Below are 57671 nucleotides of genomic sequence, written 5' to 3'. Positions count from 1 at the left end.
TCCGGGCGGCGGCCGCGTCGTCCCACGGGATCCCGCTCGTGGCGAACCAGTCCTCGCGGGTGTTGTAGAAGCTGACGCCGACCCGGACCCGGCCGTCGCCGTTGCGCTGCGCGGCCAGGGACAGGCCGTCGCCCATCACCCAGTAGGTGCCGCGCCCGACCATGGCCGCGAGCTCGGGGTGCCTGCGGTCGATGTCGGAGATGCAGAGTTCGACGACGTCGTGGCCGGTGTGCGTGGGGCGGGCGTCGGTGAGCAGCGGGCGGACGCGGGAGTTCGCGCCGTCGGCGCCGACCAGCAGGCCGTACGGCGCACTGCCGCCGTCGGCGAAGTGCAGCGAGCCGTCGCCCGCCGACGTGACCGCGTGCCCCCAGCGCACCGTGCCGTCCGGCAGGGAGTCCAGCAGCAGGTCGCGCAGATCCGCGCGGTCGACCTCGGGTCGCAGGAGCGGCGCGTCGTCGGGGGTGTCCTCCTGGAGCAGCAGCGTGCCGTCCGGCTCGAGAAGCCGCATGTCCTGACCCGCACCCCGGGCGATCGCGTGGAACCCGTCCATCAAACCGGCCTCGCGCAGCGCCCGTTGGCCGGAGTGGATGTCGAGCATGCCGCCCTGGCCACGCGCGTCCCGTGACGCCTCACGTTCGTACACGACGGACTCCAGGCCGTGGACGTGGAGCACGCGGGCGAGCGCCAGGCCGCCCAGTCCGGCTCCGACGATGGCGATGGTCATGACTGCGTCTCCTTCGACGAACCGGTCTGCCGGCAGACCGATGGACCGATACGGGCGTACGGCGCTGCGCCGACCGGCGATACACCGTACTGGTCGATACACTGTATCGCTCGGTGCGATGTATCGTGAGCGGCATGTTGGTGTGGGAGAGGCCGGAGCCGCCGAATCGACCCGTACCGGCCCCCTTGAGCCGGGACCGGATCGTGCGTGCGGCGGTCGGACTGGCCGACGCGGACGGCCTGGACGCGGTGTCGCTGCGCAAGGTCGCCACCGTGCTGGACGTCCGCCCGATGCGGCTGTACGGCTACATCGCCGGCAAGGAGGAGCTGCTCGACCTGATGGTCGACGCGGCCTACGCCGAGATCCGGTCGACCGGAGACGGCTGGCGGGAGGCGCTGCGGTCGCACGCCGAAGCCACCCGGCACGCCGTCCACCAGCATGAATGGCTCGCCGACCTGCTGGGCGGCCGGCCGCAGCTCGGGCCGCACGCCCTGGCCAGCGGGGAGGCCGTGCTGGCGGCCCTGGGCGACATCCACGTGGACGCCCGCATGCCGGTGGTCGCCTCGGTCAAGGCGTACGTGGTCGGCGCCGTACGCCGGGAGATCGCCGAGCGGCGTGCCGAACGGGCCACCGGCCTGGACGAGAGCCGTTGGCAGGCCGAGCACGGGCCGTATCTGGAACGGAACTTCGCCGCCGGCCGATTCTCCGCGCTGGCCGAAGTGGTGCGCGACGCCGTCCACCTGGACGCCGACGAGACCTTCCGGATCGGCCTCGACTTCCTGCTCGACGGCATCGAGGCCGGCATCCGGACGTGACGCCCGCCGTGCACCGGTCCTGCACCGGTGCTGCACGTCCGGTCCTGCACCGGTGCTGCACGGGCCCTGCGCCGGCCCCGCACCGGTCGTGTTGCGGCCGCGCGCGGCCGTAGTCGGTGATGGTCCGGTCGGAGCCGGAGTGTGCCCTGCTCGGCCGCGGTGGATGCGGCGGACGGGGTGGGTCATGTGGTGTGTCGGTCGTGTGACGGCGCGTTAGGGTTGCGGCGCAACGAGGCGTCCATCAGCGGATGTTTCGGTTGTCGGGCCGTCATGTCCGGCCGTCGGTGGGGGTGTCCGGACCGGTCGGCCAGTGCCTGGTTGCGCAGTGGATCGTCTGGGGGGTTTGTGATGACCGAAGTCCCGATGGAGACCGTGGAGGCCGACGCCGTCGGCGATGCCGGGAGCGGTGAGGACGCGGACCGCGAGGCCGTCGAGCAGGAGCGGGAGGAGATACGGGAGTTCGTCACAGGGCTGAGCGCGAACGACATCAAGTCGGGCAGCTGGTTCACCAAACTCAGCGCCCAGGCCCTGGGTTCCTACACCGACAAGGTCGACTGGCAGTACTTCCAGGAGCGGTACGAGGGCGTGCCCGCGGATGCCGTCGTCGATCAGCGGATCAAGATGGCGGCCCGCTACGCCGCGCTGGAGGGCGGACTGTCGGCCGGGGCCTACACGGCCGCCGTCGCCGCCACCCTCGGCAGCCTCGGTGGTGCCTCGCCGGCGACGGTCCCGGCCGCCGTCGCGACCATGATGGTCGACGTCGCGTTCACCACCCGGCTCCAGCTCCGCCTGGCCTACGACGTCGCGATCCTCTACCGGATACCGCTGGACCTGACCGACCCCGAGGACATGTGGAAGCTGATCCGCGTGGCCTTCACCATCAGGGGCGGGGAGGTGGTCAGGGAGGGCGTGGTCAAGGCGGTCCCCGCCCTGGTGCGGCCGGTGGTCAAGCGCTTCTACTCCAAGGCGGTGCTGTCCGCCGCGAAGGGACTCCCCTTCGTGGGCAAGTACCTTCTCCAGCGCAACGTCATCAAGATCGGGATCCCGGTGGTCGGCGTACCCCTCGCGGTGGTGCTGAACCGCTGGACGACCCTGGTCGCGGGGCGGCACGCGCAGGCCGTCTTCCGGAACGAGGCGCGGGTGATCGAGGTCGCCGACGGCCTGAACAAGCGCAGCAGGCACCCTCAGTTGATGCTGTGGGTCGCGTGGCTCGTCGTGAACGCGGACCAGAAGATCGCCGACGACGAGGCCCTGCTGATGCGGCACCTGACCAGGCTGGCCCGGGAACGGCATCAGGTGGTCGACGAGGAACTCGCGCACCTCGTCGACGTCGAACCCGCCGAGGTGTGGCGGCGGGTGGCCGCCGAGCCGGGCGATCTGAGCGACGTCCTCGACGCGGCCGAGCGGGTGGCCGCGGTGGACGGTGACGTCAACGCGCGCGAGAAGGCGGTCATCTCCGAGCTGCGGGATCGCTGCCGCCGGGACTGACGGCCGTCAGCGGGTGCCTGCCGCGCCCGGCCGTCCGGCGAGCAGGCCGGCCGGGCAGCCGATCAGCCGACCGGGCAGCCGATCAGCTGGCCGGTGCGGCCGCGGCGAGCTCGTCTCCGTCTCCCAGGCTCCTTCAGCGCAGTCGCCGTGCGCGCAGCACCACGTCGTCGGTGTGGTGCGCGCCCGCGCCGCCCTCGGGCGCCACTCGGGGCCGCTGCTCGTCCACCTCGATCTCCCAGTCGTCGTCGAGGAGTTCGGCGATCATCGAGGGCCAGACGTAGTCGGCCGGGTCGAAGCCGCCGTCGGCCGCGTGCCGGGTGTCCATCCCCGCGTGGTGGACGACCAGCAGCACGCCACCGGGCGCGACGGCGGCGAGCAGCGCCCGCTCGGCCGCCGCGTCGGGGGTGCGCAACAGGGCCGGGTACTGAGCGGAGACCAGGTCGAAGGAGGCCGGCGGAAGCACGGCCGCGACGAGCTCGGCGTGTACCCAGCGAAGGGCGAGAGCGGTGCCCCGGACCTGCCCGGCATCCCGCCCCTGCCCGGCGTCTCGCGCGTGCTCGGCCGCCCGTTCCAGCGCCACGCCCGATACCTCGAGCGCGGTCACGTCCCAGCCGCGGCGGGCGAGCCAGATGGCGTCCGCGCCCTCGCCGCAGCCGACGTCGAGCACGCGCCCGGGGGTGAGTCCGGCGACCTCCGCCACGAGCGCCCCGTTCGGCTGCCCGCTCCACAGCTGGTGCCGCTCGTTGTACCGGTCGTCCCACTCGGCCCGTACGGCAGGGTCGCCTGCGTACGCGTCCGCGGGCGGGGGGACACGGGAGGCGAGAGGCTGCGTCGCGGTGCCGTGGGAGGCGGGGGGCTGCGTTGCGATGTCGTCGGTCACGGGCCCACCGTCACCCAGGACCACACCGCGCTGCCACTCCCTTTGCCGGTTCGGCAAAACGCGCCCGGGGACGTCGCGTTCTCGGCGGGGGAGAGACCCCCTCGTGGGCGATAAAGCACCGAAAGCGGGACGGCCTGCCCGGCCTGCGAAAACGCACGGGTCAAGATCGCCTGGCCGGTCCTAGAATCCGGTACGTGATGTTGGTCCGCTCGGGGACCCGTCCGTAGTCCGTGGGGGGTCATGATGGGCAACCGGTCCGGCAGAGCGGTGGGTTGGCGATCCGCTGTCGTCGTAATCGGCGTCGTGATGAGTGCGTCGGTACTGTCGGTCGCGCCCGCCGGTGCCGTGCACGGCGCGGTGCCCGGGGACTTCAACGGCGACGGCTACCGCGATGTGGTGCTGCCCGCGCCGGGGGCGAACGTCTCCGGGAAGGAGGGGGCCGGAGCCGTCGTCGTGCTGTACGGGTCGAAGGGCGGGGTGTCGTCCGCCTCGAAGCGGCAGACCCTCACGCAGAACTCGTCCGGGGTGCCCGGCACCGCCGAGACGGGCGACGGCTTCGGCTGGGCCACCGCGACGGCCGACCTCAACCACGACGGCTATGCTGACCTGCTCGTCGGCTCGCCCTACGAGGACACGAGCGGGGGAACCGACGCGGGCTCGGTCACCGTTCTGTGGGGAAGCAAGAGCGGCCTCACGACCGCCACTCTGCTGTCGAAGCCCGCCGGCCTCGACGGGTCCGTCGAGAAGGACCGCTACGGCAGCGACATCGCGGCCCTGTCGAACGGCGCCGGGGTGAAGACCCGGGTCGCCATCGCGAGCGTTCAGGGGACGGTCCTGGTCAGCGGGCCGTTCAGCCACACCGGGACCCACGGCGTCGTCGCATACGAGAACAGGACCGCGTCCGTCATCAGCGTCGACCTGGGCGACTTCAACCGGGACGGCGTCCCCGATCCGGTCATCGACACCGACCGGCTGAGCGATCTGAGCGGCGGCGAGATCTACCTGAACACCGGCACCACCTACCTCCTCACCCACGCCAACGGCCTCGACTCCGCCACCGGTGACGTCAACGGCGACGGGTACACCGACCTGGTCGTGGGCGACCCCGACGATCCGTACACGCCGGGGGTGGACGGCGCGGTCGGCGGCCGGATCCTTGTCTGGTACGGCTCCAAGAGCGGGATCGCGTCGGGCGCCGAGCCGGTGGAGCTGACGCAGAACACCGCCGGGGTGCCCGGGAGTTCCGCCAGCAACGACGGCTTCGGCGGCTCGCTGACCGTGGGCGACCTCAACGGGGACGGAGCCGCCGACATCGTGGTCGGGACCCCGCTGGAGACCTCGAACTCCCGCGCGGGTGTGGTGACCGTGATCCCCGGCCGCCGCACGGGTGCGCTCGGGACCGGGTCCTACTCCTTCACCCAGAACACCGCCGGTGTCCCGGGCACCTCCGAGATCGACGACATGTTCGGCACCACGGTCGCCATCGGTGACGTCAACGGCGACGGCAGACCCGAACTGCTGGTCAGCGCCGCCTCCGAGAACGACTTCACCGGCGCCGTCTGGGTGTTCCCGGGCACCACCTCCGGACCGACCGCGAGCGGCAGCCGCATGTTCACGGCCTCCTCGGTGGGACTCACCCAGCTCTCCGGGACGGTCCTGGGCGGCTACGGACTGCTCATGCTGATCTGAGGGTGACGGGCGAGCGCCACCCGTGAGCGCACTCCGAGCCGGGTGAAGATGTTGCGCAGGTGGTACTCGACGGTCCGGGTGCTGATCGACAGCTGCCGGGCCACCTCGCGGTTGGTGGCCCCGCGCGCCACCGAGCGGGCGATGCGCAACTGCTGCGGGGTCAACGTCGTCAGCGGCGCCGGGCCGGGGCCCGGGTCGGGTGCGACGGTGGGCGTCTCACCGGCCGCCCTCAGTTCGGCGTCGGCGTACCCGGACCACACGTCGGCACCGCAGTGGTCGAATCCCACGACGGCGGCGCGCAGTTGAGGGCGCGCCTCGACGGGACGGCGTCGGCGCCGCAGCCACATCCCGTACGCGAGGTGGGTGCGGGCGTGCTCGTAGGGGCTGTCGACCGCCTCGTGGTGCGTCAGGGCCGCGGTGAAGAGGTCTTCGCTGTGCTCGTCGTCCGCCACCAGGGCCCGGCAGCGCAGTACGACGGCCGGCGCCGCCGGATCCGCGCCCTGTGAAGCCCACCGGGCGTACTGGTCGATGAGCTGTTCCACCTCCGCGTCCCCGTCGTGTCCGGCGAGGACCGCGGCCTCGACGTAGCAGGGGACCGCCATCATCCGCAGTCCGAAGTGGCCCTGCCGCGGTCCCGCGCGGACCAGTGGGGCCAGGCGCGCGGCGGCCTGCTCGGCGTTGCCGTCGCTCAACTCGCCGCGGGCGCGCGCCCATTCGGCGAGGGTTCGCGCCTGGCTCAGTCCGTGGGCATGGGCGGTGCGCAGGGCCGACCGCGCGTGTGTGGCGACCGTGGCCGGGTCGCCCGCGATGGAGGCGGCGAGGGCGAGCACCGCGGACAGGCCGGCCGCGGCATTGCGGTGCGGCTGCCGGCAGGCGGCCTCCAGGCCGGCCTCCGCGTGTGCGCGGGCCTGGTGGTATCTGCCCGCCCTCAGTTCGGCGTAGGCGAGGTGTTCCAGGACCCGGGGGAGGAGCGCCGAGGCGCCTTCGGAGCGGGCCGCGGCCAGTGCGGCGCCGAGGGTCTGCCGTGCGGTCGCGAGATCGCCCAGCATGAGGGCGATCGTGCCCGCGGACAGGAGCCGCGAGGCCTCCTGCCGCGTCTTGAGCGCGTTCAGCAGGGGGACCAGCAGGGCGTTGGCGCGGGCGAAGTCGCCGTGCAGGACGCTTGTCATGCCGTCGCGGTAGGCACGCCAGAAGGCATCTGTCGGAGAGCTGTTCTCCTCGGCCGACGGGTTCCCGTCGGGGTGGCCGGCTCCGGGGCACAGTGCGTCCAGCGCAGTGAGGTAGCCGTCGCGGTCGCCCGCCGACCAGGCGGCGAGGGTGGCGTGGACCGCCGCCTCGCGCGAGCGGGCCACGTCGGTCCTCCACAGCGCGCCGGACGCGAGCAGCAGGAGGTGGTGGGCGTCGGAGACGGGACCGTCGCGCAACAGGCGGAGGCCGAGCGCCATCTCGTCGGCCGCGGGCGGACGTTGCTCGTCTCGCATGGAGGGAGCGTCGCTCGGGCCGGAGTCCGTGCCGGTCGCCTCATGCCCCACGCGCACCACCGATCCCTGTGGTTCAGCTGTGCCGATCGTAGCGAGCGGGCGGTAACCGCGAGTCCGGTTCCGCGGCATTACCGGTCCGCGCCCGAGCGGGCCACCGGTGGCCGACTGGTGATTTCACCGATACGTGAGCGGCGCGGGTCTCCTTACGGTGCTGGTGCGCTCCGGGTACGGGTGCCGTCCCCGGCGCCGGTAAGTCCCGTACGGCAAGGAGGAATTCCATGTCCCATCGTGCGTCACGGCGTCGTCGTGTCCTTGTGTCCCTCGCGGGCGTCGGCGTGCTGAGCGCGGCCGGCCTCTCGCTGCTGCCGTCCATGGCGTCCGCGGCCCCGTGCTCCGACGTCGAGGTCGTCTTCGCGCGCGGGACCGGCGAGGCCCCGGGGCTCGGCATCACCGGGACCCCGCTCGTGAAGGACATCAAGAGCGCCCTGCCGGGCCGGACCGTCGCTTCGTACGCCGTGGACTACGCGGCGAACTTCGCCCAGACGAGCGCCGGGCCCGGAGCCACGGACATGACGGAGGAGGTCGAGTCCACCGCGGCGAACTGCCCCCGCACGTCGTTCGTGCTCGGCGGCTACTCGCAGGGCGGCAGCGTCACCGACATCGCCCTGGGGATCCGCACGCAGCTGGGCACCGGCCGGACCATCCCCCAGGGACTTGCCGCACGGGTCAAGGCGGTCGTCGTCTTCGGCAACCCGCTGCGGCTGTCGGGCCGTACGATCGCCTCGGCCAGCGACCTGTTCGGTCCCAAGGCCAAGGAGTTCTGCAACACCGGCGACCCGGTCTGCGGCAACGGCCGCAACGGCGCCGCCCACTTGACGTACCACCTCAACGGCAGTGTCGACGACGGAGCCCGGTTCGCGGCGGAGCGGATCGCCCGGGGCTGAGGAACGAGGAGATCCTGGCCGGGCGCCGGGCGCCGGGCGCCGGGCGCCGGGCGCCGGGTGCCGGGTGCCGGATTTCCGCGGGACCCGGACGGGGCGATCCGCCGCCGCGTGCGGGTCAGCTGCGCAGTCCGAGGGCCGTCCGGCCGGCGTAGCGGGCCTGCGTACCCAACTCCTGCTCGATGCGTACGAGTTGGTTGTACTTCGCCGTGCGGTCGGCGCGGGAGAGCGAGCCGGTCTTGATCTGGCCGCAGCCGGTGGCGACGGCGAGGTCCGCGATGGTCGTGTCCTCGGTCTCGCCGGAGCGGTGGGACATGACGACGGTGTATCCGGCGCGGTGGGCGGTGGACACGGTGGCCAGCGTCTCGGTCAGGGTGCCGATCTGGTTGACCTTCACCAGCACGGAGTTGGCGATGCCGTCCCGGATGCCGGCCCGCAGCAGCGTCTCGTTGGTGCAGAAGACGTCGTCGCCGGTGAGCTGGCAGCGGTCGCCGAGGCGGGCGGTCAGGTCGCGCCAGCCGTCGTGGTCGTCCTCGGCCATCGCGTCCTCGATGGAGGCGACGGGGTAGCGGTCGACCAGCGTGGCCAGGTAGTCGGCGTGTTCGGCGGGGCTGCGGCGGACGCCCTCGCCTGCGTAGTCGTAGACGCCGTCATGGAAGAACTCCGAGGTGGCCGGGTCCATCACGAGGGTGATGTCGGTGCCGGGCTTGTAGCCGCTCTCCTCGATGGCGCGGACGACGAAGTCGAGGGCCTCGTCGGCGGTGCGCAGATCGGGGGCGAAGCCGCCCTCGTCGCCGACGTTGACGCTGTGGCCCGCGGCGAGAAGGCTCTCGCGCAGGGTGTGGAAGACCTCGGAGCCCATGCGGACGGCCTCGGCGAAGGTGGCCGCGCCGACCGGGGCGATCATGAACTCCTGGAAGTCCAGCGGATTGTCGGCGTGCGCGCCGCCGTTGACGATGTTCATCATCGGCACCGGGAGGAGGCGGGCGTCGACCCCGCCGACGTAGCGGTACAGCGGCAGCCGGTGGGCGGCCGCCGCGGCCTTGGCGGTGGCCAGGGAGACGCCGAGCAGGGCGTTGGCGCCGAGCCGGGACTTGGTGGCGGTGCCGTCCAGCTCGATCATGGTGTGGTCGACGGTCGCCTGGTCCTCCGCGTCGAGGCCCACGACGGCGTCCGCGACGGCCTCGTTCACGGCGTCCACCGCTCGACGGACCCCCTTGCCGTGGTAGCGGGCCGGGTCGCCGTCGCGCAGTTCGACCGCCTCCCGGGCGCCGGTGGAGGCCCCGGAGGGAACGGCCGCGCGGCCGAGTGAACCGTCTCTGAGTTCGACGTCCACCTCGACCGTCGGATTGCCCCTGCTGTCGATGATCTCCCGTGCGACGACGCGGCTGATGGCGGTCACGGTCAACTCCCCACGCTGGGCCCGCGTCCCGGACGTCGGCGGGCGTTAAGTTTCGCTCAGAAACAAAGTGAGTCCCGAAAAGGAACTTACTATGGACGCATGAGGATGCACAACGCGGACGAGACCTGCGGCGTCGCACAGGCGGCCCTGGTCCTCGGGGACTGGTGGAACGTGCTGGTACTGCGGGAAGTCGCCCGCGGCCACGTACGTTTCGACGCGCTGGCCGCCGAGCTCGGCCTGTCCCGCAAGGTGCTCACCGAGCGCCTCGGCCGACTGGTCGCGAGCGGCGTACTGAGCCGCAGCCTGTACCAACGGCGGCCGGTACGGTACGAATACCTGCTCACCGACGCCGGTACGGCGCTGTTGCCGCTGCTCGTCGCCATGCAGGACTGGGGCGACCGCTGGGTTCTCGGCGACGGCAGCCTCACGGCCACCGCGGCCGAGGACGGCGCCGAACACACGCGGATGCAGGCGCTGACCGGCACCCTCCTGCCGGACGGCCTCCGGCTGCCCGCGACCGGGGGCGGCCAACCGCCCCTCGTCCCACCGGACGCCGCCGCCACCGTGCTGTTCACCTATCCCGGCACGGGCATCGAATGGGGGCCCATCCCCGGAGCCGGGGGCTGCACCCTGGAGAACCGCCTCTTCCGGGACGCCTGGCCGGAGTTCCGGCGCGCGGGCGTGGACCTGCGCGGAATCAGCACCCAACTCGGCTACGAACAGGAGGAGTTCGCCCGCGCAGAGGAGCTGCCCTTCCCGCTTCTCTCCGACGCGGCCCACCGGTTGGCCGCGGCCCTGCGGCTGCCCACCTTCCGCGGCGCGGGCCGGCTGCGCCACAAGCGCCTGATCCTGGTCGTCGACGCCGAACGGACGGTACGGCACGTGCTGTTCCCGGTCGTCGACATCCCGTACGCGGTCGAGGAGAGCCTGCGCCTGGCCGCGGAGTGCGCTCGAACGACGTAGGCGGGCACGGCGGGTATGGAGCGCAGGGGGGCGCGGCGGGTATGGCCCGTGCGGCGGGCATGCCGGGCATGGCGGGTGCGGTGGGTCGCCCCGGCCCCCGAGTGACGGTTGCCGGGGCCGTGCCGTCAGTCAGTCGGCCCGCGCCGCCACCTCGGCCAACTTCCCTTCGAGGGCGGCGGTGTCGAGGATCTCGACGCCGATGCCCGCGAGTTCGGTGAGCGCGGAATCGGTCACCCGCGAGACGGCGTCCCGCACCAGCGCCACCCGGAAATCGCGTTCCGACGCCTGGACGATGCTGGCCCGCGGGCAGTTCGGCAGGTTGCACCCGGCGAACACCAGCGTGTCGACGCCGAGTCGCCCCAGCAGCTCCTCCAGGCAGGTGCGGTGGAAGGCGCCCCAGCGCGGCTTGAAGACCGCGTGGTCGTACGCCCCCAACCGCTGTGGCCGGCCCGCGAGGAGCAGCTCGGGATCGAGGCCGGGCGCCCCCTCGGGCGGGAGTCCCTCCGCCAGTTCGCTGCCCGCCGTGCCTGGCGCCGCGATGCGCACCCCCGACTCCAGCAGCTGCCGCCGCACGAGATCGGCGTTGCCGCCGCCGTCCTCGTACAGGCGCACGATGTGCACGACCGGCCGTCCCGCGGCGCGGTAGGCGGACACGGTCCGCCGCAGTGCGGGGAGAATCTCCGTCGTGCCCGGCACGCCGTACGGCGCGTCGGAGAGAAAATCGCGCTGCACGTCGATGGTGATGAGGGCAGAGGTCGCGAAGTGCGGTGCGGTGTAAGGGCCTTGGGTCCTGGGTTCTGCCGTCGTCATGGGCCGAGCCTACGTGGCTCCTGCATCTATGGGCTCCCGTTCACGTGCCCGTCGTGGAGCCGGGGCGGATGATCATGAGAACGGTGACCGTGGCCCAGAGCAGATTGAAGACACCCGTGAGCATCGCGAGCCGGCCCGGCGCCCGAAGGGCCGGCGGGGGCGCCGGCGTCGACAGCGAAGTCCCGTCCGCTTCGGCCAGGGCACGCTCCTGCGCGGGCAGGATCAGCAGGGCCAGGACAGCGGCGGCAGCCGTGGTCAGCACGATGGAGGTGATCAGCCAGGTGTCGCCGAGCACGCCGAGGCTGTCGGCGGTGGCGAGGCCGAAGACGGGGACCGCGACACCGAGTGCCGCGTAGACCCGGCAGATGCGGTGCAGGGTCCGCAGTGTGGGAAGGGCGTCGCCGTCGCCCGGCCGTGTCGCCATGGTGGATGCACCGGATGGACCGAGCGCGCGGCGCAAGGTCGCCGGGAACATGCTCGCCGCCACCGTGACCGGGCCGACGGCCAGGATGGCGGCCAGGACGTGCAGCGACAGAAGGAGCTTGGTCATGCCCGACGCTCCGGGGCGGTCCGGCGTCCGCCGACGGGGAGGACCTCGTGGGGCGCGACGACATCGAGCGGATCGAAACCGTCGTACGGGACGACTTGGATGTGCATGGGCTTCCTTCAGGTGCCGGTTTTCCTCTGACGCCCCGAAGTCAACCGGCTGCCGCGGTGATCGCCCAGTGGCACTGACGACATACTTCAACGGGATAGTGCCAAGGGCTTCTCGCGGGCGCGGAACCCTTGTGACATGGGGCTTCTCGGACACGGACCCGGTCCGATCCGGTTCGGCCCCGCCGCGGGGAGGAGAATTCACGCCATGCACACCGTCGCCGTACTCGCGCTGGACCAGGTGATCCCGTTCGATCTGTCCACGCCGCTCGAGGTCTTCGCCCGGACCCGGCTGCCCGACGGGCGCCCCGGCTACCAGGTCCGGGTGTGCGCCGAGCGGGACGAGATCGACGCCGGACTCTTCACCCTGCGTGCCCGCTGGGGCCTGGAGGGCCTCCGGGACGCGGACACGATCATCGTGCCGGGCGTCGCCGACCCCACGGCCGGAGTGTCGCCTGCCGTGCGCGACGCGCTGCGGTCGGCCGCCGCCGACGGCACGCGCATCGCCTCCCTCTGCGCCGGCACCTTCCCGCTGGCCGCCACCGGACTGCTCGACGGGCTGCGCGTGACGACCCACTGGATCGCGGCCGACCTGCTCGCCGCGATGCACCCGGACCTCGACGTGGACCCGGACGTCCTGTACGTCGACAACGGTCAGTTCCTGACCTCGGCCGGTGCCGCCGCGGGCCTGGACCTGTGCCTGCACATGATCCGTCGCGACTACGGATCGGCGGTCGCCGCCGACGCCGCGCGCCTTTCGGTGATGCCCCTCGAACGCGAGGGCGGCCAGGCGCAGTTCATCGTCCACGACCACGCCCCCGCACCCCAGGGCTCCGACCTCGAGACGCTGCTCACCTGGTTGCGCGAGAACCTGAGCCGCATCCTCACGCTCGCCGACATCGCCGCCCGCTCGGGCACCAGCACCCGGACCCTGATCCGGCGCTTCCGCGAACAGACCGGGACCACCCCGCTCCAGTGGCTCCACCGGGCCCGCGTCCGCCAGGCGCAGCACCTGCTGGAGACCACGAACCACTCCGTCGAACGCATCGCCACCCAGGTCGGGTTCGGCTCGCCCACCGCCTTCCGTGACCGCTTCAAACGCACCACCGGGGTCAGCCCGCAGTCCTACCGGCGAACGTTCAGCTGAGGAGGGGCCCGGCGGGGTAGCCTCCCCCGCGAGGACGGGGGGAGAGTCGTGCTGTATGGGGATGTGGGGCGGTATCAGCACCGGCGTGCGGCGGAGACGGCCGTGCAGGCGCTCGAAGGGTCCGCGTCCGGGCCGCCGGTCGTCGTGGTCCGCGGGGTGTCGGGACACGGGAAGTCCCGCCTCCTGCACCACATGAGGAGCGTCCTGACCTGTCCCGTGCGGCTGATCGACCTGTCGGCGACGATGCGCGAGCAGGCCCCGGCGAGCGAACTCGACCGGCACGTGGCCGTCGGCCTGGCGAAGGCCCTGGTCGCCGGGCGGCGCGCGGCGTGGTGGAGGATGTGGCGCTTCCGGCGTGCGGCGGGCCTGCCGGGCGGGCCCGGCCGGGGAGCCGTACGGATCGTCCTGCGGGCGGGCCGCGGCGCGTCCATGAACAACAACCGTGTCACGGTGGACGCCTCCCGCCGGCCGCTGGATCGCGAGGCGGCGGCCGAGGCGCTGATCCGCCTGGCGCGTGGATCCGCCGGCCGGGGCGCCCGGATCGTGATGGTCGACGGCTGTGAATGGCTGTACCACCTCGACGCGCCCGCCCCGGAGGACCGCGCGGCCGGCGCCGGTGCCGCCGACTGGTTCGCCGCCGTCCTGCTGCCCGGTGTCCTTCGCGCCGCACCGGGGCTCCGCTTCGTGCTGGCCACCAGGGAGCCGCTGCCGCTGGACGCCACGGTGGCACGCGAAGTGGTGCTGCGTCCCTGGCATCTGCGCGAGACCGCGGCGTTCCTGAGATCGTGCGGGATCTCCTCCCGGCCGGTGGCCGAGGCCGTGCACCGATCGTGTCGGGGCATACCCGTCTGGGTCGCCGCGGTCGCCGACGCGGCGGCCCGCAGAGGCGCGACGGCCGACGTGAGCACCGCCTGGATCCTGGAGCGGGCCCGCAGCGCTCCGGTGGAACAGTGGCTGCCCCGCGTGTTCGAGACGAGCCTCTCCGACGCCGACCGCCGGGTGCTGCGGGCGGCCGCCGTCCTCAGGAACGTGCGGACCGGTGCCGTACGGGCAGCCGTGGGTCCCGGGCGGCTGCCGCGCGGCTGGGACCGCCGGCTGCTGCGGCACTCGTTCGTGCGCCGCTACCGCCGGGCCGCGGGAGGGGCGCGCTGGGTGCTGCACCCGCTGGTGCGCACCGCGCTGCTGACCGCGTTCCGGGACGAGGACCCCGCCGGTCTGGTCGACTGCCATGAGCGGGCGGCCGCCTACTGCGCGCGGGCCGGGGACCTGATCGAGGAGAGCTACCACCGGTTCGCCGCGGGGGACGGGCGCACCGAGCGGGAGTGGCGCGCCCGGCTCGATACGGCGTACGAGGCGGGGGAGTGGGGGCCGGCGCTCCGGATCGCCGAAGTGGCCCTGACGGACGACGTGGCGGACGCGGTCGCGCGATCGCTTCCGTCGGTGACGGCGGCCGCCGCCTCGGTCGCCGGTCTCATCGCCTGGCACCAGCACCGCCACGAGCGCGCGCACCACCTGCTGCGGCGGGCGTCGCGCGCCTGCGCGGACACCGGCGACGCGGCGGCCCGCGACCGGCTGCTGATCCCGCTGGCCGACACCGCCGACGCCCTTCAGTTCTACGGCGAAGCCACCCGGACGTACGCCGAGGCACTGGCCGGCCGGCCGGAGGAGGCGGTGGCGCCGCTGCTCGCCCGGCTGGCCGCGACGGCCGAGTGCAGCGGCGATCTGCCCCTGGCCCTGGAGACCTGCCGGCGGCTCGTGGCCGCCCCGGTGATCGAACACGTCGGCGGTCCCGGGCCGCAGGCGGATGTGTGGAACGGGCTGGGGCGCGTTCTGCTCGACACGGGGTCGGCGGGGGAGGCCGAGCGGGCCCATCGCACGGCGCTGCGGCTGAGCGAGTCGCACGACGTGCCCGAAGGCGCGGCCGGCGCCCGGTGCGGTCTGGCCCGGATCCACCATGCCGCGGGCCGGGTGACCCGTGCCGAGGAACACTTCCGCGCGGCCCTGGCGCCGGCCGCAGAGGCTCAGGACGCCACCCTGCTGGCCGAGGCGTGGAACGGCATCGGCTACACGGCCTTCGACCGGGGCGAGTTCGACACCGCGCTGGACGCCCACCGCACCGCCCTCGGCCTGTCGCGCGGTGTCGGCGACCCGTACGGCGAGGCGGAGGCGTGGTGCGGCATCGGCAACACCCTTCGCGAGCGCAGCAGCCCCGCCGAGGCCGAGGAGCCGCTGCGCGGCGCCCGCGCACTGTACGAACGCGTCGAGGACCGGCGCGGTGTGGCCGCGGCGTGCTGCGGGCTGGCGAGGGTCTTCTCGGATCTGAGCCGCTGGGGCGAGGCGGAGCGGGCCTACCGGGACGCGCTGGCGGCGGCGGAACCCGCCGGCGACCTGGAGTGCCTCGGGGAGGTGCGCTACGGGCTGGGACACGTGGCCCGGGCCCGCGGTGACGATGCCGAGGCGGAGGCGCACTACCGGCAGGCACTGGAGCTGTTCGAGGCGGCCGAGGTTCCCGCCTGGCAGTGCGACGTGTGGAACGTGATGGCGGACATGTGGGCGCGTACGTCCCTGGAGCGGGCCGCCGAGGCACATGCCCGCGCCGCGCGCCTCGGAAGGGAGACCGAGTACCTCACGGGTGAGCTGCTGGGCCAGGTGGGGCTGGGCCGCGACGCTGTTCTCGCCTGGGACCTGGACACGGCCGAGCGGCAGCTCCTCCCCGCGCTGCGGCGGTGCGACGAGGCGGGGTTCGTGATGGGGCAGCTCGACGCCCTCGACTGTCTCGGCCACCTCGCGCTGATCCGGGCGGACGCGCGGGCCGCGACCTCGGCGTACCGGAAGATGCTGGAGCTGGGCCGCGACGTCGCCGAGGAGCAGCGGGTGCGCGCGCTGCTCGGCCTCGCCGAGGCAGCCGTCCTCGTCGGGGACCACGATCAGGCGGCGATCCTGGCCACCGAGGCACAGGGCCGTCTGGACGGGCTCGAGCACGTCGAACTGCTCCGTGCCGACGCCCTCCTGTGTCTCGCCGAAGTGGCGCTGGAGCGGGACCGGTTCGAGGAGTCGTGCGCACTGACCGCCAAGGCCCGGGCGGTCCTCGAGGACGACGGGTGCGGCGACGTGTTCTCCGAGGCCCGCGCCGTCCTGCTGACCGGGCTCGCCCGCCGGGGGTCGGGAGCGGCCGAAGAGGCCGCGGTCCTGCTGACCGAGGCCTGCGCGGTGGCCGAGCGCGGAGGGGTGGCGGGTCTCGCCGCCTGGGCGCGGCTCGAGTTGGGCCTGACCTACCAGGGGATGGGACGGGTGGCCGAGGCGCGCGCCTGCGCCCGGTCGATCGACAGGTCCAGGCTGCACCACCGTGCTGACCTGGACCGGTACCGAATGCTTCGCAACGGAACCTCGGGCGGTGGATGACATGAGTGCCAAGTGGATGGCCGGGCTGGCGGTCGTGCTGAGCGTGGCCGTGGGCGTGGTGACCAACCTCCTCACCGAAAAGTGGAGTTGGACCCTCGCCGTCGGCTTCGCCGTACTGCTGGGCGGCCTGGTCACGGTGACGGTCCTGGCCGCCTCCGGGCAGGGAACCGACGGGACGTCCAGGCTGGAGGCGGCGTCCGGCGGACGGGTCACCGGCAACCGGCTCACCGGCGGGCGCCGGTCCCGGTTCTGGCTGCGGGCCACCCGACGGGGGACGGTCGGCCGCAACACCGTGAACCTGGAGCACGGCGAGGCGGTGCTGAAGGCCCGGGGCGGCCAGGTCGAGGACAACACGATCGAGGGCCGATGAGCGGCGGTCCCGCTGCCCGCCGCGCGGAGCCCTCCCCACTACCCGGCGAACGCCCATGACTCGATGTCCCGGTAGTGGACCGGTCCTCGGCCCCGGACGGCGCTGCTGCCCACCAGGTGCAGTCGTGCGGCGGGCCAGGGCGCGCCGCTGAAACCGGCGATCGTCCTGGCGATGTCCGTCATCGAGGTGCGGTCCCCGCGGCGGGCCCGCGCCAGGGTGAGGTGGGGGCGCAAGGGGCGTTCCTCGAAGGTGATTCCGGACGCCTTGACGAGGGCGCGGACGTCGGCGGCGAGGAGGTGCAGCTCGTCGAGGTCCCCGTCGATCCCGCTCCACAGCACCCGGTCGTCGAAGACACCGCTGCCGCGCAGCGCCAGGCCGAGGGGCGGGCGGTCGCTCGCCAGGGCCGCGAGCGGCGCCCGCAGGAGCCGAGCCGTCGCGGGCGGCAGCTCGCCGAGGAACGCCAGGGTGATGTGCCAGTCCTCCACGCGGTTCCACCGCACGTCGGGGTGGGCCGCATAGCCGGACCGCAGGGCCCGGACCAGTTCGTCCTTCGCGTGGTCGGGCGGGGCGAGAGCGATGAAGACGCGGATCGCGGCGGGGTGGGTCTGGTCGTTCACACCCGTCTTCCTACCTCATCCGGGGAAGCGACCGGGCGGCCCCCCACGCGTCCGGATCTCGCCGGTCAGCTCCGGCCGTACAGGCCGAGGCAGGTCCGAGGTCGGCTTCGGCCGCACAGGCCGACGCAGGTCCGCCGGTCGGACTTCACCTGCGTGACAGTGGCCAAGTCGTGGTACCCGCCTACGAAAGCGGGCTCGTCCTCCCCGGCTATTCAGGCCGAGCCCGCCGCCCCTGGGCATCGTCGGCCGACCGGACCCGACGAGCCCGCGCACCGGTGGAAGAGGACGCAATGCCCACGCTGTCGGCCCGAAGCGGTACCGACGACCACATCACCGCGTTCACGAAGGCCCCCTTCGCCCCGGTCGGGCGCGGTCGGCACCCCGTCCCGCTTCTCGTCAGATGGCTTCCCTGCCTGGCCGCGCTCGGCTTCGGTCTGTGGGACCCGACCGGGGCGTCCATCTGGCGTGACGAGGCCGTCAGCTACTCGGTCGCGCAACTGAGTCCGGCGCGGATCCTCGACCTGACCGGCCACACCGACGCCGTGCACGCGGCCTACTACCTGCTTCTGCACACGGTCTTCACGGTGACCGGCCCGAGCGCGCTCGCCCTGCGGCTGCCGTCCGTCCTGGCGTCCGTGGTCTGCGCGGGGCTGGTCACCGCGGTCGCCCGGCGGCTGTCCGGGCCTCGGGCTGCCCTGGCGGCCGGACTCGCCTGGGCTGCCGCGCCGGTGGTCAGCCTGTACGCGCAGGAAGGGCGCCCCTACGCGCTGGTGTCCCTGTGCGTCGCGTCCGCCGCCTACTTCCTCGTCCGCGCCGTGCAGGCGGAGTACCGCATCGGACGCCCGCACGCGGCGCGTTGGTGGGCGGCGTACGCCGTCGCCGTCGCCGCGGCGGGCACGCTGAACGTCCTCGCCCTGCTCTGCGTGCCGGCCCTCGCCGTCACCGTGACCGCCTGGCGGCCGTCCCGGGCGGTGGTCCGGTGCTGGGCGCTCGCGACCACGGCCGGCTGCCTCGGGGTCGTGCCGACCATGCTGCGGGCCTTCGGACAGACCTCGGCGGTCGGCTGGCTGACCGCACCCACATGGCGCACCCCGCTGGAGCTGGCGGCCTCGTTCGGCGGCGGCCGCCTGGCCGTGGTGCCCGTCGCGGCACTCGTCCTCTACGGCATCCTGGGCGGCCGCCGCCGACGGGCCGACCCCGGCCGCGGGGCCCTGACCGCCCTGGCGCTGCCCCTGCTGACGATCCCGCCGGCGGTCCTCATGCTGATCTCGCTCGCGCACCCGCTCTACCAGCCGCGTTACGTGCTGTACGGGATGCTCGGCCTGAGCTGGCTGGTGGGCCAGGGACTCGACACGGCCGCCGCCCGCCTCCCGGCCCGCCCGGCCGTGTCCACGGCGGCGGCCCTGCTGGCCCTGGTCTCCCTCGCCGCCCTGGCGCTCCCGGCCCAACTGCGCATCCGCGAGGGCGACGGACACGGCGACGACCTGCGCGCCCTCGCCCGCGTCGTGGCGGCGCGCGCACAACCGGGCGACGCCGTGCTGTTCGAGCCGAAGGCGTGGCGCGGGACCGCCTTCGCCTACCCGGACGCCTTCTCCGACACCACCGACGTCGCCCTCGAAGCGCGGTTCGACCCCACCGACCCCGACGGACGGGAGCGCGACCCCTCCCAGGTCGCCGACGCCCTGCGCGGCCACCGGCGCGTCTGGGTGGTCTCCGGCCCCGGCCAGCACCGCAAACCCGGCTCCCGCGACGCCACCCTGTGGCACGCGGTCAACTCCGGCTACCGGCTGCGCCAGACCTGGCACGTCGGGGTCCAGGCCGTACGCCTGTACGTCACCCCGTGACGTGGGCCGCCGCTACTCGACCCATGCCCCGTCGCGCATGACGACCCTCCCGCGCAGCTCCGGCTCGCCGCGCCAGGCACGCACGGTCCGCGGAACCACACGGATGTACAGGAAGGAGCCTTCCTCCGCCCGCGGATCCCACCCGAACCTGGCGGCGAACGCCTCCGCCGCGTCCGCGGGCACGTCCTCGTCCGGGAAGGACTCGGCCTCCCCCTGGAGCAGCACCACGTCGAAGGCGTCCGGCAGCGCCAGACGCACGCGAGGCTCCGTGCGGACATTGCGTGCCGTCACGGAGGACGCGCCGGTGCACATCCACACCGCCCGCCCGTCCCACAGGAACCACAACGGCACCTGGTGCGGCCCGTGTTCGGGGTGGGCCGTCGACACCCAGACGTCCCGCTCGGCGGCGAGCCGTTCCTGGGTGTCGCGTACGCGCTCCGCCGTCGGGCGGCGGCCGATTCCGGTGATCTCCATGGGGCCGACCCTAAAGCCTGACCGACAGTCAGGCGGCGCGCCCGAGGCGCGGCGACCTGCCGACGGGTGGGGCCCTTGTGACCGTTGTCCGTTCGGCGGAGGATGACTCCGTGGACGGGGAGACGGCACGACGTGTCATACGGGGTCAGGACGACGCGGCACGCGGCCGGTTGCTTCCGCTGCTCGCGGAGCAGGCTCGGCAGGCCGATGCCGTGGCCGAGACGCTCACCCCGTGGCTCGGCAGGGCCTGGGTGCGGGAGCGGAGCCGGGAGCGGGGCCTGAGGGGCGGCCCCCGTGTCCCACGTGTCGATCAGTGGCGGCACCTTCATCGGCGGCCAGTTCGCCACGCAGATCGAGAACATCAACTCCACGATCGCGGGCGTCGTCCAGCAGGGCAGCCCTCAACTGGCCGAAGCCTTGCAGGTGTTGAGGCAGGCGGTACAGGACCAGGGCGGCCTGGGCGACGACGAGCGCGCGGATCTCCTCGACAACGTCGGCTATCTCGCACAGGCCGCGCAGACGCCTCCGGAGCGGCGTAACCGCGGACTCGTCAGATCCGTCCTCGCGGCACTGACGGTCGCCGCGTCCAGCGGTGAGGAAGTGCGCAGGGCGATGGAGGCGTGGGGCGGAGTGCTGCACGGAATCCTGCCCTGACGGGGTGGCGCCGGGTCCTCAGGAGCGGCGCACCGGCACAGGCAGGTCGGGGAGGCGCGGTGTGCCGTGAGCGGCATGGACACGCCAGCGACAATTGCCGGGAACGCCGCCCGCCGCTCACACACCGTTCACGGCGCCCCTGAAAAGTCGCGGCACATCGTGTACCGAAAGCACCCCACTGTGAGGGCACATGTGTCGTGAAGGGCAGTGCGCACACGAGGTGGACGTTCTCCACCCCGAGCAGGACGGCGGACCGGAGGGCACGCCGGGGCGTCGGCGGTTCCTGGCCGTGGCGGCCGCCGGTGCCGCGGCCCTCACCCTCGAGTCGCTCACCTTCGCCCAGGGCGCCGAGGCCTCGGCCCAGGGCGCGCCGCCGCAGTCGGGCGAGGAGACGCGCACGATCAGCGGACATCTGGACACCGGCGTCGCCGACTTCGTGTACCTGCCGGTCGAAGTACCGCCAGGGGTGCGGAAGATCTCCGTGTCGTACTCCTACGACAAGCCGTCCGTCCCCTCCGGAACGCCCGGCAACTCCTGCGACATCGGTGTCTTCGACGAGCGCGGGACCGCGCTGGGCGGCCGGGGGTTTCGCGGCTGGTCCGGCGGTTTCCGTACCGCGTTCGAGATCGGCAACTCCGAGGCCACGCCCGGCTATCTGCCGGGCCCGGTCGGCGAGGGAACCTGGCACGTCGTGCTCGGTCCCTACCAGGTGGCACCGCAGGGTCTGAACTATCAGGTGCAGGTCACCCTGACCTACGGCCCCGACGGGCCCGCCGCTCCCCGCCACTACCCGGCCCGACGGGCCAAGGGGCGTGGCCGCGCGTGGTACCGCGGGGACTGCCATCTGCACACGGTGCACTCCGACGGCAGACGCCAGCCGTCCGAGGTGGCGGCCGGGGCGCGGGCCGCCGGTCTGGACTTCATCGTCTCCACCGACCACAACACCTCCTCCGCACACGCCGTCTGGGGCGAGTACGCCGGCGCGGACCTGCTGATCGTCACCGGCGAGGAGGTCACCACCCGCAACGGGCACTGGCTGGCGCTGGGCCTGCCCGCCGGCGACTGGATCGACTGGCGCTACCGGACGCGCGACGACGCGTTCCCCCGGTTCGCCCGTCAGGTCCGGCGCGGCGGCGGCCTCGTGGTGCCGGCGCACATGTACTGCGCCTACGTCGCCTGCCAGTGGAAGTTCGGCTTCGACGACGCCGACGCCACCGAGGTGTGGACCGGCCCGTGGACCTACGACGACGAACACGCCGTCAGCACCTGGGACCAGAAGATCGGTGAGGCCGTCCGGTCGGGCGGCCGCTGGATCCCCGCCATGGGCAACAGCGACGCCCACAGCGAGCCGCAGGTGATCGGCCTGCCGCACAACGTCGTGCGCGCGGACGACCTGAGCACCGACGCGATCATGGACGGCATCCGCGCCGGGCACAGCTACCTCGCGGAGTCCTCGGCCGTGCAGCTCACGTTCACCGCCACGGGGAACGGGCGGCAGGCGGGCATCGGGGAGAAGCTGACCGTGCCGGCCGACGCTCCGGTGGACGTCCGGCTGGACGTCAAGGGTGTGCCCAACGGCACCGTCCGCTTCCTCACGGACGAGGGCCAGATGCACCAGGAGTCGCTCGACGCCGGGGGCGAGGGCAGCGTGGTGTGGCGGACGACCGCCTCCCTCGCCGCGTACGTCCGCGCCGAGGTGCGCCACCTGATGGCGAACGGCTCGCCGGGCCAGGGCAACACCATGGGCGACGCGCTGCTGTTCGGCTCCATGGCGGCCCTGACCAACCCGATCTTCCTGGCCGCAGCGCGGCACTGATCCGCGCCGCGCACCGGAGCGGCCGCCCGTCAGCGGCCAACCGTCCGCGGCCAACCGTCCGCGGCCGCCCGCCCATGGTCGGCCGCCCATGGGCGGCCGCTCAGGCCGAGGCGTGCTCCACCTCGGGGGCCACGGCCAGGTCCGCCACCGCGTCGAGGACCGCCCGCGCCTGGGCCCGCAGCTCGGGCGTGGCGGTGAAGCGGCCCTGCTCGTCGACGTACGCATCGATGGCAGGGACGGACAGGGTCCGCGCGGCGGGGCGCAGGCCGACCCGGCCGAGCACGGGCCGGATCATCTCGATCGCGGGGGCGCCGCCGGTCTTGCCCGCGCTGTAACTGACGAGCCCCACGGGCTTGTTCTGCCACTCCTGGTACAGGTAGTCGATCGCGTTCTTCAGCGGGGCGCTGAAGCCGCCGTTGTACATCGGCATGACGAAGACGAAGCAGTCGCCGGCGGCGATCGTCGCGCTCCAGTCCTTCGTGTGCTGGTGGCGGTAGACGCCCGCTTCCGGGTGCTCGGGCTCGTCCATGAACGGCAGCGCGATCTCGCCCAGGTCGAGCAGTCCGGTGTCGAATGCGTCCTGCTCCGCCGCGAGTTCGCTGATCCAGCGCGCGAGCCCTCGGCCGACCGACGTGGGGCGGGTGCTGGCGGAAATGACGTACAGACGGGGCACGGTCCGGCTTCCTTCGTCCGAGGGGGACGGCCCGGGTCCGTGCGGGGGATGTGACGGACCCGGGCCGGGCACGGGAACGGTGCCGGCCGGTCGGGGAGGTACCCCGGGACCCTGCACCAGATGATTGACATGTCACCTAGTACGCTAGGGGCAGGCGAGTGATACGTCAACCAAGCAGGGGTAGGCTGCGGCTGTGAACGATGAGCCCCGCTGGTTGACAGATCGCGAACAACGCGCGTGGCAGGCGTACCGCCGGATGTTCCTGTTGCTGAACGCCCAGCTCGCCCGCGACCTGAGCCGCGACAGCGGGCTGTCCGAACCGGACTACGACGTGCTGTCGAGCCTCGCCAGCAGCCCCGACCACCGGCGCCGGGTCAGCGAACTGGCCGCCCGCATGCTCTGGTCGCGCAGCCGCCTCTCCCACCACCTGGGCCGGATGGAACAGCGGGGCCTGGTCGCGCGCGAGGAGTGCGCGACCGACGGCCGGGGCGCCGTCGTCACCCTCACCGACGAGGGCCAGCAGACCATAGAGAAGGCGGCGCCCCTGCACGTCGAATCGGTGCGCCGTTACTTCGTCGACCTGCTGACGTCCGAGCAGATCGACGTGTTCGCCGAGATCGGCGAACACGTCGTGGACCACCTCAAGCGCAGCGGCGACAGCGGCCGGTCATGACGGCTGGAGCGCCAGCCGGGCCGCGAAGCCGATCAGCAGGAGTCCGGTGACCTGCTCGATCCGGCCGCGCACCCGCGGCCGGCGCAGCCACCTGCCGAGCCGGTCCACCGTGCACACGTACAGGCTGAACCAGAGCACGTACAACACGGCGAACAGCAGGGACAGCAGCAGCGCCCTGGGCAGCACACTGCCGCGGGTGGGCAGGAACTGCGGCAGGAAGGTGACGAAGAAGAGAGCCACCTTCGGATTGAGCGCGTTGGACAGGAAGCCGTACCTGAGGTGCCTGCCCTGCGGGCGCGCGGGCGCGCCCGCCTCGTCCTCGCCGGGCCGCTCCCGCAGGGTGCGCCCGGCGCCGCGCAGGGTCGCGACGCCCATCCACACCAGGTAGGCCGCCCCCACCGCCTTGAGCACGGTGAAGGCGGTCGCCGAGGCGAGCAGTACCGCCGAGATGCCGAGCGCGGCCGCCGAGACGTGGACGCTGAGTCCGAGCATCCCGCCGACCATGGTGAGCAGCCCGGCCCGGCGTCCGCCCGCGAGCGAGTTCCTGGTGATCAGGGCCTGATCGGGGCCCGGGATCATGATGAGCACCAGTGAGGCGCCGGCGAAGGTCAGCACGGGCCGCTCCGGTCCGCCCCGCCCGACGCGCCTGCTCCACCCGACACGCCCGATGTGCCCGAGGCGCTCGTTGAGCCCAGGGCCGCGGCCAGCGCCCGCAGCACATGCGCGGGCCGCTCGCGCAGATAGAAGTGGCCGCCGGGAAACCGCCGTACGGTGGCCCGCTCCGTGGTGTGCTCCCGCCATGCCTCCAGCTCTCCGGAGGTCACCGCGTCCTCCTCCCCGCCGAACACCGTGACCGGCACGGGGAGCGGTGCGGCCGGACGCCAGGTGTAGGTCTCCAGCACCTGGTAGTCGGCGCGCAGCGCGGCGGCGGCCATCCCCCGCAGCTCGGGCGAGGCCAGCACCTCGTCGGGGATGCCGCCGTGCGCCCCGGCGACCGTGTCGAGCAGCCGGTCGTCGGGCAGCCGGTGCACCTGGCCGGCCCGGCGCGGCAGATGCGGGGCGGGGTGGGCGGAGACGACCAGGTGCGCGGGGAGCGGGCGCCCCTCCGCCACGAGGGCCCGGGTGATCTCGTACGAAACGAGCGCGCCCAGGCTGTGCCCGAAGAACGCGAACGGACCCTCGGCGGGGGGCACTTCGGCGAGGAAGGCCTCGACCAGCCGCCGCATGGAGGTGAGCGGCGGTTCGGCGAGGCGCGGGCCGCGGCCCGGCAGCTGGACGGCGTGCGTGCGCACCTGGCCGAGACCCCGCGTCCAGCGCAGGTACTCCGCGGCGGAGCCCCCTCCGTGGGCGAAGCAGTACAGCTGGAGGCGGGCCGTCCCGGGCGGCCCGCTGACCAGCCAGCGAGGCGAGAGGACGGCGCTCACCGGCTGCCCGCTTCCGCCGGGAGCGGTGCGGTGAGGTGGCGGGCCAGGGCGTCGGCCGTGAAGTGCTCGAACACCTCTTTGGGGCGCAGCGGCAGGCCCAGTTCGTCGCGGGCCCCGGCACAGATGACGAGCGTGGTGGCCGAGTCGACGCCCAGCAGGTCCAGCGGGGTGTCCGGGTCGATCCGGTCCGGGGCCACGTCGAGGATCTCCGCGAGCAGACCGACGATCCAGGCCCTGACGGCGGCGTGGGTGGGGCGCGCGGCCGGGTCGTTCACGGGAGTGCGGTGCGAGGCAGTGTCGTGTGCGGGGTGCGCGGCCGTGTCGTTGACGTGGGTCATCACTTCTCCTCCGGCAGCAGCTCGGACGGGCCCAGGAGTTGTCCGAGGTGTCCGTCGAGCGCTTCGATCGTCGTGTACTGGAGCACCGTGCGGACCGATACGTCGATGCCGAACGCCGACTGGAGCCGGGCGGCCAGCCGGGCGGCGAGCAGCGAGTCGCCGCCGGCCTCCAGGAAGTCGTCGCCGAGGTCGACCTGGCTCAGCCCCAGCAGTTCCTGCCAGATGCCGACGAGCTTGCGCTGCCGGTCGGTGCGCGGCGGCCGGGCCGGCCGGCCCCGGACGGAACCGCGCGGGCCCGCCTTGGCGAGGGCGGCGCGGTCCACCTTCCCGGTGGCACTGAGCGGCAGCTCGTCGAGGGCGAGGAGCTGGGCCGGGACCATGTGCCGGGCGAGCCGCTCGGCGGCGTAGGCGCGCAGCGCGTCGGGGGCGAAGCGGCGCCGCACCCCGGCGCTCCGGGCGACGATGACGTCGAAGCCGACCGAGGCGGGGCCGCCGGTGGTGGTGAGCCGCGCGGAGTCGGTGAATCCGGCCGCCGCGAGCTCAAGGTCCCACTGGTCCCGGTCCAACAGGCAGTGGTCCGTGCGCAGTTGGGTGTCCGTGAAGTTGTCGAAGCCCTGTTGCAGGCCCATGACCAGGTCGAACCAGGGGTGGAAGGTGGTCTGTTCGACCAGCAGGAGCACGCCGCCGGGGGCGAGGACCGAGCGCAGCGCGTGCAGCGTACGGCGGATGTCGCGCATGTCGTGCAGCACGCTGGCGGCGACGACGAGATCCGCCGACCGGCCGTCGAAGCCCTGCGCGGCGGGCGGCTGGTCCAGGTCGAGCAGGTCGTAGCGGACGAACGGGAAGTCGGCGAACTCGGTGCGGGCCCGGTCCAGGAAGTACCGCGAGATGTCCGTGAAGGCGTACTCGGTGCGGTCGGCCGGCAGCAGGGGCAGCAGATGCCGGGTGAGGGAGCCGTATCCGGAGCCGACCTCCAGGACGGTCAGGGGACGGTCGGCGGGCGCCTGCGAGACCAGCGCGCGCACCGCGTCGGTGGCGGCGACGTACGTGGGGCCGAAGAGCCGGGCGTAGATGCCGGGGGTGCGGTCGGAGGCGTAGAGCTCGGCGGAGTGGCGGCTCTGGGTGAGCACGTCGGTCAGGTCCCCGGCGAGGGAGAGCATCCACTCGCTGACGTCCTCGGGGATCTCCAGGACCTCGCCGAGGACACGGCGGGTGCGTTCGCGCAGGCCGGCGGGGAGCTCGGCCGGCAGTTCGCGGGCCACCTCCAGGCCGTCGGCGGTGCGCCGCAGATACCCGGCGTGCTCCAGGCCGCGCACGGCGCGGGCCAGCCAGCGCGTGTAGCGGGGGGCCACGCCGACGCCGCGCAGGGCCGCCGGGTCGAAGCCGGAGCCCGGCAGATGGGGCAGGCCGAAGGCGCGGAAGGCGCTCGCGGCGGCCGTCGTGTACACCTCGTCGAGGACGTCCCAGGCCCTGCGCAGGTGCTCCGGGTCCGGGCCCGCGGCGGGTGCGTCGCCGCTCGCGGTGAGCGCCTGCCACTGGCGGTCGCGCAGCGCGGTGTCGGCCCGTTCGGTCACGAACAGGGTGTCGTCCTCCTTGTCGGGCACGACATAGCCGAGGAGGCGGGTGGCGCCGTCCTGGTCGGCGGCCTTCACGACGACCGCGCTGTCGACCCCCGGGTGCGCGGCGAGCGTCGCCTCGATCTCGCCGAGTTCGACCCGGTGCCCGTTGATCTTCACCTGGCCGTCCCGGCGGCCCAGGAACTCGATCGTGCCGTCGGGCCGGTAGCGCCCGAAGTCGCCCGTGCGGTACAGGCGTTCGCCGGTGCGCGGGTGGGTGACGAAGGAGGCCGCGGTGCGCTGCGGGTCCGCCCAGTAGCCGCGGGCCAGGCCCACCCCGCCGATGTGCAGCTCGCCCGCCGTCCACACCGGGCAGGGCTCCATCCGGGAGTCCAGGACGTGGAAGGTCTGGTTGCGCAGGGGAGTGCCGTACGGGACGCTCTTGGCGCCCGGTTCGACCTCGTCGGCGGGGTGCTGGATCGACCAGATCGACGCCTCGGTGGCGCCGCCCAGGCTGACGACCTCGGCCTCGGGCCACAGGGCGCGGATGCGCTCGGGCAGGTCGACGGGGATCCAGTCGCCGCTGAGCAGCACGAGCCGCAGCCGGTCCGGTATCGCGCCGCCCGCCTCCAGGTGTTCGACGAGCATCTGCATCTGCGCCGGGACCGAGTTCCACACGGTGACCCCGTGCTCGCCCATCAGCTTGGCCCAGTGGGCGGGTTCGGAGCGCAGTTCCGGGTCGGGCAGCACGAGGGCCGCGCCCGCGGCGAGCGCGCCGAAGGTGTCGTAGACCGACAGGTCGAAGCCGAGGTCGGCGAGGCCGAAGACGCGGTCCTCGGGTCCCACGCCGTACCGCTCGTTGATGTCGAGGACCGTGTTGAGGGCCGCGTGGTGCTCGATCATGACGCCCTTGGGGGCGCCGGTCGAGCCGGAGGTGTAGATGACGTAGGCGAGGTCGGCCGGGTCGGCCGGTCCCGACGGGTGGCGCCCCGGGGTGCCGGGCGCGGGCCGGGCCTCGCCGACCGGGATCCGGGGCAGGTCCTGCGGCCAGCACGGACCGCTGTCGTCGCCCGCGTCGGAGCCGGAAGCGGTGAGGGCCGAGCCCGGAGCGGTGAGGACCGCCAACGCCTCGCCGTCCGCGAGGAGTCGGGCCCGCCGCTGCTCGGGCAGGGCGGGACTCACGGGCAGATAGGCGCCGCCGGCCAGCAGCACGCCGTACGTCGCGGCGATCTGGTCGGCGCCCTTGGGCAGGCCGATCGCCACGAGGCGGTCGCGCAGCCCGTCCTCCGCGAGGGCCGCGACCTCGCCGGCCAGCTCGCGGGCGTGGGCGGCGAGGTCGCCGTAGGACAGACACCGGTTGCCGGACACGACGGCGGTGCGGTCGGGGTGCCGGGCGGCCTGTTCGAGGAACGGGTCGTGCAGGAGGCCCGCGGGACGCTCGCCGGACGTCTCGTTGGCGCGCTCCCGGCCGGTCAACTGGTGCGCGGGCAGGGCGAGGACGATCTCCTCGTCCCAGCGGGAGTCGTCGTCGGCCAGGGCGGCGACCAGGGAGCAGTAGCTCTCGAACATGTCGTCCAGCAGGCCCGCCGGGAACAGTTCCTCCACGCAGTCCCAGGTCAGGTCGAGGGAGCCGGTGATGTCGACGACCTGGTGGTCGAGCCACACCTGCGGGGTCTGGCTGACCCGGTAGGAGATGTCACCGAAGTAGTCCATCGAGCCGGACACGTCGGCCGCGGTGCCCAGGCCGCTGGTGAACACCACCGGCATGGTCTCGAAGCCGCTCTGCAGGCCGAGCCTGCGCCGTTCGCGCAGCGCCTCCAGCGCGCTGACCTGCCGGTGCCTGAGGTCCTTCTGGAGCTGCACCTGCGTGGCCTCGACGCGCTCGGTGAGCGTACGGCCGGTCGACGCGTCCGTCTCCAGCAGACAGATGGAGGTGAAGTCGCCGACCATGCGGCCCAGATGGGGGTGCACGGTCCGCTTGCCGGCCCCGGCGTCGGCGAGCAGCAGCGGAAGCCGGTTGAAGAGGGTCAGGTTGAGCGTGAAGCGGCGGGTGCCGCTCCAGACGGCGAGGACCTCGGAGAAGAGGGTCGCCAGGACCGCGGTCGGGGTCAGGCCCCGCTCCGCGCAGCGCTCCTGGAGCACCTTCCAGCGGTCCTCGGGCAGATGGAACTCGCGGTGGGTGAAGCGCGGCTTGTGGACGCTCACCGGCGACGTGGCCAGCGGCAGGTCGGGCGGCGGGGCGAGGGTGGCGGCCCGCGAGGTCCAGTACTCCAGGGCCTTCTGGTAGCGGACGGCCCCCGAGCCCCGTTCCAGTTCGAGCGCGTAGTCACGGAACGTGACGTCGACCGGGGGGAGTTCGAGGTCGGGGTCCTGGCACAGGGCGCTCCACTCGCTGAACAGCAGGGTGAGGCTGGCCAGGTCGACCATCAGCAGGTCGAGGCTGACGTGCAGGCGGTCGTGGTCGGGCAGGCGAGTGAGCCGGATGTCGAACAGCGGCCAGTCCGCGGCGGAGTAGACGTGGTGCGACATCTCCTCGCGCACGGCGGACAGCGTGCGCTCCCTGTCCTCCTCGGAGGCGGAGCGCACGTCGGTACATCGCACCTCGAACTCGGGCACGTCCTTGAGGACCTGCTGTTTGCCGTCGGCGCCGACGACGGCGCGCAGCATGTCGTGGCGGGCGATGAGCCGACGCCAGGCCCGGGAGAGCGTGGCGGGGTCGAGGCGACGGCCCTCCAGCTCGAAGTAGGCGTGCGGCGCGACGTTTCCGAGGACGAAGTTCGGGCCCCGGCCGACCCAGTAGGCGTACTGGATCTCCGTCAGGGGGAAGGGCTGGAACCGTTCGGCTCCGGGGGCGGAGCCGATGAGTCGATCGTTCATGACATCCCCTCACTTTTCGTCAGGCATTGGTGTGTTGGGCGGGCACAGGGATCGCCCGCCGCTGCCTGCGGCTGGTCAGCAGGCCGGTCAGGGCGGTCAGGGCGGTGCAGCTCGCGGCGAGTCCGAGCCAGACGACGGTGGCGTTGCCGGTCGCTGCGAACCCGACGCCGATGGAGGGTCCGGCGAACTTGCCGGCGCCCATCATGGAGTTCACCGTCGCGTTGGCCTTGGTGAGTTCGCGGTCGGGCACCATGGAGATCAGCCAGGGGTGGAACGAGCACGAGTAGGCGCACTCGCCGAGCCCGAACAGCACGACGTACAGGACGAGTCCCGCCATGCGCGCACCGGTCGGCGCGAAGGCGAGCAGGCCGGCGACGACGTAGCCCGCCACCCACAGGGTGACCGCGATGCGCAGTCCGGCCGTCTCGGGCAGGTTCTCCAGGCGGCGGGTCATCGGCCGCTGGCCGATGACGACGACGATGACGTCCACGAAGAGCATCAGCGACACCATGAACAGCGGCATGTGCATCAACCGGGTGCTCACCAGCGGGGCGGTGGCGTCGAACTGGCTGAAGGCGAACAGGGCGGCCGTGAGCTGGAACAGCGCGACCGGCAGCATCACCTTCCACAGCCCGAGCAGCGGCAGCGGCGGCTCGGCCGGGTCCTCGTCCTCGCTCGCCTCCGGTCCGGCGACATGGCGGCGCACCAGCCAGATCGCCACGGTGAGCGGCAGGATTCCCACGGCGTTCGTCAGGAAGAAGTACGGGATGATCGTGCGGGGCAGCACCAGGGTCAGCAGCCCGGACAGCAGCGAGCCCGCGGCGAGTGTCGCGTTGAGCACGGCGTAGCGGCGGGCGAAGACCTGGCGGCGTTCCTCCGGCGTGATCAGCCCGTTGATCAGCGGGATGATCGCGGCCATGAACCCGCCCTGCCCCGCGCCGACCGCCATGCCGGCCGCGATCGCCGTGGGCATGGCGCCGACCGCGGGCACGGTGAGGTACCCCGTGAGCCACAGCAGGGTGCCCAGGATGCCGAGGGGGATCCGGCCCAGTCTCAGCGCGCCGGTGGACAGCAGCAGCGCGACCGCGAGGTTGGCGCCGCCGCTGCACGCGAAGAACACCGCCACACCTGCCGTGCCCACGCCCGGCCGGCCGGCGAGGTAGATGGCGGTGTAGGGCATGGCGAGCCCGAGGCAGAAGGACGACAGGCCGTGCGCCCCGATCAGGGTGTCGACGGGACGCCGGAAGTCAGGCCACCGCATGGGTGTCCGCCTCGTCGAGCGGGGTGACGTCGGTGTCGATCAGCGGGAGGGCGGTGTCCAGCGCCCGGCCGCAGGCGTCCTCGTCCGCGCCGGTGGCGACGAGCACGGCGAGCCGCGGGATCACCTGCCGGGGCGGCAGCAGCAGGCGGGTGCCCGGCTCGGCCAGCACGTCGGCGTGCGCGATGCCGGGGACCGACACGGTCTCGTACACGCCGACGCGGCGCACCGTCCCGTCGTGCGACGGGTAATGGAAGCGGACCTCGGCGCAGCCCTGCCGGGTCGGCGTGAGGTCGGGGACGCGGCCCAGGGCCAGTTCGGCGGCGGCGACGACCAGGTCGATGCCGGTGGCGAGCCGGGAGGCGTACGGGATGAGGTCGCCGCCGAGCCGTCCGTTGAGCTCGACGAGCCGGGGACCGGACGGGGTGAGCCGCAGCTCGGCGTGGGTGACGCCCACCTCGATGCCGAGGACCCGGTGTGCCTCGACCACGAGTTCCGCGACCTCGGCGGCCCACGGTTCGCGGGTCCAGCCGGTGACCAGGTGGCCGATCTCCTCGAAGTGCGGGGCGAAGCCGAGGCGTTTGCGGGCCACGTGCACCGGCGTCGCCTCGCCGTCGCGGACCACGCTGTCGACGCTGATCTCCGGACCCGGCAGATACTCCTCGACGAGGACGCCGAGGCCGGCGGGCAGGCTTCCGTAGGCGGCGCCCGCCGCCGGCCCGAAGCCGTCCCGCACCTGTTCGGCGTCGGTGGCGAGGACGACGCCGATGCTGCCGGCCTGGGCCCGGGGCTTGAGGACGACGGGGTAGCCGATCGCATCGGCGATCCGGAGGGCCTCCTCGGCGGTGCGCGCGAGGCCGTGGCGTACGGCGCTGACGCCGGCCTCCGCGAGCAGTGTCCTGGTCAGGTACTTGTCCCGGCACCGGGCCGCCGAGCGGGCCGACATGTGGCGCAGGGAGAGCTTCTCGGCGGCGCGGGCGGTGGTCTCCAGGACGGTCTCGCCCCAGGTGAGCACCCCCGCGCCGGGCCCGGTCAGATCGGCGAGCGCGGCCGTCGTCGCGTCCTCGTCGGCGGGGTCGGCCTGCCGCCAGTCGGCGAGGTAGGGCAGCTGCCAGGTCGGCGGGGCGGGCAGCACGGCGGACAGCCGGTACCGCTCGGCGAGGGACTGCAGGGCGTAGCGGCGGTACTGGGCGTTGCCGCTGCCCACGATCGTGAGATGGGGCGTGCCGTGGGGCATGGCGGTCCTCTCCGTCGGACGGGGGTGCGGTGTCGGGGTCGGACGCGGGTGGGGTGCCGGGGTCCGGCGGGGCCGGTTCAGGACGGGATCCAGCCGTAGGCGTGGTCGATGCGGAAGGAGACGGTGAGCCTGCGGTCGGCGACCATCGCCGCCCGGTACTCGTCCCAGTCGGGGTGGTCGCCCTGGACGGCCCGGTAGACCGCGACGAGCTCCTCCACGGCGGCGTCGTGCGGATCGGCGGCGACCGCGGAGAGGGTGGCGATGCCTTCGTAGACCGCGTAGGCACCGCCGTCGGCGGTCGTCACGTGCAGGCTGATCCGCGGGTCGCGGCGCAGGTTGTGGGTCTTGGCCCGGTCGGCGGTGGTGGACACGCGGACGGTGCGGCTCGGGGCGTCGTAGCAGAAGTCGACGTTGGACAACTGCGGTCTGCCGTCGGCCTTGAGGGTGCACAGGACTCCGCGCCCGCGCCCGGCGAGCAGGGTCGGATGACGGTGGAGGGAAGTGGTGTCGGGCACGGTGGATCCCTTCGGTGGTGCGCGCCGGTCGGGCCTGGTTCAGGCGCGGCGCAGCTCCAGGAGGCGGAAGTCGAGGGTGGTGTCGGGGTCGGGGCTGCGCCGCTCGCTGCGGACCACCTCGACGGTGAGGCCCGCGCGGTCGCACAGGCCGGTGAGCAGGGGGGTGTTGCCGATGCTGCAGAAGCCGAGGAAGAGGCGGCCGTTCGGGGTGAGCCGATCGGGTGCCTCCTCGACGAAGCGGCGGTGGGCCTCGTAACCGGGGTCGAAGAAGGCGTGGTGCAGATCGCTCTCGTTGACGAAGTCCCCCGGGGCTTCGGCGAAGTTGGAGTTCCAGAAGACGACGTCGTACCGGTCCTCGGGGTCGAGGGCGGAGAACAGGTCGCTGTGCACCGCGCGGGCCCGGTCCCCGACGTGGTGGCGTCCGATGTTGCGGCGGGTGTTCTCGACGGCGGCGGCGGCGATGTCCAGCGCGGTCACCCGGCCGCAGCCGGAGAGCGCGGCCGTCACGGCCGTCACCCCCGCGCCGGAACCGACCTCCAGGAACGAGCCGCCGGCCGGGTAGGGGAGCCAGGACGTGAAGAGCTCGGTGACGGGCGTGTAGGTGGGGCTGAACACGCCGTCGAGGAGGTACCAGTCGCGGCCGAGCAGCGTGAACTCCTGCGGGCGCGCGGTGTCTTCCTGGTGGCGGCGGAGCAGGGCGCTGCCGCGGCCGAATCCGCTGATGTCGCCGTGGTCGGTGGGAGGCATACGGTCACGCTCCTTCGGTGGTCTCGACGAGGGCGAGGACCCGGGTGGGGCTGCCGGATCCGCCGACGATGGGCAGCGGGCCGGCGATGAGCAACGCCCCGGTGGGCGGCAGGAGTTCGAGGTTGCGCAGCTGGGTCAGGCCGTATTTGCCGGCGCCGTGCAGGTACCAGTGGCAGGGGTAGGGCTGGTCGAAGTCGCCCGCGAGCCCGGCGTCGGTGCCGACGGTCTCCACGCCGAGGCCGGCCAGCGGTGTCTCCTCGGCCAGCCAGCGGGCGCACTCGGGGTCGACACCGGGGGTGTGCCGGTCGTTGAGGAAGCGCTCCGGGTCGTCGTTGCGGGTGTCCCAGCCGGTGCGGTGGAGCAGCCAGCCGTCCGCGGGCAGCGGGCCGTGCTCGGCGGTCCAGGCCTCGACGTGCTCCCGCCGGAGCAGGAAGTCCGGGTCCTTCTCCGCCTCGGCGCTCATGTCGATGACCACCGCCGGGCCGACCAGACGGCCCGGCGGAACCTGCGCGACGTCCTGGCGGGTACGGCCGGAGAGCCAGTGCACGGGGGCGTCGAAGTGGGTTCCGGTGTGCTCGGAGAGGCGGATGTTGTTCCAGTAGACGGTCGGCCCCGGCGCGTCGAAGTTGCTGATCACCTCGCGGCTGAACGGCCACGGCTGACCCCGTTCCGGCGGCAGGGAGATGATCGGGGTCCGCTCCGACAGGGGCGTGGTCAGGTCGATCACCTGGACCGTCCCGCCGCGCAGCGCCGTCAGCAGTCCGGCGAGGACGCTCATGCCGCCCCCTCCCCGTTCTCGGCGGTGATGGGGGTGAGCCACTCGGGGTGCTTGCCGCGGGCGCGCACCGCGTCGTCGTAGTGGCCCTGGAGGGCGCGGGTGAGGGGGCCGGGCAGACCGTCGCCGACCGGCAGCCGGTCGACGCTGGTGACCGGGAGCAGCTCGGACATGGTGCCGCACAGGAACACCTCGTCGCAGACGTAGAGTTCGGTGCGGTCGATCTCCCTGCGGCGCAGCGGCAGGCCCAGTTGCTCGTCGGCGAGGGCGGCGACGGTGTCGACGGTGAGTCCCTCCAGGACGCCGCTGGTGCCGGGCGGGGTGACCAGCTCGCCGTCGCGGACCATCACCACGCAGGAGCCGGGCGCCTCGGCGAGGGTGCCCCTCGCGTTGAGCAGCAGGGTGGTGTCGAAGCCGTTGCGCAGCGCCTCGTGCTGGGCGAGCCGGCTGTTGTGGTAGTTCGCGCCCGTCTTGATGCGCGGCGGCATCGCGTCGTCGCTGATGCGCCGCCAGGACGAGATGGAGGCGGCCACCCCGCGGTCGTGCGCGGGAGAGCGCGGCACCGGGGTCGAGGTGATGTGGACACCGGTCTCCGTGGTGGTGTTCATCGGGTCGAAGCCGTTGCCCATGCCGAAGTAGGCGACCACGCACACGTGCGCGTCAGTGCCGAAGTCGTTGGCGAGCACCAGGTCGGCGCAGGCGCGGGCCAGTTGGTCCGGGCTGTAGTCGATCTCCATGCGCAGGCTCTTCATCGAGCGGCGCAGCCGGGCCAGGTGGTCGTCCATGCGGAACGCGTTCAGCGAGCCGTCCTCGGCGACATAGGCCCGTACGCCCTCGAAGACGTTCGCGCCCCAGAAGGCACCCTGACTGCGGGCGTGGATCACGCACTGGTCCCAGGGGACGAGCCGCCCGTTCAGCCAGGCGTACTCGGGGGTGGTCGCGGACATCAGCGGGTTCCTTTCACGAGGGGCCGGTCGAGGGCGGGTGAGCCGACGGACCGGTGGAGCGCGGCGGTGAACTCGGCCGCGGTGCGGCCGCGGTCGGCCAGGTGGCCGTCCGGCCGGGCGAGCCACCAGGTGCCCGCGGCGGCCTCGTAGGAGGCGAGCAGTTCGGCGTCGGCGGTGCGGGCGACGGTGACCTCGGCGGGCAGCGGGCCGGCCGGCGCCGCCTCCGGCAGCACCGCCACGATCCGTACCGGCGGCCGGGCCGTCCGGGCGCGCACCTGCGCGGTCAGGGCTTCGGCGGTCTCGGCGTCGGGGGCGAAGCACAGGGCGACGAAGCCGTCGCCGAGCAGCCGCCGCAGCCGGGTCCGGGTCCCGTCCACCTCCACGACACCGTCGGGCGCGAAGACGCCGAGCAGGGGGACCGCGGGGTCGGCGCGGACCAGCGGCGAGTCCCGGTAGACGTACGGCTCGGCCATGCGGCCGCTGTTGACGCGGCCGCTGGCCCGGCCCAGGGTGCGCGACAGCGTCAGGACGGCCGAACGGGCCCAGCGGCGCAGCGCGTTGGGCGGCACCATGAAACGGATGGTCGCCTCGGTGACGCGCAGGTTCTCCAGCGCCGCCGCGTACCGCTCGGTGTGGTACGACTCCAGCAGCTCCTCACCGGCCCGGCCCTCGGTGACGAGGGCGAGCTTCCAGGCGAGGTTGTCGGCGTCCTGGATGCCGCTGTTCATGCCGCGGGAGCCGTACGGCGGCAGCGAGTGCGCCGCGTCGCCCGCGAACAGGATCCGGCCGACCCGCAGCCGGTTCACCACCCGCTGGTGGAAGCGGTAGGTGCTGACCCAGTCGATCTCGTACGGGATGTCGCCGATGACGTCCCGCACCCGCCGGTCGAACCGGCCGTCGGCGCGTTCGGCGTCGACGTCGGCGTCCGGCGGCAACTGCCAGTCGATGCGCCAGATGTCGTCCGGCTGCGGGTGCATCACCAGCTGGCGGCCCGGGTTGAACGGCGGGTCGTAGTGGAAGTGGCGTTCCTTGGCGAGCGGCAGCTTCGCCTTGATGTCGGTGATCAGGAACCGGTCCTTGTGGGTGTATCCGGTCCACTCGACGCCGACCAGCCGGCGCAGCGTGCTGCGCACACCGTCGGCGGCGACCAGATGGCCGAAGCGCAGGGTGCGTTCGCCGTCGGGGGTGCGGGCCAGCACGGTGACCGTGTCGGCGTCCTGGGTGACGTCCACGATCTCGTGGCCCCAGCGCAGTTCGCAGCCGGGCTGGGCCTCGGCGGCGGCCAGCAGGACCTGCTCGATGCGGTACTGGGAGATGTTGACGAAGGGCCCGAAGCCGGGGCCGTGCGGATACTCGGCCGACCTGATCACCTTGTTGCGGACATAGGTGCGGGCGACGGTCCAGGTGACGCCCTCGTCCTTGATGGGCTGGGCGCAGCCGAACTTGTCGAGGATGTCGAGCACGTCTCCCTGGATCAGACAGGCCTTGGAGCCCTGTCTGACCAGCTCGGGGTCGGCATCGAGGAGCATGCAGGGCACACCGAGGGAGGCGAGGCGGACCGCGGCCACCAGGCCGACGGGTCCGGCGCCCACGATGCCCACGGGGGCGTCCAGTTCGGTCATCGGGTCCTCGCCGTTCCCTCGTCGCTCATCGCGCCGGGCGCGTCGACGGTGCGGAACACCGGGATGTCGCGCACGGACTTCAGGTAGGGGGTGCCCTCGGTGTATCCGGTGCCGGTGGCCTCGCCGAGCATCCGTACGGCGAGGCGGTAGTGGGTCTGCCGCCAGCGCAGCAGCGCGCGGGCGAAGTCGGCCAGGGCGAACTCCAGCCGCTCGCGGTCCCGCTCGTCCAGGTCGCCGGAGTCACGCGCCGCCAGGTAGGCGTCGTCGAGTGTGCGCCGGCCTCGCAGGACCCGGGTGTGCACCTCGGGCACGGAGTGGTAGGCGGGCGAGTCGACGCGCGTCGCGTCGGGAGTGCGGCACAGCGACTCGACGAGCTTGTAGTTGCGCGACTGGATGGCGCTCGCACCCTCGGTGAACTCGCGGAAGGTGCGGAACGACTCGATCTGCATCGTGGCCAGCAGGGAGAACAGCGGCGCGGCCTCACGCAGCGCCGTCGCGGAGCCGTTGACGAAATGCAGGGCCCGGTCGACCTTGCGCTCGTCCAACGCGTCGATCGCCGCCATGAGTTGGACGGTGAGCAGCGCGAACGTCGTCTCGAAGGCCTGGAGCACGCGCAGGAACAGGTATTCGTCGTGGGAGGTGTACACCGGCAGCACCCCGAGCGCGATGGCCTGCCGCTCGGCCAGCGACATGTCGGCGGTGACCACGGAGCAGGCCTGACGGACCAGTCCCACCGGGTCGCTGGCGCCGAGACCGCCGTCCAGGGACATCCGGGCCAGGGCGGGCCGGATCACCCGCAGCCCGTGCTTGCAGCGCTTGGCGACCACGTCGGGCGTCGGCCGCATCTCGGGCAGCAGGGTGGTCCGGCCGTCCAGGGCGGCGAGTTCGAACGCGAGCGCGTCCGTCACCAGCTGGGCCACGAGCCGGTCGCACCGGGAGCGGGCGAACGCCGCCCGCTCCACCGGGTCGTCCACACTGGGCAGCTGGAGCAGGTCGAGCGCGAGATAGGTGGGGTAGTCGTAACGCCCGTCAGGCTTGTCCAGGGCGGTGCTCAGAAAAGCGGACAGCAACTGCACGTCCGGCCAGGGGCAGTACAAGGTGGGCAACACCTCGCGTACCCGGGAGAGGATGCTGAGCAGTTCGGGGGCGACGAAGTGCTTGCCGACCTGGTGGTAGTGGCGCACGACGACGTCGTAGGGGAACTTCTGCGGATCGGGATCGTGGAGCCAGCACCGCAACTCTGCTTGTGGCATGAGAACCTGCCGTTCGACCGGTGATCGGACTGGTGGGGGTTAGTGCTGCTTCGGCGCGCCGAGGGCCGCGCACAGTGCGGCCACGTCGTCGGCGTTGTTGTAGTAGTGGAAGGAGAGGCGTACGACGTCGCCGCGCGGGCTGACCGCGATGCCCCGGTCGGCGAGGTGGGCGGCGAGGGCGGGGGGATCGGGAGTGAGCAGCCCGATGTGAGCGCCGCGCCGCTCGCGGGGCACGGCACGCACCCGGTGCCCGAGGGCGGTCAGGCGGTCGGCCGCCAGGTCCCCGAGGTCGTGCACATGCGCCCGGACCGTCTCCGGATCCAGCGAACGGATCAGCCCGAGCCCGGCGTTGGCGGCGTAGCAGGCGGGGATCGCGGGAGTGCCGGTCTCGAAGCGGGCCGCCGTGGGCGCGAAGTCCAGCCGCGTGGGGTCGAACGCGAACGGGTCGACCCGGCCGAACCAGCCGGTCAGCCGCGGTTCGCGGTCCATGCGCGCGGGTTCGCGCACATACAGGAAGGCGAGGCCGGGCAGGCCGAGCAGGTATTTCGCGGTGCCGGCGACGAGGTAGTCGCACCCCAGCTCTCGTACGTCGACCGGTGCGACCCCCACGGCCTGGTAGGCGTCGACGAACACCTCGCCGCCCGCCTCGTGGGCGGCCCGCGCGATGTCCTCGACCGGCAGTCGGTCCGCGTACTGGTAGCCGATCAGCGGCACCGACACGAGCCGGGTGCGCGCGTCGGCCGCCGCGGCGTACTCGTCGGCACGGGCGACGTGGACGACCTCGGCGCCCCGCGGCCGCTGAGCCAGCCAGACATGCGCGACGGAGGGGAACTCCAGAGTGGCCGTGACCACCTTGGGCCGCTCCGTCCACTCCAGGGCGGACGCCACCTGATAGGCGCCGACGGACGCGTTGGGCACCACCGCGACCTGGTCGGTGCGGGCACCGACGAGCGCGGCGAACTGTTCGCGGGCCAGCCGTACCTGCTCCTCGAACAGGGCCCAGGGCGCACCGCCGTCCGCCATGTCGTCGAGCATCCGCGCCAGGGCCCCGTCCAGGTCCGTGGAACGGGCGCCGAGGCTGCAACCGGCCAGGTGGACCCGGCGTTCCAGGGCGGGGAAGCGCTTGCGGAACGCGTCGGGTGCGGGGGTGAGGTGCGGCGCAGCGCCGCGTGCGGGTGTGGGGTCCGGCAACGCGTCGGGTGCCGGCGTGGGCTCCGGCGTCACGCGGACTCCGCCTCGTGGTAGTTCCCCATGGGACCGGTCCGGGTCAGCTCGGTGCGCACGGCCCACAGCCGGGGGAAGAACTTGTACTCGATCAGCCGGGCCAGGACGTCCACCGGAGTGCCCTGGGTGCCGACCACCTGGGTGCCGATGATGCGCGTGGTGACCTTGTAGTGCCGTACCCGCCACAGGGAGACCCGCTCGTCCCATTCCACGAGCGCCTCGGCCAGCCGGTGTTCGGGACTGCCCTGGCGCTCGCGGTACAAGTCGGCCAGATCGATGCCCCGTTCGGCGATCAGCGTCGTGAACGCGCTGTCGAGCAGGCGCCCGCAGCGCTGTACCGAGCGCCATCCGGGCGAGTCCGCTCCGGAGCCGTGGCCGAGCACGGTGCGAATGGTCTGGAAGTCCCACGGCGACAGATGGCGCATCATCTCCAGCTGCCCGGTCACCAGTTCGACCCCGAGTGAGGCCCGGCGCAGCAGCGCGCAGGCCGCGTCAGTCTCGCCCGCACGGATCCGCGCGGCGGCCTCGCCGAGTTCGGAGCCCGCCAGCTTGAGCCAGAGCTCGGTCGACTGGTGGACGACCTGGAAGAGCAACTCGTCCCGGTGGACGACCTCTTCGGGCCGTCGTTGCAGGGAGAGCAGGGCGTCCGTGCACATGTAACGCGCGTAGTCGTCCTTGCCTTCGCCGTCCAGGATCTGCTCGGAGTAGTCCCTCATCGCGACACCTCGGGTATGCGTGCGGTCAACGGCTCGACGGGTTCGGCGCTCACCCGGAAGTGGGCGGCGGTGGCGGTCAGCGCGGTCTCCACCTCGGCGCTCGACCCGCCCTGGAAGCGGAACCGGCCCCCGACGTGTTCGTAGTAGGCGTCCGCGTCGGGCAGCACCTCGCCGGGGCGCAGCAGCGCCTCGGCGTAGGGCCCGGGGCGGCGGCCGGTCATGGGGGTGGCCTCGGTGATCACGCAGGGCCGGCTGGTGGGCGCGGGGACCAGCAGCCAGCCGCCGACCGCACCTCGTGCCTCCTCCGTGCCGCCCGCATCTTCCGCCCCGCCTGCCGGACCGGGCGGCGTGCGGGGACGGCGCCCCAGCTGGAGGTCGAACGCGGCCCGCATCAGGTCGTAGCCGTGCACCTCGCGCCAGACGAAGGGGATCTCGGCGCCGCCGACCCGGGCGCCCACCTCCAGGAACACGCAGTGCGCCTGGCCGCCCCGCCGCGCCACGAACAGCTCCAGGTGGAACGGTGTCGGGCCGCTGGTCAGCGCCCGCAGGAAGGCGGTCGCCGCGGTCGCGACCGCCCGGTTGACGGCGGGGTCGTCCTCCTCCACGGAACCGAGGAAGGTCCCGTCGTCGCGGAAACCCAGGCAGCTGTTGACATAGCGGGAGGCGCGCAGACAGGTGGCCCTGCGGCCGTCGAAGACCCCGTCGACGTGGTAGATCGGATGGGGGTTGAACGCCTGCACGAGCAGCGGCCGTGCGGCCGGGTCCGGCAGCGCGGCCAGGTCCTCCGGGCCGCGCAGGACGAGCACGCCGTCGCTGGAGCCGCCGACCCGGGGCTTGACGACGAGCGGCCACCCCGCGCGCCGGCCGAGGGCGAGCACCGAGTCGGCGTCGTCGACGGCCCGGAACTCGGGCACCGGCAGACCGGCCCGGGCGACCGCCCGGCACATCAGGTACTTGTCGCGGAACGCCTCGATCTCCGTGGTGCGCGGCCCCGGCAGGTCCCACTCCTCGCGCAGGCGGGCGCCGGTCATCAGGTCGCCCTCCTTGAGCGCGACGACACCGTGCGGCCGGCCGTGGCGACGGGCCAGGGTGTGCACCGCGGCGCGCACCTCGGCGAGGTCCTCGGTGCTGGTGACGGTCACGGTGTCGGCCGCGGCCGCCGGGACGGCGTGCCGCCCCACGCCGGTGCTGACGTAGGTCACGCGGTGGACGGCGTGGTCGAGATAGCGGGCGTACTCGGCGTACTGCTCCTTCCACCGGTTGACGATCACGACATGCGTGCGTCCTCCGGCGTCTGGAGGGTTTCCGGTCATGCCGCAGGCTCCCTTCACGGACTGCGCGGGTACGGCGTCCAGGCACGGCTCTGGACGGGGTGGGCGCAGAGCCGGGTGAATGTGGGGTGCGCCGCCCAGGGGGCGGCCGAGCGGGGCGGAGTGGCGGGGTCGCCGCCGGGTGGGTCAGGAGGGCACGGTGAAGACGCAGGTGCCGCGGGTGCCGGGGTTGGCGTAGGCGACGACGGCGCCGTCCTCGGCTCTGAGGGCGCGGACGAAGGCTCCCGCGTATCCCTCCGCGTCGACGAAGACGCCCCAGTTGGCGACCCAGTCCCGGGTCTGACCGGTGTCCGCGTCGATCACGGGCTCACCGGCCGGGCGGACGCGTTCCTGCACCACGTGGTCGCCTTCGGTGCGCGCGGCGAGGGCCTCCTGCCACTGGGCGTCGGTCACCTCGTGACCGACCACCGTGCCGACCCCGCCGTGGCCGACGCCCGGCTTGAGGACCAGGTTCTCCCGGTCGCCGTGGCAACGCTCCAGCACCTCGGCGTACTCGTCGGCCGGTTGGCCGGCCCGGCTCAGCAACCCGGTCCAGGGCATCACACGGTCCACCATGGCGCGCTCCGCGTCGGAGAGCGTCCGGCGCACACGCGGGTCGTGCAGCATCGCGAGACTGCCCTTGCTGGCGAACATCGCCCCTTCGAGGGTCGTGTACATCGCCGTACGGCCCGACCGGTGGGCGGTGAGCAGGAGATCGAGGGTGGCGCGGGCCGCCGGATCGTCGACGATCTCGCCCGCGACGAAGTACCGCAGGACGACGTCGAGCGGGGTCCCGCGCAGCGTGATCTTGCCGTTCCGCTCGCCCAGTTCGCCGATCTCGCCGAGCAGCAGCCGTACCCCGTGACCGAGCATGGCCTCCTGGAGGGCGGCGAAGACGTGCCGGTAGGCGGCCAGTCCGCCGTTGGCCTCGACGAGTGCCACCACCGGCTCGCCGGCGGTGACGGGCGCCGCGGCGCGCCGCAGCGCGGCGGCGACCCGGGCGACGGTGTCGATGTGGCCGAGCCGGTGTCGCTCCGCGAACTCCTTGAAGGCGGGCACCTGGAGGAAGGCCCGGTTGAGCTGCGCCGAGTCGGTGCCGCCGAGTTGGCTGCCGACGTTGAGCTCGAGCAGCTTGAAGCAGGTGCCGTCGTGGTACGCGTCGGCCCTGGCGTAGACCGGCGGCTCTCCGGTGGCGCCGCGGGACATCAGCTCGGCGAGCCGCGGGTCCATGCCGAGGGCGGCGCAGTAGCGCAGCGGATCGCCGTCGTAGAGGCGGTCGGGCAGGGAGACGAGGAGGCCGAACAGGGCCGTCAGGTCATCGGCGAACGCGGTGATCTCGGGTTCCGCGACGAACAGCGGACGGTCGAGCAGCAGCTTTCCGTACGAGTTCCCGTACGTGTCCGGAAGCCGCAGTTCGCGTGCCGCGCGGCGCAGCGCCGAATCGTGATCGCGGCATTCCTCGGTGTAATTCTTCGTCACGTCCACGGACACGCGTGAAACTCCTTCGAAAACGGCGTACGGAACCGGTCTGTCGGTCCGAGGCGCAATGCCGGAAACTCGTCGGGCGCGACGATTCGGCCGGACGCGACGATGTGAAGGAATGCAGCGCGATATCCAGAAATTCTCAGCGTACTCACAAAGCCCCCGTGTGCTCGATCTGGCCAAGCGGGCAAAGTCAACTTGCAACTGGGTGACAGGTCAATCACCTTTGCCGTACCCGGTCGAGCGGAGTGGCGTATTCCCGCCCCTGGGGCAAAAGGGCCCATATCGCATCGGTTCGCCTCCTGTCACCCGCCAGTAACGAGCCGTCATCGGGCAAGGCGGAGGCGTGCCTTACGCTTCCTTGACCCGCTTCTTGACTCAAATTCCACCTACATTCGACCGCGACTCAAGGTGCTCACCCTGGATCGGAGTGCGAGCAGGGCGTGGCTGTGAGTGTCGGCATAGCGGGCGAACGCCCCGAACTGGCCATTCTCCGTCCGCCCGGGTGTGTCGTGGGTCCGATCGCACGGGCCGGCCGCGGACGAAGGTCCGGCCTCCGCGCGGTTCTGTGCCGCCTTACGATGACCGGGGCCGAGCGGGGGCCCGCACTCTCACGCGCGGCAGGGCCGACCGGCGCGCGACCGTTGTAAAGGGGAATCCATGAGCTTCGCAAAAAGCCTGCCCGACGGTGACTTACGGCCGGAAAGCCGGGACCGGTGAAACCGGCAGAAGCAATGCCCGACCATGCGGTGCATCCCGATTCGATCTGGCGCAACCGAGCATTCCTGTTGCTGTGGGGAGGCCAGACGGTCAGTGAGACGGGGACGCAGATCACGGTTCTCGCCCTGCCGTTGGTCGCCGTCCTCCTGCTGGACGCCTCCGCATTCCAGGTCGGACTGCTGGCCGCGGCGGAGACGAGCGCGTACCTCCTGGTGGCGCTGCCGGCCGGGGCCGTCGTGGACCGGACCGTCAAACGACGGCTGATGATCCGGTGCGACATCGCGCTGTTCCTGGTGATCGGTTCCGTGCCGCTCGCCCACGCGCTCGGAGTCCTGACGCTCGCCCAGCTCTACGCCGTCGCGCTCGTCTCCAGCGTCATCTCGGTGTTCTTCGCCGTGGCCTACCAGGCCTATCTGCCCGCGGTCGTCGAACACCACCAACTCCTCGACGGCAACGGCAAGCTGGCCGCCTCCCGGTCGGTGGCCCAGGTGGCCGGGCCCAGCGTGGGAGCCCTCCTGGTGACGGTGGTCGGCGCCGCCGGAGCGATGGTCGCGGACGCGGTCTCCTTCGCGTTCTCGGCGACCACGCTGACGGCGATCCGCACCCCCGAACCCGCTGGACCCCAGGCCGGGGCCGGCCCCCGTCCGACCCTGCGGTCGCAGATCCGCGAAGGCCTCGACCTCGTCGTCCGCGACCCCATCCTGCGCAACTCGGTGGCGTTCAACGGCACGGCCAACTTCTTCGTCATCATCGTGGAGACCCTCGGCCCGGTGTTCCTGATCCGCACGCTGCACCTGCGTCCCGGCCTGGTCGGGCTCCTCCTCGCGCTGGGAGCGGTCGGCGGTGTGGCGGGCGGTGTGGCGGCGCCGTACCTCGCCCGGAGGTTCGGCTCGGCGCGGATCAGCTGGATCGCGATGACCGCGCTCTCGCTGCCCGGCCTGCTGATCCCGCTGGCCGGGCCGGGCCCCGGCGCGCTCCTCTTCGGCTTCGGCTGGAGCGCGTGGACCTTCTCGTCCACCGTCGCGGGCATCTCCCTGACAAGCTACCGCCAGGCCGCGTGCCCGCCGGAGATGCTCGGCCGGGTCAGCGCCGCCGCACGCTGGATCACCTGGGGCACCCTTCCCCTCGGCGGCCTGGCCGGCGGCGCCCTCGCCACCGCCCTCGGCGTCCGCACCACCCTGTGGATCGCGGTCGTCGGCGGCTGCTGCGCGGGCCTCTGGCTGTTCTTCTCACCCCTGCGCGGCCTGCGCGACATCCCGCTCGAAAGCGCCGGGCCGAGACCCGCGACGCCGGCCGGGACGTCGTAGGACCGGCACGAGCGCCAGGGCGGTCGGTGCTGCCACCGCGGCGCGCGTCGGACCGGCCTCCGGGCCCGCGTCGGCGGCTACTCGTAGCGGTACTTCAGCGAGTCCGCCTCCGCCTGCTCGATGTCGGCGATGGTCAGTTCCGGCATCCGCAGCTGGGCCAGTGTCACCTCGGCCGAGGTCGGCTGGGCGTCGGCCGGCAGCCACTGCTCCGGCTTCCACGCCCCGCTGCGCAGCAGCGATTTGGGGCAGTGCGGGTAGACCTCCTCGATTCCCACCACCAGGGCGCTGGCCGGGGGCTTGCCCACGGCGGTCAGCTGCGACAGCAGTTCGGGGCGGGTGGAGACACAGGCCCGGCCGTTCACCCGGAGCGTCGTGGTGCGGCCCGGGATCACGAAGAGCAGGCCGGCCCGTCCGGTGGCGACGACGTTCTGCAAGGTGTCCAGACGCTTGTTGCCGGTCGCGTCGGGTATCGCCACCGTCCGTGCGTCGAGTACGGCGACGAACCCGGCGGGCCCGCCGCGCGGCGAGACGTCGCAGTTGCCCTCGGCGTCCGCGCTGGCGACCAGGACCAGCGACGAGCAGCCGATCAACCGGCGTGTCTGTTCGGTGAGTTCGGTCATCTGCTTGCGCACGGCCGCCTCGCCGGGCAGTGCGTAGGCCCGGCGCAGCGTCTCCTGGTCGGTCACGGCATCGATACGAAGCGAGTCGAAGGCGCTGCCGGCGAGGGCGAGGGGTGTCGTCGTCATGTGCCCGACATTAGTGGGCGGATCCCCGATCGCTCCTGGTCGAGCGCGTACGAGACGTCAAGACATCCGCGCGGTGCGCCTACCGCGCTTCGTACCGGGCCCGCGCCGAGTTCGGCGGGGCGGCCTGCTGTTCGCCCCGCGGTCCCGGTGGTGGGAGCAGGCCGAGGGCGCGGGCCTTGTTGAGCGCGGTCACCCGGTCGTGCACGCGGAGCTTTCGGTAGAGGTTCTCCTTGTGCTTGACGACGGTTCGCTCCGCGATCCGGAGCCTGCTGCCGACGGCGTGCGCGGTCAGCCCTTCGTCCAGAAGCGCCAGAACGGCCATCTCCCGTACGGTGATCCCGAGTTCCGAGGGATCGGCGAGTCTCGTGAGGGCGGACGTCACCGTCTCGTGGGCGGACACCGTGTCGAGCAGCGAGCGGGCGAGGCCGGCGTATTCGAGGTCTCGGTCGCTGAAACCATGGCCGGTGCGGCTCATGATGACGCCCCGCACCTGCCCGGGACGGGAACTCAGCGGCAGCGCCAGCTGGCGATCGATACCGATGGCCGCCTTGCCGGCGTGATACGCCTCGCTCTTCCACCAGCGTTCGTCGGCCAGGTCGTCGAGCGTCAGCGGGGTCCGGTCGGCCGAGTGCGCGTAGTGGCGCAGCAGCGGGTGAACCCGCATGTGGGCGTTGATCAGAGAGTCCAGCGGCGCCTCGTGCAACCAGTCGGGTTTGCCGGTCAGGGCATGGCCGGTGCCGGACTGCCAGTCCAGGTCGACGAGGACGGCGAGATCCCCCGGCAGGTCCCTGGTCAGCCGCTCCATGAGAAGCGGCCACACGCGGACCGGCCGAGGCTCGGTGAGGATCGCCCTCGCCAGGTCGTGGATGAGCCTGGCGTCGCGGCCCGTCAGAGCTGTCACCGTCGCAGTGTGCCCGACCTGTGGACCGGTTCGTGGGCGAATGGCGAAGAGTGCCCATACACGGGTGAACAGGCCATAGCCGTACGGAGTTCTCCGTATTCGTCGTGCAGGCCCGGAACGTCAGGCTGGTGGTCGAGAGGGCGGGACGTCACCCGCCCCCGTCACGCCCTGGAGGCCCCCGTGATCCGGATCCGCCGATCGCTCGTGCTCGCAGCCACCCTTCTGATGAGTGCCGTCACCGCCGCCGCGGCACCGTCGGCCCACGCCCGCGGCGAGCACTGGCACAACCTGGCCACCTGGTACCACTGGGGCCGGCAGGACAACTTCTCCTCCGTCACGGCCGACGACGACGCCACCGCGCGCTCGTCCGGATACACCTGGGTCCGCGGGAAGGAGGCGTACATCCTCGTGCAGCCGACCGACACCCGCGTCCAGAAGCCGCTGATCCTCTTCTACAACAGCGCGCGCGGGGACTACATGAGCACGGCGACCCGGGAGGGCATCGCATCGGCTCTCAGCGCGGGCTACGTGCGCAAGAACGTCCAGGGGTACATCTGGACCTACCACGCGCCGGGCACCGTGCCGCTCTACCAGTACTGGAACGCCCGGCGGCAGGACAACTTCGCGGCGGCTTCCCCCGAGGGCATCGCGTCGGCCAGGAGCGCGGGCTACCGGAGGGTCCGCGTGGAGGGTTACGTGACCCCTGGGTCGGCGTTCTGACAGTCCCGAACAGCGTCCCGCACCAAGGGCGCCAAGGTGGTTCACACGTAGTGGCTGGCCACCAGATAGGCGATGTCCACCAGGAGGGCCAGGATCAGCGCCGGTATCGCCAGCCACTTCGTGAGGGAGGTCAGCGCTTGCGTGGTGCTCGCCGCCTGCCGCGTGTAACGCGCCGGCCGGGCTCCCAGATCGTGCCGGGCGTACGCGCCGACGACGAGCGCCAGCGCGCCGGTGACCAGGCACAGGATGAGCGGCGTGAGCGCTCCGTGCTTCTGGAAGTTGTCCTCGATGTTGCCTTGGGACCCCGCGTGGATCCGTTCCGACACCGCCACCGAGACGGCCGAAATGGCCCATACGGCGCTGCCGACCGCTGTGGCCGCGAGGGCGAGAGCGGCACCGGAGAGGATGGGTGCGCGGCGGGATGGTGCCGACGCATCATCCGTGTGCGGCGGGCGCGTGGTGGTCGTAGGCACCCTCTCGGTGGGACCTGAGGTGGCCGCAGGTTCGTCGTCCACGGTGTCCGGCTCGCCGTCCGGTCCGGACGACGACTTTGCACGGACCTCGGACGTCTCGCGTGCGGTCTCCGTGCCGGGTCCGGGTCCCGGTCCGGGCCCGGGTTCGGGTGCCGGGCCCACCACCGCCTCGACGTGGATCACCGACTCGTCGGCGACGCCCTTCAGCGCGATGTCGCCCGACAGATGACCCTCGGTGCCTGTGTCGACGTGGACCTCCAGGCCGCTCAGGGTCGGCTCGACCCGCAGCCACGACTTCTGGGGCTGCGCCATGCAGTGCCGGGCCAGCGGCGGGCCGTGCAGGGTCACGGCCTGCGTCCGGGACGGTGAACCCCTCGGCAGCAGGCCGAAGTCGAGGTGGTCGACGGAGGGCGCCAGACGGATCTCCTGGAGTGCGTCGGTCGCCAGCTCGGCGATCTGCTGGATGTCGTTGCGCGCGACCTCCTCCAGGTGCTGACGCGCCCCTTCCGCCACCGGCAGCTCCGTGTGCAGCATGCGCTTGCGCAGCTCCAGCACCGCGCCCTGCCGGGTGAGGACGTCGTTGCTCGTCATCGCTGCTCGCAGCGAGGGCGGCGAGGGAATGGCGACGATCTTGATGCGGCCGCGCCGGTTGTGCGCCAGATGCAGCTCCCCGTGCATCTCGGCCGCCTTCTTCGGCGTCTGATGGGGGCTCTGCTCCCGTACGTGCCGGTAGACGTACTCGTACAAGTCGTCGAGGGAGACCTCCCCGTCCGCGTCGAGGTCGGCCTCGCCGGTCTCCAGGCCCTCGACGACCGCGTGTGTGAACACGGAAGGCCGTGAGGCGGAGTTGTCGGCGAGCTGGCTGCCCTCGAAGGCGTACTCCATGGAGTCGGACGCGGTGATGACGGCCCAGCCGCGGCCGGTGGCCGGCTCGTCCTTCGCGAACGACTCGAGCACGTTGACGTCTCCGGAAGCGCGCACGGAGGACGAACCCCGGGAGAAGGCGCCGCCGTAACAGCAGTCGAGGAACAGGACGGTGCGGCCCGCACGGGTGGTGGACATGCAACTGCGGACGAACTGGGAGGGGACGGCCGTCGCCGCCAGGAGCGGGGGTTCGGTGTCGCTGGCGGCGAAGTACAGTTCGCCGGACTCGCTCTTGAGACCGTGGCAGGAGAAATGCAGCAGGAGCGTGTCGGCGCGGCTGCGGTCGTTGAAGAAACCCTGGATGCGCCGGCGCATGAGGTCGGCCGACGCGTTGTGCACGACCCCCACCTCGAAGTCGCCTATCTGCGGGTCGTGCAGCACCTTCTCCAGTGCCGTCGCGTCCTGCGCGGGTGCCCTGAGTTTTTTCAACCCCTGGTCGGTGTACTGGTCGTTGGCGATGATGAGCGCGTGTCTGGACTCCGTCATGGCTGGGCTCCAGCCGGTGCATGGCGCTCCACGAAGAGCCTGAACGCCTCTGTGACCTGGTCGTCGGTCGCCTCGGACACCTCCAGGACGTCGTCGCCCATCTGCAGATGCAAGGACGGGTGCGTCTCGTGATGCCGGCCCAGCCACGACCGGATGACGGTCATCACCTGGTTGAGCGCGTTCGCCGAACTGCCCAGGGACACCAGCAGCGCACCGATCGCGGCGACCTCCACGGCCCGTGCGCCGGGCGGTACCTCCCCACCGGGGAGCGCCGTGACGTCGTCCACGTCGAGATCGAGCAGTTCCTCGCGCAGGTAGCCGGTCAGCTCCGCCACACGTTCGGGTTCCGCGTTCTCGTCGGCAAGAAGGATGTGCAGTGAGTTCTCCACGGGATCAGCCCCTCTGGACATACTCGTCGGGGCGGCGCAGAGTTTCGACCGGCCATGGGGCTCTACGTCATCATTTACAGTTTGTGCTGCTCAGAGCCGGTTGGCAAGCCACCGACAGAAGAATGAATGTGACGCCTCAACCTTGAGATTTCACCTTCAACTTGATATCCCCCATCTTCTGTCCGCACCAGTTTCTGCAGGGAACAATTTCTCGACCGCCGCGAAAGCGGACGACGCGTCAGAACACGTCAGCAGGAGGCACGTCAGGGGCGAGGATGGTGTCGGCATGGGACTCGGACTCGACAAAGCGGTGACAAGGTGGGAGGCGTCCGTGACGCGATGGGCCATCGCCGTGCGGCGGAACACGATCGCTCCGGAGGTGTCGCGATGACCGGGCCGTACGGGGCCTACGGGCCGTACGTCTCGGATCTTCACGACGTCGACGAGACACAGGTCGCGACCGTCGGCGGAAAAGGCGCGCAGTTGGGCGGGCTGGTGCGGATCGAGGGCGTCGGCGTGCCGGACGGCTTCTGCGTGACGACGGAGGCCTTTCGCCGGATCATGGCCGAGGCGCCGTCGATCGACGATCTGCTCGACGAGTTGTCCCGCGCGGACCCGGAGGACCGGGAGACGATGCGGACGCTCGGCGCGCGGATCCGCAGGACCGTGGAGGAGATCGCCGTCCCCGGCGATCTGGCGGCCGAGATCACCGCCGCGCTGGCCCGGTTCGGTGAGCGGTCCGCGTACGCCGTCCGGTCCAGCGCCACGGCCGAGGACCTGCCCACGGCCTCCTTCGCGGGCCAGCAGGACACGTACCTGAACGTCGTGGGGCCGACGGAGATTCTGCGGCACGTCAGCCGGTGCTGGGCCTCGCTGTTCACGGAGCGGGCCGTGACCTACCGCCGGCGTAACGGCATCGACGACCGCACGGTCCTCATGGCGGTGGTCGTGCAGCGGATGGTCTTCCCGGAGGCGTCCGGGGTCCTGTTCACGGCCGACCCCGTGACGGGCAACCGGAAGGTCGCCACCGTGGACGCGGGCTTCGGACTCGGTGAGGCGCTGGTCTCGGGCCTGGTGAACCCGGACGTCTTCAAGGTCCGCGGCGGCGAGATCGTCGCCAGGACGATCTCGGCCAAGCGGCGCGCCGTGCAGCCGCTTCCGTCCGGCGGCACACACGAAGTCGCGGTCGAGGCGCGGCGGCAGGAGCGGCCGGCTCTGACGGATGCGCAGGTCGTGCGGCTCGTGGGGCTGGGGCGACGTATCGAGGCACACTTCGGACGTCCGCAGGACATCGAATGGTGCCTGGTCGACGACGGTTTCCGGATCGTGCAGAGCCGGCCGGTCACGACGCTGTTCCCCGTCCCCGAGAGGACGGACGGGGAGCACCACGTCTACGTCTCCGTCGGGCATCAGCAGATGATGACGGACCCGATGAAGCCGCTGGGCCTGTCCATGTGGCGGCTGACGGCCATGGTGGAGATGCACGAGGCCGGCGGGAGGCTGTTCGTCGACGTCGCTCCCCGACTGGCCTCGCCCGCGGGCCGCGCCGCCCTGTTGGAGGTCATGGGCCGAGGCGATCCGCTGGTCCGGGACGCCCTGGAGACGGTCCTCGCCCACGAGGGGTTCCTCCCCGCGCTCCCCGACGAACTCCCTGACGCGGGCCCCGGCGCCCCGCCTGCCGGTGTCGTGTCCACCCCGGCCGAGGCCGACCCGGCCATCGTCCCCGAGCTGATCGCACGCAACCGGGCGTCCGTCGCGGCCCTGGAACGCGACATCCGGTCGAAGACGGGACCGGCGCTCTTCGACTTCCTGCTGGAGGCCTTCGAGGAGCACAAGCGGGTGCTCGGTGATCCGCTCAACATGCGCGCGATCATGGCGGGAATGGAGGCGACCTGGTGGCTCAACGACATGCTGGGGGAGTGGCTCGGCGAGAAGAACGCCGCTGACACGCTGACGCTGTCCGCGTCGGACAACATCACGTCGGAGATGGGCCTCGACCTGCTCGACGTCGCGGACGTGATCCGTCCGCATCCGGAGGTGACCGCGTTCCTGCGGGTCGTCGGCGTCCAGGACGAGGGCTTCCTGGACGAACTGGTGAAGTGCGACGGCGGGGTGGAGGCACGCGAGGCCATCGAGGGCTACCTCGACCGGTACGGCATGCGCTGCGTGGGGGAGATCGACATCACGAGGCCACGGTGGAGCGAGCAGCCCGCCACGCTCGTGCCGGTGATCCTCGACAATGTCCGGAACTTCGAACCGGGAGCAGCCGAGCGGCGTTTTCAGCTGGGAGAGCGCAAGGCCGAGCAGAAGGAGCGGGAGGTGCTGTCCCGGCTGCGGGCCCTTCCTGACGGGGATCGGCGGGCCGAGGCCACCAAGCGGATGATCGACCAGGTCAGAGCGTTCGCCGGGTACCGGGAGTATCCGAAGTACGGCATCGTCCGCCGCACCTTCGTGTACAAGCGGGCCCTGCTGGAGGAAGCCGCGCGGTTGGTGGAGGCCGGCGTGCTCGCCGACCCGGAGGACGTCTTCTACCTCACGTTCCAGGAGTTCCGCGACGTCGTGCGGACGCGGCGGGTGGACGACGGGCTCGTGCGGCGGCGCAGGGAGGAGTTCCGGTCGTACCGGGCGCTCACGCCGCCGCGGGTGCTGACCTCGGACGGGGAGGCCGTCGTCGGGGCCTACCGGCGCGACGGCCTGCCGGACGGCGCCCTGATCGGCCTGGCCGTGTCCGCCGGGACCGTCGAAGGCCGGGCCCGCGTCGTCCTCGACATGGCGGACGCCGATCTCGAAGCGGGCGACATCCTCGTTACGCCGTTCACGGACCCCAGCTGGTCGCCGCTGTTCGTGGCCGTCGCGGGCCTCGTGACGGAGGTGGGCGGTCTGATGACCCACGGCGCCGTCATCGCCCGCGAGTACGGCCTGCCCGCGGTCGTGGGGGTGGAGGGAGCCACCCGGCTGATCCGCGACGGGCAGCGCATTCGTGTGCACGGGGGCGACGGGTACGTCGAGCTTTTGTCCTGAACGGTGACGGGGCGACCGAGGTCCTGCGTGCGGCCGAGGACGACCCGGTGCGTGTCCGGCTGTGGCCGGGCGGGACCGTACGCATCACGGGCGAGGGAAGCCGCCGTGCCACCACCTGTGCCAGTCGTGTCCGTGGCCGTCGTCTCCCTCGCCACCGCTCGGTCCCGCCGTGAGATCGACGGTGTCGCAGTACAGGACGGGCCCTGGCAGTGGCGGGGGTGCGGGCGCGTCCCCTGGGGCGGCTCCGGCTGCGGCTCCGGTTCCGGCCTCGGCCTCGGCTTTGCCCCCGGCCTCGGCGGGAAGTCCCTCGGTCTCGATGACCGTCAGGCGCAGCGGTACCCCGGGTCCGGTCGACTGCGGCATCGGGACCTGGCCCGTGTAGAAGGGCCGATGGGAGGAGTCCGCGTCGACCGAGGTGAGAAGGGTGGAGGTGTCGTCGAGGGTCACCCAGCCGAGGTCGTCGTCGGTGACGCTGTCGTGTCGGCGTTGCAGTACGGCGGTGATGCGGGGTGGCGCGGAGTCCGTGGGGTCCCAGGAGGGGCCCTTGACGCTCACCGAGAGCGCAGGGCCTGGCCTGACCGTCAGCTCGCGGTCGGGCAGGGGGCGCACGAGGTCGGCGAGAACGACCGGGGAGATCTCCTGCCCCGGTATCGACTCCGGCTGGTAGCGGACCAGCGCGAGCCGGACGAACGGCATGCATGCGTCCCCGGTGTCCAGCTCCAGGTCGAAGTACCAGCGGCCGCCCTTCTCGGTGTCGTCGAACTGCGGGGGGAAGCCGACGACCGTGACGGGGAGCGGTCCGGTCGGCGTGGGGACGGACAGCTTCCCGGACCGCTGCACGGCGTTCGGGAACATGTCCGGGGTCGGGGCGAGGACCGGCGCGGACCGGTGGACGGGGTCGCGGCCCATCAGGGTGACCCAGGAGTCGCGCACGGAGCCGGGGTCCCCTCCCGGTGGCTCGCCCAGCACCACGCCGAGGAGTTCCCCCTCTCCGGAGGAGTACCAGGGGCGGTCCACGAACACCCGGATGCCGCCACCGCGTCGGCGCTGCACGATGGCACCGGAGGGATCGTCCACACGTTCCCGGGCGAGGGTGGGCATGCAGTACAGCAGGCGTGGGGCCGTCGGCGCCGCGCTGCTGAGCACGGAGTATTCCTGTGCGGCGCCCTCGACGGTCAGCGCGTCGTTGCCGGGATCGGCGAACTGCGGCGGGAAGCAGTCGCCGAACCTGCTGCCGGCCACGGGGTGGTAGCGCACGGTGCGGTGTCTGGTGTCGCCGAACTCGTGCCGATGGAGGACGACCGGAACGACGGCGGCCCGGGCCGCTGCCTCGACGGCCGAAGCCCGGGAGGCGACCGCTTCGGCTGTGTGCCGGTCGGCCGCGTCGACGTCGCCCTGGTCGGCTGCCGTCTTCGCCGCGGCGGCGGAGGCCGCGGCGGCCGCCTGGGCTTCCCTTGACTGGTCGTCGGCCGCTCGCGCCGCGTTCCCGGCCGCCGTGGCCCTGTCCTCGGACGCCTGGGTGCTGAACGTGAGAATGCCGTTCTGGAGTACGGCGACCTGGGGCCCGGGGGTTCCGGGCGGATCCGCCCGCGCGGTCAGGAGCCCGAAGACCGGCGTGGTGATCGTGCGGATCTCGGCGCCGGAGGAGGTGCTGTCCGCCGCTGTGGCCCGGTCTGAAGAGGTTCCGTCCGAAGGGGCGCCGTCTGAAGGGGCGTTCTCCGACGAGACGGCGTCCGACAAGACGGCGTCCGACAAGACGGCGTCCGACGAGACGGCGTCCGACGACGCGGCGTCCGTCACCTCCGTCCATTCGGCGACGAGGTCGACGCGGCCCGTGCTGGCCTCGTCCAGTGCGACGGTGCCCGCGAGGTGCTGTGCCGTCGCGCCGACCGGCCGGGGAGCCGTCGGCGGCGACAGGCTCAGCACCGGCGTCCTCAACGGTCGTTGGACCGCGTGCACCAGAGTCAGCTCGTGCCACGGCGTGAACATCCAATGCCGGCTGGCACCGGCCAGGTCGAGGACCGGGTCCGGCTGCTGCGCACCTGCCGCGACTGCGGGCGTCCCGGCGGCGTCGCCCGCGTCCGGCGCGGCCGCGGCCGCCTGGTCCGCGGCCTTGCGGTACCACGAGGCCATGCCCATGAGGTTCGCGTCGAAGTCGATGCCGGAACACACCCGGACGCTCGCCACGGCGCCCTTGGGCAGCGACACGACCAGCACCCGCGAGGCGTCGTCGAAGCGAGGCGGCGCCGCGCCCTCGACCAGCCGAATCCGGAAGGACCTGGGCCGGTGCCAGACGTCGCCGCTCCAGGGGACGCTGAAGGCCTGACCGTCGGGCAGTCCCGGAAGGCCCAGCAGAACGGCCCCCGTGGAGAGCGGATCGGTAAGATAGGGCAGTTCGACCGATTCGTTCGTGTGTACGGCGATCGTCGCAGGGTGGCCGGCGTCCGCCGCGGGCGACTCGACGGGCTCCAGCCGCACGCCCGGCCGCGGGTCGCTCAGCGAACCGCTCTCCCGGGTCGCCAGCGCGTAGGCCACGTCCTGGGCGTTGTGATCGGTGGAACCGATCGCCGCGTCCAGCAGCCCGTGCCGTTCCACGCACTGAAGCGAAGCCTTCGGCGCCACCAGGTGCCGTTCGTCGACCGCCTGGTACGCGACGTGCCCCTGCGACGTGACGAAGGGGGACCGGGCGAAGTCCGCCGCGAACTGCTCCGCGGTGATGTCCTGCGCCGGTTCGGGGCCGTTGCCGCAGTCGACGGTGAAGCCGCTCTTGCGGCCGAGTTCGGTGAGGGAGCGGCAGCCGGGGCTTCCGTTGGCGTCGGCCCCCGAGAAGCCCTGCGCGCGTTGCTCCGCGGCGTACGCCTTCCTCGTCTCCTCGCCGAAGACGCCGTCCGCGCCACCCACGAGAGGACGGCCCTCGGCGATGAGGGCCTCCTGGACCGTGCGGACGGACTCACCGGTCTGGCCCAACCGGACGTCGGCCAGGGCCACCGTCGGCTTCGTCGCGGGTCCGGGAGGTCCGGCCGGAGGCGGATCGGCCCCAGGGCTGCTCCGCACGACCAGCCGAGTGGTGGAGGCCCCTTCGCCGAAGGGAAGCCGGGGTACCACCGCCGGGGCGGGGACGGCCTCGAACCGTTGGAAGCACTGTGTGCCGGTGGCCGGGAGCACTACGCCGGGCTGGGCCTAGGCGGCGGCGGCCTCCGTCGGACCGAGCCCGTTGCCCGCCAGGTCCACGGTGCGCAGCCGTACGCGGTACTGACGGCCGAAGCGCAGTCTGGGCAGTGAGCCCGGCCGCGCCCTGACCGTGATCTCCAGCGGGATTCCCGGAGGTGCGTCGTTGTTGGGTTCCACCGGCTTGTTGGGCGGCCGGTTCTCGTCGGGCGCGCCCGGGTCGGTGTCCAGCACCAGGCCGGGCCGGCTCGCCGACGCCGAGTACCCGTTCCATGTGACGAGCGTTTCGGGTACGTACAGGGGCGGCGGCGTGTGCGACGGGACGAGGTGATCCGGCGGTGAGGCGAGGTGTGCCTGGAAGCAGCCTTCGTCGGAGGCGGTGAGCAGGAGGGGCCCGGCACCGGGCTTCCGGTACTCCACGATGCGCTCGTGCAACGAGTACCACGCCTGCCGTGTCTCGTCCCAGATGTCCAGCCGGTGGCCACGCACCACGTCCTGTGCCACCAGTACGGGCGCGGTGGAGCCGTCCTGCGGCTGCTGCGGGGACGGGGCCTGCGGGCCCTGGGGCGTGTCGGCGCCGGCTGCCGGGGTCACGGCGGCCGGCGCACCGTCGGTCGGTCGCATCCCCGAGACCGTCGCGGTGAAGGCCCCCTCGTTGTCGGCCGCGCGTCGGAACTCCGTCGTGAGACTGTCCGCGCGGTTGTCCCGGACCAGGGAGAGCCCGTGGGTGCGCACGGGGGACAGGCCGACCGCGTCCTCGGGGACCGACAGCATCTTGAAGGCGGCGCCGTCCGTGTCGGCCTGTTCGAGGGAGAAGTCTCCGTCCAGCACCACGAGGCCGCGGGACGGTGACGCCAGTGGGTCGCCGTCGGCGGCGGCCTGGGCCGCGGGGACGAAGACCCGGCGGGCGGGTTCGAGGGGGTCGGCGCCGAAGACGTAACGGGTGCGGCAGGAGACGTCGTACGCGCCTTGGTGCAGAGCGGACGTCCAGTGCGGGACGACGCTCAGCAGCCCCTGGCCCGCGGAGGACGGAACCCGGTCGGCGGGCAGGAGGAAGTCCAGGACGAGTCCGAGGTGTCGCAACAGCACGGGGTGGTCGCCGAGCGCGGTGAGTATCGTGTGGAAGTCGGCCGGAGGCAACGACGGCGGCTTCGGCGGGGTGGGCCCCTCCGCGTGCCCAGCGATCGTCTGCCCGCCGGCGGTGCCGCTCGGCTCGGGCACGCTGTGGAACGCGTTGAGTCCCGCCAACTCGGAGGGCACCTCACCGCCGTCCTGCGGGCCCGGGGCGTCGGCGCCCGCACCACCGGAATGCGGGGCGCCCCCGCCGAGCTGGGGATGGCCGTGCAGAACGTCCCCGGAGGCCGTGCTCGGAAGGCCCAGTGCCTGCCGCGTGGGCGGTGGCGTCTCGGGCGAGCGCAGCGCCGCACGTCCGTAGACCTGCTTCGTGTAAGCGCTGACCTGGCCGGCCGAATAGGTACGCATCTCGCGCTCGCCAGGTGCGGCGAAGGAGAACGGTTGGAGCGGAGTGTCCTCGTGGAACAGGCTGGTCCACAACTCCCCGTCGAATGAAGGGCTTTGAGGTCTCAACGAGTCGGTGAAGGGATCGAGCTGCCGGGGTGGGGCGGCCCCTGTTCCGTCCTCCCCGGCGGCGAACACGAAGGTGGCGTCCTCGAGCCGGGCCGGCCAGTCGACGAAATCGGGGAAGTCCGCCAGGGTGCCGGCCCCGTTCTCGGGCTGCAGGCGGGGGGCGATGAACACCGACACCCGGACCTGCGTGCCGTCGTCCGACAACCCGGCCGGGAGAACGGTCCAGTTGATGTGCTGTTCGAGCGGCATGTCGCCTCCCGGAGTCAAGGAGCGTACGCCTCGCAGTACTCGCGCCAGTGCGATTCCAGCACGCAGTCGGAGAAGGACGGGTCGCCCGGCGCGCCGGCGAAGCTGCGCTCGAGGCTGAGGGAGACGGACTTGCTGAAGAAGGCGATCCGCACGCTGACCGTGAGCGTCCCCCTGCCGCTGAT

Annotated in this window: 47 protein-coding genes (2 of these 47 running past the window's edge); 15 read left to right on the top strand and 32 right to left on the bottom strand. The window is 72.5% G+C overall.

Going from position 1 to position 57671, the window contains the following annotated elements; translation table 11 throughout:
- Positions 1-724: the 5' portion of an FAD-dependent oxidoreductase gene (locus WN71_RS33135; RefSeq protein ID WP_046582692.1), read on the bottom strand. The gene continues 386 nt to the left of window position 1, outside the view; only the first 724 of its 1110 coding nucleotides appear in the window; it begins with the start codon at positions 722-724; its stop codon lies beyond the left edge, outside the window.
- A gap of 134 nt (positions 725-858) precedes the next feature.
- Between WN71_RS33135 and WN71_RS33130 the strand changes: the two genes are divergently transcribed.
- Both WN71_RS33130 and WN71_RS33125 read left to right on the top strand, forming a co-directional pair.
- The gene (locus tag WN71_RS33130) at positions 859-1539 is read left to right on the top strand and encodes a TetR/AcrR family transcriptional regulator (protein WP_046582690.1); all 681 of its coding nucleotides are present in this window, start codon (positions 859-861) and stop codon (positions 1537-1539) included.
- Between the two features lie 348 nt (positions 1540-1887).
- Positions 1888-3027, top strand: coding sequence for a hypothetical protein (locus tag WN71_RS33125; protein WP_046582688.1), 1140 nt, complete (start codon positions 1888-1890; stop codon positions 3025-3027).
- Positions 3028-3160: 133 nt separating this feature from the next.
- On the opposite strand, the gene WN71_RS33120 is transcribed toward WN71_RS33125, so the two are convergent.
- Positions 3161-3907 (bottom strand): class I SAM-dependent methyltransferase, encoded by a 747-nt coding sequence (locus WN71_RS33120; protein WP_240529852.1) that lies wholly within the window; start codon positions 3905-3907, stop codon positions 3161-3163.
- 306 nt (positions 3908-4213) lie between these two features.
- On the opposite strand from WN71_RS33120, the gene WN71_RS33115 reads away from it, so the two are divergent.
- The gene (locus WN71_RS33115) at positions 4214-5596 is read left to right on the top strand and encodes an FG-GAP-like repeat-containing protein (protein ID WP_240529851.1); all 1383 of its coding nucleotides are present in this window, start codon (positions 4214-4216) and stop codon (positions 5594-5596) included.
- Here WN71_RS33115 and WN71_RS33110 read toward each other — a convergent pair.
- Positions 5572-7077 (bottom strand): LuxR family transcriptional regulator, encoded by a 1506-nt coding sequence (locus WN71_RS33110; protein ID WP_046582751.1) that lies wholly within the window; start codon positions 7075-7077, stop codon positions 5572-5574. The genes WN71_RS33115 and WN71_RS33110 overlap by 25 nt on opposite strands.
- A gap of 278 nt (positions 7078-7355) precedes the next feature.
- Here WN71_RS33110 and WN71_RS33105 point away from each other — a divergent pair, with 278 nt between their 5' ends.
- Positions 7356-8021: a cutinase family protein gene (locus WN71_RS33105; protein ID WP_046582684.1), complete on the top strand. Its 666-nt coding sequence runs from the start codon at positions 7356-7358 to the stop codon at positions 8019-8021.
- 115 nt (positions 8022-8136) lie between these two features.
- Here the strand turns inward: WN71_RS33105 and eno are convergent, their stop codons facing one another.
- Complete coding sequence (eno, locus tag WN71_RS33100) at positions 8137-9420, bottom strand: phosphopyruvate hydratase (protein WP_046582683.1); 1284 nt, start codon at positions 9418-9420, stop codon at positions 8137-8139.
- A 99-nt stretch (positions 9421-9519) separates the two neighbouring features.
- Here eno and WN71_RS33095 point away from each other — a divergent pair, with 99 nt between their 5' ends.
- Entirely contained in the window at positions 9520-10383 is an 864-nt protein-coding gene (locus WN71_RS33095; protein ID WP_046582681.1) for a winged helix-turn-helix transcriptional regulator, read from the top strand.
- Between the two features lie 129 nt (positions 10384-10512).
- On the opposite strand, the gene WN71_RS33090 is transcribed toward WN71_RS33095, so the two are convergent.
- Together WN71_RS33090 and WN71_RS33085 are read right to left on the bottom strand one after the other, a co-directional pair.
- Positions 10513-11193 (bottom strand): cysteine hydrolase family protein, encoded by a 681-nt coding sequence (locus WN71_RS33090; protein WP_046582679.1) that lies wholly within the window; start codon positions 11191-11193, stop codon positions 10513-10515.
- 40 nt (positions 11194-11233) lie between these two features.
- Positions 11234-11743: a membrane protein gene (locus WN71_RS33085; protein ID WP_046582677.1), complete on the bottom strand. Its 510-nt coding sequence runs from the start codon at positions 11741-11743 to the stop codon at positions 11234-11236.
- Positions 11744-12055: 312 nt separating this feature from the next.
- On the opposite strand from WN71_RS33085, the gene WN71_RS33080 reads away from it, so the two are divergent.
- From WN71_RS33080 to WN71_RS33070, 3 genes are all read left to right on the top strand, one after another.
- Positions 12056-12994, top strand: a complete 939-nt coding sequence (locus tag WN71_RS33080; protein ID WP_046582676.1) for a GlxA family transcriptional regulator — start codon at positions 12056-12058, stop codon at positions 12992-12994.
- 102 nt (positions 12995-13096) lie between these two features.
- Complete coding sequence (locus WN71_RS33075) at positions 13097-16396, top strand: tetratricopeptide repeat protein (RefSeq protein ID WP_143074904.1); 3300 nt, start codon at positions 13097-13099, stop codon at positions 16394-16396.
- Positions 16389-16766 (top strand): hypothetical protein, encoded by a 378-nt coding sequence (locus tag WN71_RS33070; RefSeq protein WP_143074903.1) that lies wholly within the window; start codon positions 16389-16391, stop codon positions 16764-16766. The genes WN71_RS33075 and WN71_RS33070 overlap by 8 nt, the downstream gene beginning before the upstream one ends.
- Before the next feature lie 38 nt (positions 16767-16804).
- On the opposite strand, the gene thpR is transcribed toward WN71_RS33070, so the two are convergent.
- Complete coding sequence (gene thpR / locus WN71_RS33065; protein ID WP_046591857.1) at positions 16805-17383, bottom strand: RNA 2',3'-cyclic phosphodiesterase; 579 nt, start codon at positions 17381-17383, stop codon at positions 16805-16807.
- 290 nt (positions 17384-17673) lie between these two features.
- Between thpR and WN71_RS33060 the strand changes: the two genes are divergently transcribed.
- Positions 17674-19227, top strand: coding sequence for a glycosyltransferase family 39 protein (locus WN71_RS33060; RefSeq protein WP_052743193.1), 1554 nt, complete (start codon positions 17674-17676; stop codon positions 19225-19227).
- A 12-nt stretch (positions 19228-19239) separates the two neighbouring features.
- On the opposite strand, the gene WN71_RS33055 is transcribed toward WN71_RS33060, so the two are convergent.
- Positions 19240-19701, bottom strand: coding sequence for a pyridoxamine 5'-phosphate oxidase family protein (locus WN71_RS33055; protein ID WP_046591858.1), 462 nt, complete (start codon positions 19699-19701; stop codon positions 19240-19242).
- A gap of 294 nt (positions 19702-19995) precedes the next feature.
- On the opposite strand from WN71_RS33055, the gene WN71_RS33050 reads away from it, so the two are divergent.
- Complete coding sequence (locus WN71_RS33050; RefSeq protein ID WP_046591859.1) at positions 19996-20355, top strand: hypothetical protein; 360 nt, start codon at positions 19996-19998, stop codon at positions 20353-20355.
- A 220-nt stretch (positions 20356-20575) separates the two neighbouring features.
- Positions 20576-22171, top strand: a complete 1596-nt coding sequence (locus tag WN71_RS33045) for a CehA/McbA family metallohydrolase (RefSeq protein WP_046591860.1) — start codon at positions 20576-20578, stop codon at positions 22169-22171.
- A 100-nt stretch (positions 22172-22271) separates the two neighbouring features.
- Here the strand turns inward: WN71_RS33045 and WN71_RS33040 are convergent, their stop codons facing one another.
- Entirely contained in the window at positions 22272-22844 is a 573-nt protein-coding gene (locus WN71_RS33040) for an NADPH-dependent FMN reductase (protein ID WP_046591861.1), read from the bottom strand.
- Positions 22845-23037: 193 nt separating this feature from the next.
- On the opposite strand from WN71_RS33040, the gene WN71_RS33035 reads away from it, so the two are divergent.
- Positions 23038-23517 (top strand): MarR family winged helix-turn-helix transcriptional regulator, encoded by a 480-nt coding sequence (locus WN71_RS33035; protein ID WP_240529850.1) that lies wholly within the window; start codon positions 23038-23040, stop codon positions 23515-23517.
- Here WN71_RS33035 and WN71_RS33030 read toward each other — a convergent pair.
- From WN71_RS33030 to WN71_RS32955, 16 genes are all read right to left on the bottom strand, one after another.
- On the bottom strand, positions 23512-24132 hold the full coding sequence (locus WN71_RS33030) for a LysE family translocator (RefSeq protein WP_206300204.1): 621 nt from the start codon (positions 24130-24132) through the stop codon (positions 23512-23514). The two genes, WN71_RS33035 and WN71_RS33030, sit on opposite strands and share 6 nt — an antisense overlap.
- Positions 24126-24941 (bottom strand): thioesterase II family protein, encoded by an 816-nt coding sequence (locus WN71_RS33025; RefSeq protein ID WP_046591863.1) that lies wholly within the window; start codon positions 24939-24941, stop codon positions 24126-24128. Before WN71_RS33025 ends, WN71_RS33030 begins: the two co-directional genes overlap by 7 nt.
- Complete coding sequence (locus WN71_RS33020; RefSeq protein ID WP_052743194.1) at positions 24938-25279, bottom strand: acyl carrier protein; 342 nt, start codon at positions 25277-25279, stop codon at positions 24938-24940. Before WN71_RS33020 ends, WN71_RS33025 begins: the two co-directional genes overlap by 4 nt.
- Positions 25279-29712: a non-ribosomal peptide synthetase gene (locus WN71_RS33015; RefSeq protein ID WP_046591864.1), complete on the bottom strand. Its 4434-nt coding sequence runs from the start codon at positions 29710-29712 to the stop codon at positions 25279-25281. The genes WN71_RS33020 and WN71_RS33015 overlap by 1 nt, the downstream gene beginning before the upstream one ends.
- A gap of 19 nt (positions 29713-29731) precedes the next feature.
- A complete protein-coding gene (locus WN71_RS33010) occupies positions 29732-30973 on the bottom strand; it encodes an MFS transporter (RefSeq protein ID WP_046591865.1) in 1242 nt (413 codons plus the stop codon).
- Complete coding sequence (locus WN71_RS33005) at positions 30960-32207, bottom strand: ATP-grasp domain-containing protein (RefSeq protein WP_046591866.1); 1248 nt, start codon at positions 32205-32207, stop codon at positions 30960-30962. Before WN71_RS33005 ends, WN71_RS33010 begins: the two co-directional genes overlap by 14 nt.
- A 77-nt stretch (positions 32208-32284) precedes the next feature.
- On the bottom strand, positions 32285-32722 hold the full coding sequence (locus tag WN71_RS33000; RefSeq protein ID WP_046591867.1) for a PPOX class F420-dependent oxidoreductase: 438 nt from the start codon (positions 32720-32722) through the stop codon (positions 32285-32287).
- 39 nt (positions 32723-32761) lie between these two features.
- On the bottom strand, positions 32762-33469 hold the full coding sequence (locus WN71_RS32995; RefSeq protein WP_046591868.1) for a methyltransferase: 708 nt from the start codon (positions 33467-33469) through the stop codon (positions 32762-32764).
- Between the two features lie 4 nt (positions 33470-33473).
- Positions 33474-34247 (bottom strand): cyclase family protein, encoded by a 774-nt coding sequence (locus tag WN71_RS32990; protein WP_046591869.1) that lies wholly within the window; start codon positions 34245-34247, stop codon positions 33474-33476.
- Entirely contained in the window at positions 34244-35191 is a 948-nt protein-coding gene (ilvE, locus tag WN71_RS32985; RefSeq protein ID WP_046591870.1) for a branched-chain-amino-acid transaminase, read from the bottom strand. Before ilvE ends, WN71_RS32990 begins: the two co-directional genes overlap by 4 nt.
- A complete protein-coding gene (locus WN71_RS32980; protein WP_206300203.1) occupies positions 35191-36813 on the bottom strand; it encodes an FAD-dependent monooxygenase in 1623 nt (540 codons plus the stop codon). Before WN71_RS32980 ends, ilvE begins: the two co-directional genes overlap by 1 nt.
- Positions 36810-38066, bottom strand: coding sequence for a tryptophan 2,3-dioxygenase family protein (locus tag WN71_RS32975; protein ID WP_046591871.1), 1257 nt, complete (start codon positions 38064-38066; stop codon positions 36810-36812). The genes WN71_RS32980 and WN71_RS32975 overlap by 4 nt, the downstream gene beginning before the upstream one ends.
- 39 nt (positions 38067-38105) lie before the next feature.
- Positions 38106-39290 (bottom strand): aminotransferase class V-fold PLP-dependent enzyme, encoded by a 1185-nt coding sequence (locus WN71_RS32970; protein ID WP_240529849.1) that lies wholly within the window; start codon positions 39288-39290, stop codon positions 38106-38108.
- Positions 39287-40006, bottom strand: a complete 720-nt coding sequence (locus tag WN71_RS32965) for a tryptophan 2,3-dioxygenase family protein (protein ID WP_046591872.1) — start codon at positions 40004-40006, stop codon at positions 39287-39289. Before WN71_RS32965 ends, WN71_RS32970 begins: the two co-directional genes overlap by 4 nt.
- Positions 40003-41319 carry an ATP-grasp domain-containing protein gene (locus WN71_RS32960; RefSeq protein ID WP_046591873.1) on the bottom strand — a complete coding sequence of 439 codons (1317 nt, stop codon included), beginning with the start codon at positions 41317-41319 and terminating at the stop codon, positions 40003-40005. The genes WN71_RS32965 and WN71_RS32960 overlap by 4 nt, the downstream gene beginning before the upstream one ends.
- A 144-nt stretch (positions 41320-41463) precedes the next feature.
- The gene (locus WN71_RS32955; RefSeq protein WP_167382981.1) at positions 41464-42807 is read right to left on the bottom strand and encodes a hypothetical protein; all 1344 of its coding nucleotides are present in this window, start codon (positions 42805-42807) and stop codon (positions 41464-41466) included.
- Positions 42808-43532: 725 nt separating this feature from the next.
- Between WN71_RS32955 and WN71_RS32950 the strand changes: the two genes are divergently transcribed.
- On the top strand, positions 43533-44825 hold the full coding sequence (locus tag WN71_RS32950; protein WP_046591874.1) for an MFS transporter: 1293 nt from the start codon (positions 43533-43535) through the stop codon (positions 44823-44825).
- A gap of 77 nt (positions 44826-44902) precedes the next feature.
- Here WN71_RS32950 and WN71_RS32945 read toward each other — a convergent pair whose 3' ends face one another.
- On the bottom strand, positions 44903-45571 hold the full coding sequence (locus WN71_RS32945) for an MSMEG_1061 family FMN-dependent PPOX-type flavoprotein (protein WP_046591875.1): 669 nt from the start codon (positions 45569-45571) through the stop codon (positions 44903-44905).
- Between the two features lie 79 nt (positions 45572-45650).
- Positions 45651-46472, bottom strand: a complete 822-nt coding sequence (locus WN71_RS32940; RefSeq protein WP_052743195.1) for a helix-turn-helix transcriptional regulator — start codon at positions 46470-46472, stop codon at positions 45651-45653.
- Between the two features lie 225 nt (positions 46473-46697).
- Here WN71_RS32940 and WN71_RS32935 point away from each other — a divergent pair, with 225 nt between their 5' ends.
- Positions 46698-47192 (top strand): hypothetical protein, encoded by a 495-nt coding sequence (locus WN71_RS32935; RefSeq protein WP_143074902.1) that lies wholly within the window; start codon positions 46698-46700, stop codon positions 47190-47192.
- A 41-nt stretch (positions 47193-47233) separates the two neighbouring features.
- Here the strand turns inward: WN71_RS32935 and WN71_RS32930 are convergent, their stop codons facing one another.
- Positions 47234-49075 carry a caspase family protein gene (locus WN71_RS32930; protein WP_052743196.1) on the bottom strand — a complete coding sequence of 614 codons (1842 nt, stop codon included), beginning with the start codon at positions 49073-49075 and terminating at the stop codon, positions 47234-47236.
- Positions 49072-49464: a hypothetical protein gene (locus WN71_RS32925; protein ID WP_052743197.1), complete on the bottom strand. Its 393-nt coding sequence runs from the start codon at positions 49462-49464 to the stop codon at positions 49072-49074. Before WN71_RS32925 ends, WN71_RS32930 begins: the two co-directional genes overlap by 4 nt.
- Positions 49465-49851: 387 nt before the next feature.
- Between WN71_RS32925 and rph the strand changes: the two genes are divergently transcribed.
- Positions 49852-52485, top strand: a complete 2634-nt coding sequence (gene rph / locus WN71_RS32920) for a rifamycin-inactivating phosphotransferase (RefSeq protein WP_046591877.1) — start codon at positions 49852-49854, stop codon at positions 52483-52485.
- Between the two features lie 84 nt (positions 52486-52569).
- Here rph and WN71_RS32915 read toward each other — a convergent pair whose 3' ends face one another.
- From WN71_RS32915 to WN71_RS32905, 3 genes are all read right to left on the bottom strand, one after another.
- Positions 52570-55473, bottom strand: coding sequence for a peptidoglycan-binding domain-containing protein (locus tag WN71_RS32915; RefSeq protein WP_046591878.1), 2904 nt, complete (start codon positions 55471-55473; stop codon positions 52570-52572).
- 192 nt (positions 55474-55665) lie between these two features.
- Positions 55666-57489: a hypothetical protein gene (locus tag WN71_RS32910; RefSeq protein WP_046591879.1), complete on the bottom strand. Its 1824-nt coding sequence runs from the start codon at positions 57487-57489 to the stop codon at positions 55666-55668.
- A 14-nt stretch (positions 57490-57503) separates the two neighbouring features.
- Positions 57504-57671: the final stretch of a hypothetical protein gene (locus WN71_RS32905; protein WP_052743198.1), read on the bottom strand. It continues 2295 nt past the right edge of the window; 168 of the gene's 2463 nt are visible here — the last part of the coding sequence; its start codon lies off the right edge, out of view; it ends in the stop codon at positions 57504-57506.

Source organism: Streptomyces mangrovisoli (assembly GCF_000974985.2).
Classification (GTDB): domain Bacteria; phylum Actinomycetota; class Actinomycetes; order Streptomycetales; family Streptomycetaceae; genus Streptomyces; species Streptomyces mangrovisoli.
Note: the sequence above shows the minus strand (reverse complement) of the source record. Positions and strands in the feature narration are given on the sequence as shown.

Coding starts and splice junctions, on each gene's coding strand:
- WN71_RS33130 (WP_046582690.1), top strand. CDS start 859: ATGTTGGTGTGGGAGAGGCCGGAGCCGCCGAATCGACCCGTACCGGCC.
- WN71_RS33125 (WP_046582688.1), top strand. CDS start 1,888: ATGACCGAAGTCCCGATGGAGACCGTGGAGGCCGACGCCGTCGGCGAT.
- WN71_RS33115 (WP_240529851.1), top strand. CDS start 4,214: ATGAGTGCGTCGGTACTGTCGGTCGCGCCCGCCGGTGCCGTGCACGGC.
- WN71_RS33110 (WP_046582751.1), bottom strand. CDS start 7,077: ATGCGAGACGAGCAACGTCCGCCCGCGGCCGACGAGATGGCGCTCGGC.
- WN71_RS33105 (WP_046582684.1), top strand. CDS start 7,356: ATGTCCCATCGTGCGTCACGGCGTCGTCGTGTCCTTGTGTCCCTCGCG.
- WN71_RS33095 (WP_046582681.1), top strand. CDS start 9,520: ATGAGGATGCACAACGCGGACGAGACCTGCGGCGTCGCACAGGCGGCC.
- WN71_RS33090 (WP_046582679.1), bottom strand. CDS start 11,193: ATGACGACGGCAGAACCCAGGACCCAAGGCCCTTACACCGCACCGCAC.
- WN71_RS33085 (WP_046582677.1), bottom strand. CDS start 11,743: ATGACCAAGCTCCTTCTGTCGCTGCACGTCCTGGCCGCCATCCTGGCC.
- WN71_RS33080 (WP_046582676.1), top strand. CDS start 12,056: ATGCACACCGTCGCCGTACTCGCGCTGGACCAGGTGATCCCGTTCGAT.
- WN71_RS33060 (WP_052743193.1), top strand. CDS start 17,674: ATGCCCACGCTGTCGGCCCGAAGCGGTACCGACGACCACATCACCGCG.
- WN71_RS33055 (WP_046591858.1), bottom strand. CDS start 19,701: ATGGAGATCACCGGAATCGGCCGCCGCCCGACGGCGGAGCGCGTACGC.
- WN71_RS33020 (WP_052743194.1), bottom strand. CDS start 25,279: ATGACCCACGTCAACGACACGGCCGCGCACCCCGCACACGACACTGCC.
- WN71_RS33015 (WP_046591864.1), bottom strand. CDS start 29,712: ATGAACGATCGACTCATCGGCTCCGCCCCCGGAGCCGAACGGTTCCAG.
- WN71_RS33010 (WP_046591865.1), bottom strand. CDS start 30,973: ATGCGGTGGCCTGACTTCCGGCGTCCCGTCGACACCCTGATCGGGGCG.
- WN71_RS33005 (WP_046591866.1), bottom strand. CDS start 32,207: ATGCCCCACGGCACGCCCCATCTCACGATCGTGGGCAGCGGCAACGCC.
- WN71_RS32995 (WP_046591868.1), bottom strand. CDS start 33,469: ATGCCTCCCACCGACCACGGCGACATCAGCGGATTCGGCCGCGGCAGC.
- WN71_RS32990 (WP_046591869.1), bottom strand. CDS start 34,247: ATGAGCGTCCTCGCCGGACTGCTGACGGCGCTGCGCGGCGGGACGGTC.
- ilvE (WP_046591870.1), bottom strand. CDS start 35,191: ATGTCCGCGACCACCCCCGAGTACGCCTGGCTGAACGGGCGGCTCGTC.
- WN71_RS32980 (WP_206300203.1), bottom strand. CDS start 36,813: ATGACCGAACTGGACGCCCCCGTGGGCATCGTGGGCGCCGGACCCGTC.
- WN71_RS32975 (WP_046591871.1), bottom strand. CDS start 38,066: ATGCCACAAGCAGAGTTGCGGTGCTGGCTCCACGATCCCGATCCGCAG.
- WN71_RS32965 (WP_046591872.1), bottom strand. CDS start 40,006: ATGAGGGACTACTCCGAGCAGATCCTGGACGGCGAAGGCAAGGACGAC.
- WN71_RS32960 (WP_046591873.1), bottom strand. CDS start 41,319: ATGACCGGAAACCCTCCAGACGCCGGAGGACGCACGCATGTCGTGATC.
- WN71_RS32950 (WP_046591874.1), top strand. CDS start 43,533: ATGCCCGACCATGCGGTGCATCCCGATTCGATCTGGCGCAACCGAGCA.
- WN71_RS32945 (WP_046591875.1), bottom strand. CDS start 45,571: ATGACGACGACACCCCTCGCCCTCGCCGGCAGCGCCTTCGACTCGCTT.
- WN71_RS32935 (WP_143074902.1), top strand. CDS start 46,698: ATGAGTGCCGTCACCGCCGCCGCGGCACCGTCGGCCCACGCCCGCGGC.
- WN71_RS32930 (WP_052743196.1), bottom strand. CDS start 49,075: ATGACGGAGTCCAGACACGCGCTCATCATCGCCAACGACCAGTACACC.
- rph (WP_046591877.1), top strand. CDS start 49,852: ATGACCGGGCCGTACGGGGCCTACGGGCCGTACGTCTCGGATCTTCAC.
- WN71_RS32910 (WP_046591879.1), bottom strand. CDS start 57,489: ATGCCGCTCGAACAGCACATCAACTGGACCGTTCTCCCGGCCGGGTTG.